Genomic DNA, 56822 nt, shown 5'->3' with positions numbered 1-56822 from the left:
GAAGGGCGGCAGGGTCGGCGGGCCGCCGGGCTCGCCGGTGATCGCCGCGAAGCCGCTCATCGACTCGGCCAGCGTGCCGAAGCCGGGCCGCCGGGAATAGGGCCCCTCCTGTCCGAACCCGGTGACCCGGGCGATGACCAGGCCGGGGTTGATCGCGTGAAGCTCGGCGGGGGACAGGCCCCAGCGCTCCAGCGTCCCGGGCCGGAAGTTCTCGATCAGCACATCGGCCCGCTCCACCAGCCGACGCAGCAGCGCGGCCCCCTCGGGCCGGCCGAAGTCGCAGGTCACCGCCCGCTTGTTGCGGGAGAGCATCTTCCACCAGAGCCCCACGCCGTCCTTGGCCGGGCCGTGCGACCGTGAAGGGTCGCCCTTGGCCGGGTGCTCGACCTTGATGACGTCCGCACCGTAGTCGCCGAGGATCGTGGCGGCGAGTGGTCCGGCGAAAAGGGTGGCGATGTCAAGGACGACGACGCCGTCCAGAGGGCCACTGGCCATGCGGGGCCTCCTAATGTTCCTTTTTTTGGAATATTGTTCCGAAATATACTGAGATGCTGATGGCGTGCACGACGCGCGGCCCGATGCGAAGATCTGTTGAGCCCCTGTGGAAACGGAGTCAGCCCATGTCCGAAGACGACCCGGCTCAGCCCACGAGTCAGACCGCATCGACGGTCGAGCGGGCGGCCGACGTGCTCGTGCTGTTCGCCGAGTCGGCCACGCCTACCCTGGGCGTCACCGAGATCGCCGACCGGCTGTCCCTCTCCAAGGCTGCCGTGCACCGGATCCTCGCCTCGCTGCGCAGCCGTCAGTTGATCGAGCTGGACGAGGAGACGCGTAGATACTCGCTCGGCGTGATGTCGATGCGACTGGGCCTCGCCTACCTCGACCGCATCGACATCCGGGGCGTCGCCGCCCCGGAGCTCGCGGCGCTGTCGGCTGAGACCGGGGAGACCGCGACGCTCTCGGTGCGCAGCGGCAGTGGCCGGATCTACGTGGAGCAGGTCACCCCCGCGCGCGAGGTCCGCATGTCGGTGACGCTCGGTGTGCCGTATCCCCTGCACATCGGGGCCTCCTCCAAGGTATTCCTCGCCTTCCTGCCGGACACCGAGCGGGACGGCTATCTCTCGCGTCATGCTTCCGGCGAGCGGACCACGCTGCGGGAGCAGCTGGAGCACATCCGCCAGGTGGGTTACGCGGTCTCCTACGGTGAGCGCCAGCCCGGCGCGGGCTCGGTGGCGGCCCCGGTCTTCGACCACGCGGGGCGCCCGCTCGCCGTCATCAGCGTCTGCGGACCTCTTGAGCGGTTCAGGAACGAGGCCGACGGCTGTGCCGCCGCGCTGGTCAAGGCCACCGCTCGCGTCTCCGGTCGGCTGGGGTATATGTCCTGATCCGCGGCTCACGGTCTAGGCCAAGGCGGATGTCTCGACGACGGCCAGCGGGCGTACGGGCGCACCGGTGCCGCCGACGATCTTCAGTGGCGCGAGCACGAAGAGGAATTCCGCCACTCCGGCGGCGGCGGGATCCTCCAGGCGCAGATGCTCGATGATGTGGATGCCGTGCTCCACCAGCAGAACGCGGTGAGCGGGCAGCAGTCGGTGGCCCTGGCCGGGCGGAATGTGCTCATAGGCGGTGGTGTCCGCGCCGGTGGCCACCACGCCGCGCTCGGCCAGCCATGTCGCCCCCTCCTCGGTGACACCGGGCACGCCGCTGTTGTGACCGATATATGCCTCGGCGTCGTGCCAGTTACGCGCCCAGCCCGTGCGCACCAGCACCACGTCTCCGCGCTCCACTGTCACACCGGCCCGCGCGGCGGCTGCGGCAAGGTCCTCGGGGCCGATCGGATGCCCGCCGGGAAGCGTGTCCAAACCGTGCGCGCCCGCCACGTCGAGGAGTAGGCCCCGGCAGAACATGGCAGGGATCGTCTCGGCGCCGTGCACGGTGAACCGCCCGCCGCGCTGGGCTCCCTCCGCCTCGACGCCGCCGTGGAGCAGGCCGTTGTGCGACACGTGCGACAGGGCGTCGACATGGGTGCCCACATGGCCGCCCATCATGAACATCTCGTTGGACGCCGAGCCGCCGTCCGGGCGGACCATGTCCCCGTGCCGCCGCATCAGCGCCATCTTGAACCCGGGATGGTTCGGCGAGGTGGGCATGCCAGGCTCCAGCGGCTGGGACAGGTCGAAGATCCGCACTCCTCGCCGCATGATGTCCAGCAGCCCGCCGGGCATTGTCGATCTTTCGTGTGCCATCAGTCCCTCGTGTTCAAGACTCAGCTCGGCCATGACCGGTTTCTCCTTATTTGGGGGGTCCGCCCCTGCAGTCTGGCACGGATGGGCCCAAACATGAAACGATGTTCCGGTCATAGGAACGATTGGGCCGGTTATGGAAGAGGGAGCACGGATGAGGGCTTACCCGTACGCTCCGGAGAAACTCGCCCAAGATCGAGAGCGCCGTGCGGATCGAAGTGCTCGACGCCGCGCCGTCGTCGGCCGACCGTACCCGACTCTGGCCGTATCCGGCCGCACCGTGGCAACGATCCGGTGGCGGCCCGGACCTGGCCAGGCGCGGCTCAAAAGGACGAGCCCGGATCTCGAATTCGAGATCCGGGCTCGTCCTTTCTCGGCAAGCCGCTCTCCGGCGACGTCGAGAGTCACGGGGAGCCTGCACACCCCCGCGGACGCGTCAGCCTCGACCGCCCAGCCGGACCCATGCTCTGCGGACCGGCTGGGCGGTCGAAGGACTAGCGTCCCTGAAGTGCCTTGACGTTGTCGCCGAAGGTCCAGCCCTTTGATCCATCCCAGTTGATGGACCAGGTCATCAGCCCCTTGAGGCTGCCGCCGAAGCTGTTCCAGCTCTGGCTCACCAGGGAGGGTGTCATGTGGCCGCCTCCGGCTCCGGGCTGGGCGGGCAGACCGGGAACCTGCTTGTCATAGGGAACCTTGATCGTGGTGCCCTGGATGACCAGGCCGTTGTTCAGGCAGGTGGTCTGGGCGGTGAACCCCTGAACCGTGCCCGCGGAATACGAGTCACCGGAGCAGCCGTACATGCTTCCGTTGTAGTACTGCATGTTCAGCCACCAGAGGCGGCCGTTGTCGGCGTACTTCTTGATAATCGGCAGGTACGAGCCCCAGATCGAGCCGTAGACGACGCTGCCACCGGTGACGTACGCCGTCTCGGGGGCCATGGTCAGGCCGAAGTTGGCGGGCATCTGGGCGAGCACGCCGTCGATGATGCGGATGAGGTTGGCCTGGGACGTGGACAACTGGTTGATGTTGCCGCTGCCGGTGAGGCCGGTCTCGATGTCGATGTCGATGCCGTCGAAGTTGTACTGCTTGAGGATCGGCACGACGGTCGCGACGAAGCGGTCGGCGACGGCGCTGGAACTGAGGTCGATGCCTGCGGTCGCCCCGCCGATGGACATCAGGATCGTCAGGCCGGCGGCCTTGGCCTGGCACATCTCGGCCGGGGTGGCGACCTTGACGGTGGAGTCCATGCCGTCTTCCCACAGGACGGTGCCGTCGGAACGAATGACGGGGAACGCCGCGTTGATCACGTTATAGCCGTGGGCCGTGATGCGGGGGTCGGTGATCGGAATCCAGCCGAGCGGTGGGTGCACACCGTTCGCGGCGCCGTCCCAGTTCTCCCAGTATCCGTGGAGGACCTTGCCCGTCGGCCTCGACTTCACGGCGCAGGTGCTTCCGGTCGGCGTGACCGTGGGAGTCGGCGTGGGCGTGACCGTGGGAGTCGGCGTCGGCGTGGGAGTCGGCGTGGGAGTCGGTGTAGGAGTGGGGGTGCCTCCGGGCCCGTCGAAGCTGACGTCGTCGGCGTAGTAGGTGCCCTGCCCGTACCAGCCGTGCAGGTAGACCGTGGCGGTGGTCTGGTTGGCCGCGGTGGTGAAGGGGACACTGAGCTGCGTGTACGCCGTCGCCGACGAGGTCCAGCGGAACTCGCCGCCGGACACGCCAAGGTGGACGTAGCTGCCCCGGACCCAGGCGGTCAAGGTGTAGGCCGTGTTCGGCCGGACGCTCACGGACTGGGAGCACTTGGCGTTGTCGGAGCCGCTCGCCGCGCCGGCGAGTGCCTTCGTACCGGAGCGGGCGGGGGAGCCGACCACCGACCCCAGCCCTCCGGTGCAGGACCAGGGGGAGAGACTTCCGGTCTCAAAGTCCGCGTTCACCAGCAGATTGGCCGCTTGAGCCGATGTCTGCGTGATGAGGACGCCCGTGATCGCCAGCAGTAACGAGACTGCCAGCGCCAGCAGGCGGGGGGTTCTCTTCATGAGGGAACAGCCCTTCTGTCGCCCGGGGTACGAAAGCACCGGGAATCATGACGCTGTGGGGGGTTACGAGACCGCGGGGACGGAGAGGGCTCGTGAGCAGTAGTTCCAATGAACCATCGGGATGAATTTGATCGGCGCCCCGGAGCGGTACCAGGTTGACACCGGAACGTCTGAGCGGCGCGCTGTCGGCATCATAACTTGACCCCCGCCTGATCGTTAAGGTTATTGTCAGTTAAGTTTCCTATTAATTAACTTCCGAGAGGTGGGGGCGAGCAGCACGTGCGCCGCCCCGTTCAACGGGCCGGCGCACGTGCTGCTCGCCGAGAGCCTGGTCGAGGGGGAGTTCCTGTGTCCGCCGGTTCCTGATCGACGAAGCCGTTGCGGGTGAACGTGGCGTCGGCCTGTTTCTCCTGGTCCAGCCCGCGTGCGGTTCGCATCCGGTAGCCGTTCGGTTCGGCCTCGGCGTCGGCCGGTTTGACCGGCCCGCGGAAGTGGTGAGAGGGGCGCGAAACATCACTAGCTGGAACGTGGTTGTGAGTGACAAGGAGAGCCGCACGGAAGGGGTGGCGACGGTGCCGTAGCCGAGGGGGGCAGTGCGGGAGACTTGGTGGGTGACAATCGAGAACGCCCGTCCAGGTCCGCCGGAGACCAGCCCCTCCATCGTGCTGCTCACGCTGGCGCACCGGATCGAGTCCGAGCTCGGCGCCGCCCTCGCGCCGCTCGGGCTGACGGTGAGCAGGTTCGGCCTGCTTGGACACATCACCGGCGTGCCCGGCGCATCGTTCAGCGACTTGGCGCGAATGTCCGGAATCACGGTACAGAGCGTTCATACGGCGGTGAAGACGCTGTCCGGGGCCGGGCTCGTTCGTGACAACACCGCTCGCGCCGGGTCCGCTTCGGCCATCGAGATCACGCCCGAGGGTGCGCGTCTCATGCGGGAGGCGATGAAGGCCGTGGCCGGGGTGGACGAGCGGCTGTTCGGCCCGGACGCCGACCCGATTCAGCGTCAGATCGCCGACGCCGCACGCGCCGCGTTCGAAGGGCGCTCCCGGCTCTGATCTGACGTGTGAGACGTCCCGGACAGCAGGGGTGCCATTCCTGGGCCGCCACCTTCAGAGAGCCTGAAGCATCTGCTAAGCTTCAGGCTCTCTGAAGGCTGTGGAGAGGAGAACTCGTGGAAGATGTGCTGCTGTCGGTCCATGTACTCGCCAGCATTGTGTTCGTCGGAGGCTCGGCCGTCGCGACAAGCCTGTTCTCCCGCTATGCCCCGGTCGCCGCGAGTGTCGCGGTGAGCCCGGCCGTCGCGGGCGCGTCTGTCAACCCGCGGCCGGAAACCTCGGGAGACCGCAACCGGGCCGTGGCTGTCGCGCTGCACCGCATCACCCGCGGCTACGGCGTCTTCGGCATCGTCGTGCCCGTCGTGGGAATCGCCTTGGCCGTCACCCAGGGCCGGATGGGCGAGATTTGGATAAATATCTCCATGGTCCTCACCGCCGCCGCCGGTGGTCTGCTCGCCCTGCGAATCTGTCCGGAGCAACGCGAGGCCCTCGCCAACCCCGACGACGGCAAGCGGTTGCGCACCCTGAGCATGCTCGCCGGAATCTACAACCTGCTGTGGGCGATCGTCGTGGTCCTCATGATCGTCCGCCCGGGAGCCCAGGCGTGACCACTGTAAGCGGCTCAGCGGGAAGCCGCTCTCTTCAGGCAGCGGAGGAGTCGCTTTCCCGGGACGCGTGACGGCTCGTCTGCGGGTGACATCACCGATCAGGAAGTGCGGGCGTGGTGGTGCCTTCCGGGTGACTTTTGCCCTGGGGAGAGAATCTCCGCTGGAAGCGGGATCGGCGGCAGACGGACATGGTCGCCGGGAATCACGCCGCCTCGGGGCGCGTACCCGCGGGGCGGCCTGAACTCCGCCGCCGGGGGCGATCATTCCGCGATACGGGGGATGATCTCCGCGGCTATCCTCTTCGCTCCTTCGAGGGTGCCACCGAGCAGGGCCGTGCCGCCACTGTTGTTCAGGTTGGTGCTGATCAGCATCACCACGCCGTGGGCGTACACACAGAGGTCTCCCTTGCCGGGAACCCAGACCGCCTGGTCGGCGACACCCTCCAGGTCCTGGGAGTCGGCTGTTCTGATGTTGTCGCAGAATTCCTCGTTCCTCTCCACCCCGACGCTTGTCAGCGGAGTGCGCATGAGAACAAGGGCATACAGCGTGCTTTTACTGTTCTTGTAGTTGCACTGTGTGGTGACGTATGAGATTCCCTGCAGGGGATCGGCGGTCGGCGCGGCCGAGGGCTCGTCCTCTATGGTGGTGCCCTCGCCGAAGACCTTCTGAGCGGCGTCCCAATCGAGCACCTGGCACGCTCTCAGCGCCTGTTCACGTGGGCCCGGACCACATCCCGCGACGAGAGCGGCGACCACCGCCAGCGCCGGTAAGAGGACCTGATGTCTCCGCCGGCTCATATTGATCACGACTAAGAACGTAGGCGCGGCCGGTGAGCCGTGCAAGGGCTCATCGGCCAGGGGTCGCGCGGGAACTCCCGGCCCAGCGTGGTGGTCTATTCGGTCCTAGCGGAAGGTGGCGCCATTCTCCGAAGCCCACTGCTGGAACGATCTGGCCGGGGAGCCGGTGATCCTCGGTACCGTGTCGCGCACCTTCAGCAGTTCATCATTGATGTCTCCGCCCATCAGATCGAGCACCGCGTCGGCGGTCTGGTCTCCCATGAAGGCGGCCATCTGCAGATGTGCCTCCTGCCGGCTGATCTCGACGAAGGCCACCTCCCGCCCCACCGCCGCGGCGATGGCCTCGATCTGTCGCCGGGGGGTGATCCGTTCCGGACCGGTCAGTGCATACGTCCTTCCCTGGTGGCCGGGCTCGGTCAGCGCCACCCGGGCCACCGCGGCGATGTCCGCGGGATGGATGGTGGGCAGGCCGATGTCCGCGTAGGGCACTCGAACCGTCCCATGCTCGCGGATCGACTGCGCCCACCACAGGGTGTTCGAGGCGAACTGTGTCGGCCGTAGGATCGTCCAGGCCATGCCGCTGTCCCTGAGCAACTGCTCGACGGCCAGATTCTCGGCGGTGGCGGGCAGGTGCGGATGGGTCTGGACCGTGATGGACGACACGAGCACCACGTGTTCCACGCCTGCTTGCCGGGCGGCCGTGAGGACGTCGGCCTCCGCGCCCAGGCCCCGCAGCAGGAACAACGAACGCACCCCGTCCAGCGCGGGCTTCAGTGAGTCCGGCTGAGCGAGATCACCCTCAACGGCTTCGACCCCCGAAGGGAATGAGACTCGTGTCGCGTCACGGGTCAGACCTCGCAAGCGTGTGAAACCGGACGTGTGTAGTTGCCTCAACAGAGCGCTTCCGATGTTTCCGGTTGCGCCGGTTACGAGGATCATCATCGTTTCCCTGTCGTCGGTCGGTGGTCATGACTACGGCACGTTAGAACCTCAACTGAACTTCAGGTCAAGGACGTGCGTGGTGAGCCGGGGCTTTCGTCAGCTCGGTGACCCCTCATGCCTCCGGTGTACCCCGGGAAATCCCGGTCGGCGATCGGCCCGTCCCTAACCTGGCCACAGCCTTTCGAGATCATTAGCAGGGCTGGACATGCTCACCGTGTGATTCCCCCAGGCGGCGCAGGATCAACATCGCGGCTCCCGCGACGACGATCTCGGCCACCGGGAAGCTGATCCACAACCACAGGGTTCCGAAGAGGCTGAAGGCGAGCAGCAACGGCACCCGGACCGCCACGATCGACCCGATCGAGATCACGTAGGACGGTCGTGCCCGCCCCAACGCCTGGAAGTACGCCGACACGAGCGTCGCCACCCCTGCGAGGGGATAGCTGAGCGCGATGATTCGCAGGGCATGGGTCGCCGCTTCCCGGACCGCTGGATCGTCGGTGAACGCCGCCGTCAACGGCGCGGCGGCCACCAGGAGGACGAGACAGGCCACCGTTCCGTAGACCGCTGTCGCGCGAAGGGCGAGTGTTCTCGTGCGGCCGACGCGAGCGGCCAGGGCGCGGCCCGCGTTGTATCCGATCAGCGGCTGCATCCCCTGTGAGATGCCGAGCTGGGGCATCAGGACGAACGTGCCGATCCGGCTGCAGATGGCGTAGGCGCTCATCAGTACCGGGCCGCCGAGCGTCACCAGCAGGTTGTTGACGAGCGCCACGACCAGGGTGTTGCCGAAGCCTCCGAGAAAGGACGGTGCTCCCACGGCTACCAGCAGGCGCAACGTGGGGCCGTGCGGGCGCAGATCGGCGCGGGTGACGCGGTAGGGGCGGTCGCGCTGGACGAAGAAGAACCACAGGCTCATACCCATGGAAACCGCCTGGCCGCCCACCGTTCCCAGCGCGGCGCCGCGAACCCCCAGGTCGAAGCCGAAGATCAGCAGCGGATCGAGCACGATCTGACAGACCACCGGAGCCACCCAGAGCATGGTCGAGAAGCGCATTCGTCCCTCGGCCCGCACCAGGCTGGAGAAACCGGTCGCCGTGATCGCACCCGCCAGAATGATCAGGGCGTAGTCGCGCGCGTAGCCGTGAGTCTCGTCCGTGGCGCCCAGCAGGGTGAGGAGCGGGTCGACCAGCAGCACTCCCAGCACACCGATGATCACGGCCGTCGTCCAGTAGACGAGGAACGCGTTGCCGGTCGCCCGAGCGGCTTGCCGGAGGTCGCCGGCGCCGAGGCTGCGGGAGACCAGCGACGCGCCGCCGATCCCGACCGTGGTCGCCACCGCCCCGAGGATCAACAGGATGGGCGTCACGATGTTCACGGCCGCGAACGCGATCGCCCCCACGCCGCGGGAGACGAACCAGGCGTTCGTCAGCGCGTAGATGCCGTAGGTCGCGACCGACACGGTCGCCTGGGAAGCGGAGTTCCAGAGCAGCGGCCCGACCGGTCGCGTACCGAGGGCCGCGGTCCGGTCCTCGCGGCCATCGGGTGGACTCAACCGGAGATTGTCCGCAGGCGTCACCGCCGGTGGCCGAAGGTTTCCATGATCTGCGCCAGTCGCGGCCGCGCGAAGTCGTACTGCGAGGAATCCGTGTGCCCACGGTAGACGGTCTCGATGACCATGATCAACAGAAGGTGAAGGTTGTACAGGCGGCGCCGCGTTCTTTCCACCGGAGTGAACGGCTCGCTGCCGTAGCCCCGGATGAAGCTCTCCACGTCACTCGACATACCGTCCGTCTCGGTGGCGACGAATCCGGCCTCCATGATCGGATCGCCGTACAGCGCACGCTCATGGTCGATGATGCTCACCAGGGCGCCGTCGCGCACCATGACGTTGGAATCCCAGAGGTCCCACTCGACGAACGCCGGCTCGGTCACCTCGTCGAGGCAGTCCGCGTGCTCGGCCACGAGCCGGCGGATGACGTCGTAGTCCCAGCCGATGTCGACATTGCGCCGCTCTCCGTCGCGCAGGACGTCCTCGACGATGCCGGTGAAGACCTGCCGCCAGGTGGCCCCGCTCGCCGTGTCGTCCAGCAACGGCCCGAAATGATCGCCCTTGATCTGGTTGAGGGCATGGTTCGCCGCGCCGAGTGCCTCTTGGTAGGTGCCGTATACCTCGGGGGACAACCGGTCCTTGATGATGCCGAGATTGTCGGCGTCGACGAACTCCATGAAGAAGTAGTCGGCGTCGCACAGCTCGTGGCTCTCGTCGTAGAAGAGAACGGCGGGCACCGGTACGGAGGTGCGCTCACGGACCATCGTCAGCGCGTGCACCTCGGTGCGCATCATGTTCCGCTCGTACGTCATCACCTCGACGTCGGCAGGTGGCGCGATCTTGAGCACCACTGACCGGCCGTCTCGCAGGCGGATCCGGTAGGCCACGTTGAACCAGCCGTGACCCAACTCCTCGACCCAGTCCTCACCCTCGGGCACCTGGGCATCTCCGAAGGCGCGCGCGACCATGGCACGCAAGCCGTCGATCGACTGCCGGTTCTTGGTGACGCTGTCGGTCACGGCTTTCATGAAGATTCTCCGAGGTCGCGTTGGGGGGTGATCCGCTCGTCCATTCTCCAGCCTCCGCACGGTGTTCCACGGGCCGACCGAGTGGATCTTCGCGGCGTGCGGCGCCGTGGCCCGGCCGAGTCGATGAACGGACTCTCGTAAGGCGCCGGGACGGCAGTGATCTGGGCCGGCCGGTTGAACGACGACCGGACGCCGCGTTGAAGGAGAGGACGGTGACCTTCGGTTCATTCGGCACCTGCGGGCAGCCTGCATGTCATGTGACGGAGTGTCCGCTTCTAAGCTTCAAGGTGTGACGAAATACCTTGATGTGCATCCGGACGATCCGCAGCCTCGGCTGATCGGCCAGGTGGTCGAGCTTCTGCGCGCGGACGGGCTGATCGCGTACCCGACGGACTCGTGCTACGCGCTGGGGTGCCGCCTTGGCAACAAGGAGGGTGTCGACCGGATCAGAGAGATCCGCCACCTGGGCAGTGACCACCATTTCACCCTGGTCTGCAGAGACTTCGCCCAGTTCGGCCAGTTCGTACATGTGAGCAATGCGCTGTTCCGCTCGGTCAAGGCGGCGACCCCCGGCGGATACACGTTCATCCTGCCCGCGACCAAGGAGGTGCCGCGGCGGTTGCTGCACCCCCGGAAGAAGACGGTCGGCGTCCGGATCCCCGACCACGTCGTCACGCAGGCGCTGCTGGCCGAACTCGGCGAACCGCTGCTGTCGAGCACCCTGTTGCTGCCCGATGAGACCGAGCCCCTGACGCAGGGCTGGGAGATCAAGGAGAGGCTCGATCATGTGGTGGACGCCGTTATCGACTCCGGCGAGTGCGGCGCCACCCCGACGACGGTCGTCGACCTCTCGCAGGGCGAGCCGGAGATCCTCCGCCGGGGCACCGGAGACCCATCCCTCTTCGAGTAAGGCTTCACTACAGGTCTGGTACGTCTTCCCGATCACGCCGGATCTTCCGCATGCCGGCACGGCCGACCTGGACCTCGACCGTCTTGGCGCCAGAGGCGATCAGGTCGAAGTACGGCTTGCGAATGTTCAGCTTGTAAAGTCCCGGGCGTCGCGTCGTCCACACTGACCCCGGGCAGGCTACGCGCTGCACGTCCCTAGCCACTCGTCGCCGTACTGGGGGCACCAGTGGTAGTAGCTCCTTACCCGATCCGCTGCAGGGCCTTCTCGCGGTGCTCGGCCACGCTGGAGCCCGACTCCCGGCGGGCCATCCGGCGCAGCACGATCGGCGCCGCGATCAGGCCGAGCACGGCCCAGGCCCCCAGCATCCCGACGGTTTCCAGATGCCGCCAGGATTCGCCGATCTCGACGGCGACCGCGCCATCGGGCAGCAGGGCCGAACGCATGCCGAGACCGAGCCAGTAGATCGGGAACGTCTGGGCGATCCATTGCACCCACTCCGGCAGCACCGTGATCGGGTAGAAGATTCCGGAAATCGCGATCATGCCGAGGATCGGCAGCGTGAGCAGTCCCTGGCTGCGTACGCTGACGAACACCGATCCCAGGACCGCGCCGATCGGCAGGGTTGCCACCAGCCCCAGCGCCAGCACCCAGCTCAGGGTCAGCCAGGAGCCCAGGTCGCTGATCGCAAGGCCGGAAATGATGAACATGCCGGGAATCAGAAAGATCGCAAGGTCGACGACCAGGCCGCCGGACACCGAGATGATCTTGCCGAGCAGGTAGCCCACCATTCCGTTCGGTGTCGCCTTGGCACGCAGCAGGGTCCCGTCCTCCCGGTCGGCAGTGAGTTGCTGGCTCATGCTGACCATGGACATCGCGGCGTTCATGCCGAGGATGCTCGGCAAGGCCAGGATGCCGAGGGAGAATCCGCTCTGCCCGAAGGACACGTCTCGCAGGAAGAACACGGCGATCAACATCAACACGGGCCAGAAGAAGTGGTTGAACAGATCCCCGCCGTTGGTGAGCGACTGCCGCAGCTCGATCAGACCGCGGGACCAGCCTGCACGCCACGCCATCGCGGTCGGATTCATCGGGCCACCTCTTCCGCCTTGCTCGTTTCCGCTGCTTCGTTCGTGCCGGATTCGGCCTGGTGCACCAGGGAGAGATAGGTGTCCTCCAGCGAGGCCCGGCGGACCTCGAGGTTCTCGATCGTCTCGCCGTGCTGCTTGAACAAGTCGAAAACCAGCCGGGTCGACTCGGTGGTCGACTGCCGGAAGCTCTGCCCGTCACGAGTCCAGCGCACCTCGTCCTCGCCGGCGATCTGCCGTGCGAGTTCCGCCGCTGTACCGTCCGCGATGATCCGCCCCCCGACGAGGACCAGGATGCGGTCGGCGAGTTTCTCGGCTTCGCTCAGATCGTGGGTGGTGAGCAGGATCGTGGTCTCGCCCTCGTCGGCCAGGCCTTCGATGAGTTCGTGGAAACCACGCCGGGCCACCGGGTCGAGCCCAGCGGTGGGCTCGTCGAGGAACACCAATTCGGGACGGCCCACGAGGCCGATCGCCACATCCAGCCGGCGCCGCTGCCCGCCGGAGAGCATCCTGGCCTTCTTGTCCGCCTGCTCGGTCAGGCCGACCGCCGCGACGAGTCGATCCACCTCCCACGGCCGTTTGACCAACTCGGTGGAGTAGGCGGCGTAATACGAACCGAGATGCTCCAGCAGTTCACGGACCCGCCATTTGCCATGGTCACGCCAGGACTGCAGGACGATCCCGACCTTCGCTCGCCATCGCTCGTCGCCGTGTGCCGGATCGGTGCCGAGCACCTCGACCCGGCCTGCCGAGCGCATCCGGAAACCCTCCATGATCTCGATCGTGGTGGTTTTTCCCGCGCCGTTCGGCCCGAGCAGGCACAGCACTTCTCCTTGCTGCGCCTGGAAGTTCACGTCATGCAGGACGTCGGTCGTGCCGTAGCGCATGCGCAGGCCGTCGACATCGAGCACGACTTCGCTCGTCGTCATCGTCTCGCCTTTCCTGTGGTTCACGCCTCGCGTTGCGGGCGCCTGAGAGGTGGTGGAGGGCCCGGGAGGGTTCTCACGAAACCTTGCCGGGGCGGGTTCCCGCTGTCAGGCTCGGCGCGGCTGGACCCGGCCGAGCGCGCGACGCATCGCGGCCCGCGTTCGAGGGACTCGCCGCGTATCGCTGTGCGGGCGGCCATTACGGGCCTGCTCTCGGGGAATGGAACGACCTCAGCCGCGTCTGTTGGTCATTTGCCCGCGTCGGTGAGCGTCCGCAGGACGCGCGCCTTCAGATCGGCTTGGTCGATACCCGCCAGGGCGAGCGCGCGCGGCACGGTGCCGACCTCGGCTTGCAGGATCCCAAGCAGCAGATGCGCCGGCTGTAGATCTTTTTTGCGGGCAACGGATGCGAAGCCTCGTTCGAGCGCGAGTTTGACCGACGCCCCCAGTTGCGACGGACGTTGGGGGGCGCTGCTCGGCTGCGGGAGGTCGAAGGCGGCACGAGAGACTCCGGCCGCGCTCAGGCTGTGCTCGAACTCCCGGTTCAGCGCGTCGCGGATCGCTCGATGATGGAGCCCGACCGAACTCAGGACCTGATGTGTGGTGGTTTCCCGCTCGGCGGCGATCGCCAGCAGGAGATGGTGTGCCTCGATCGTCGCCGATCCGTCGGTGTGGGCTTCGTGTGCCCCCTGGTCGATGATCGTGTTGATGTAGTGGTCGATTGCGGCCATCGTCAGCGCCTCCTCAGCGTGACGCCGGCGGCGATGAGCCGCTTGGCGTGTTTCTTGTGGACCGCTTGGCGCGTCACGCCGAGCGCCTCGGCGACCTGCGGCCAGCTCCAGCCCGCTCGCATGGCCTGCTCGACGGCGGCGTCCTCTATCTGGTCAGCCAGGCGTCTCAACGCCGCCACGGCCGCCAGCGCGTCAGCGGGCTCCTCGGAAGGGGGAATCTCATCACCGGGCATGCAAGCAACTCTAGTTGACTAATCTCGGGTTAGTCAACACAAGTTGCTTAACGTGGGTGATCGCAAGCATCCAGAGGTCCCGACGGTTTCGGGGAAGTCTTGGTCGGATATCGCTAACGGGGGTGAATCGAGAGGCGAGACTGTGGATGCGTCAGGCGCGGGGAGGGGGAAGTTGCCCCGGTTGTGTGGACAGTTCGGGGCTTGGGGGTGAAAGTCCGCCCGCTTCACCGACTCACACGACCGAAACCCGTTGCGGGCCGCGAGTGGTGTCCAGAACGTCGCCGACGGACGGGCTGCTGATAGGGCTTGCCCGCCAAGGCGGAACAAGCTCACTCTCAGCTGGATGCCAGAACACGATCAAGCGCCGTCCGGCCTGCGAGTCCCCATGTTGGTCGGCCGCCGGGGAGGCCCCGTTCCTAGGCCCGGCCGATGCCGATTATGCGGCCATGGGGCGTGGCCGCTTCAACAGCTCGCGGGCGAGGGTGGCGCCGCGTTTCACGTCCGCGGTCGGGGCGGGTTTTCTGGTCCGGGTGTCGGCGCACTGAGGGCATCTGCCGGGGTTCGGTACGGGGCGTGCGCAGTCGTCGCACTCGGTGCGAACCACGAGCCTGGCCGGTGCGGTCATCGGCGCGGGGGCGGGCAGTTTGGTCCGCAGCCGGTGCATGATCAGTTTGGCGGGTGAGCGGATCTCGTCGGGCAGTCCGACGGTCAGGACCGTTCGGATCTGCGTCTCGGTGCTGCCTCGGGCGAGCCACTCGGCGAGGAGGGGCAGGACAGGGGCCATCTCGGTCTCGCCGACGGTCAGCCGGGGCTCGGCCCGGCCCAGGCGGGTCAGGAGGGCGATGCCGGGGGCCGCGGATCCACCCCCGCCGCCGTTTCCACCACCACCCCCGCCGTCTCCATCGTCCCCGCCATCCTCGCCATCCCCATCGCTCTCGTTGTCCCCGCCGTCCGGGGGTGGCTTTGCGGGCCAGACGGGCTCGCCCGAGCCGCGCCGTCGCGCGGCCGGGCCGGGGGAGGGGGTGGTTTCTTGGAGTTCTTTCTTTACTCCCGTAGGGAGCGCGCTCGTCTCGCCAAGGCTCGGCTTCCCGAGAGCCGAGGTGACCTGGAGGTCGGTGTCGGGGCGGTCGTGCTGGGGGGTGTCGTAGACGTCCACCACGGTGCGCATCTTCCCGGCCTCGTCGCGGAAGCGCCTGCGGATCAGGTAGCCGTGGGCGGTCAGCTCGCGCATGGCCCTGGCGATGGCCTGCTGGCCCTCGGGGTTCTCGGCGGCGAGGGTCTTGATGTCCTGGTGGGTGCTGTCGGAGAAGGACATCAGGTAGGCGAGCAGGCCGCGCGCGAGGAGGGAAAGCCGCCGGTTTTTGAGAAAACCGTTGGGCAGGATGGTGAAACCGGCCTTGGGGTTGCTACGGTGTATACGCATTCGGAAGTCGCTCCGGGTGCCGTGTCCCGGGGGTGTTGGAGCACCCGCCGGGGCTTTTAATGTTTCGAGGGGAACCATAGCCCGGCCGATGACCTTGCGGGCCGTAATTTTCAATTACGTTGCGCGACAAACCCCAGCTAGTAGGCGCCTTCGTTCCTGATGCTGGCCGATATCCGGAAAAGCTTTCGGCATACCATTCGTGAATTATGTTGCGGGACGAGAAGCGAATGACGAATGGTCGAACAGTCCGTGTATGGAATATTTCGCCCCATTTGTTGGAAGGTTTGTCTGAATTGCTCCCTTTTGTTGGGGATTTTCAGGTGAACATATGAGTCCGCGTGCGCCGGCCCGTACGGCGGGTGGCAGGCACCTCAAGGCGGCCGTCGCTTGATCCTTGACCGGCAGCCATCCGGGTCGGCACCGCGGCGGCGTCTGAGCCCCAATTGCCGGACCGGCGGTGCCCTGGCCGTGGCTGTCTTCGCCGCCCTGCCTGCCCCGTCGCGGTCATCACCGGGGCGGGGCGCCGAACAGGACCTGCGGCTCCAGACCCAGGCGGAGCGGTCACACCACTTCGAAGTCGGCCATCATCGCCATATCCTCGTGTTCCAGGTTGTGGCAGTGCGTCATGTAGCGGCCTCGGTAACCTTCGAAGCGGACGAGCACCTCCACGACCTCGTACGGCCGCACGTCCACGGTGTCCTTCCAGCCCGCGTCGGTGGCGGCGGGCGGCCTGCCGTTGCGGGAGAGCACCTGGAAGTGGGCCAGGTGCACGTGCACCGGGTGGTGGAAGTCGCTGGTGAAGCGCCAGATCTCGGCCGTGCCGAGACGAGGGCGGGCCAGCGGGCTGCCCGGCCGGAAGGGCTGCCCGTTGATCGTCCAGAGGGCACCCGGCCCCCGCCTGGTGGCCCGGAAGTCGAACGTCCTGGTGGTCACCGCCGAGGACCGGTCGGCGGGCTCCGGCCGCGACAGCCGTTTCGGGATCGCGCTGTCGTCGACGGCCCGGTGAGTGACCAGGAAGCGCAGCACGTTCCTGGTGGGACCGCTCCCCAGGGTGTTGACCAGGGTCACCTCGCTGCCCACCGGGTAGTCGGAGAAGTCCACGACCAGGTCGAACCGTTCGGCGGGGGCGATGGTGACCGCGGTGTGCGTCACCGGCGCGGCCAGCAGCCCGGCGTCGCTGCCGACCTGTGTGAAGCGGCCGCCGGGAGACAGCTCCAACCGGTAGCGGCGGGCGTTGGAGGCATTGAGCAGGCGCAGCCGGTGGCGGGTGGCCGACACCTCCAGGATCGGCCACGGGGCGCCGTTGACCAGGATCACATCGCCTTCGACCCCCTCCATGTAGGCGTCCTCGACCCCCGCCGTGACCCGCAGGCTCGGGTCGAGCGACGGGTAGCGGAATGAGCCGTCCTCCTCGAAGGACCGGTCGCAGATCATCAACGGGATGTCGCGCTCGCCCTTCGGCAGCGGCAGCGCGTCGTCCTCGTCGTCGCGGACGATCAGGAATCCGGCCAGCCCTCGCCACACCTGCGGACCGGTGAAGTCCATCCGGTGGTCGTGGTACCAGAGCGTGGCGGCCCGCTGGTCCAGCGGGTAGACGTAGTCCCTGGCCCCGGAGTGGAACGTCCACGACGACAGGTCGTGCTGGGAGTGGCCTCCCGGCGGTGGCCCGAACCCCTGGCCCGCGGGCACCACGAGATCGGTCGGGTAACCGTCGGAGTCGGGTGGGGTGACGCCGCCGTGCAGGTGGGTGGAGGTGGGCACCGGCAACTCGTTGCGCACCCTGACGGTGGTACGGCCGCCGCGGCGCAGGTCGAAGGTCGGCCCGGGGAAGGTTCCGCCGAATCCCCACACCTCGGTCGTGGTGCCGGGGATGATCTCCACCCTGGCCGCGCGCTGGACCACCTCGTAGTGGCCCGGCCGTACCGGCAGGGCGAGTGCGGGGACGGGCAGCGGTACGGTGAACGGCCTGGGCAGCGGCAGCGCGCTGGCTAGGGCCTCGCCGGTGGTCTCGCCGGTCAGGCTCCCGCATCCGGCGACGGCGAGGCCCGCGCCGCCCAGCAGCCCGAGGAAGGCTCTGCGCGAGGTCATGCCGCGGCCCTCCGCAGGCCCCGCCAGGTCCAGACGCACAGCACCGCGGAGAGGCCGAAGATCGTCATGCCGAGCGGGAAGTGCAGGGCGATGACCCGGTCCTGGCCCAGGGCGACCTGCGCCGTCTCCAGGGCCACGAGCCCGGCGCTCGCCCAGGCGGGCCAGAGTGGCCCCCGGCCGGGCCGCCACAGTCCGATCGCGGCACCGAGCTGGAGGTAGAGCAGGACGTGCGTGACGCCGGCGTTGTTCCGGTGCCAGGTGAGCATGTCCACGTCACCGGTGACGAACAGCCCGGCCAGCACGGCCTGCCCGAGCACCCCGGCCAGGTGCGCGGTGGCGAACAGACGCAACGACCGGATGATCCAGCCGGGGGAGGGTGGGGAGTCCATGCGGGTCATGCTGTCGATCCGGGGTCTGACGGTCGTCGCCTCCAAGATGGCTTTTCCTCGTACGACCCGGGATGTATTCGGGGCCGGAATACGGCGGGGGAGGTATGCCGGGCCTCCACCGCGGGCGGGAGGATCCGCCTCCTTTGGTGACCTACCGTTGCGGGGGTGAGGAACCAGAGGACGGACGTGCTGATCGCGCTGGCCGCGCTGAGCGGGATCGTCGGGGGTACCTATGGCGGACTGTCCTGGTCAGGACCGTTCGAGCGGCCGCTGGACACCACGGGTCTGGCGCTGATCACGGTGTCGTCGCTGGCGCTGGCCTTCCGCCGGAGGACGCCGATGATCGTCGGGGTGGTCACCGTCGCGTGCGGCATCGCCTACTACGCGGGGCGGTATCCGGGTGTCTTCGCCGCCGCGCCCGCGTTGACGGCGATCTACACGGCGTCGACCCTCGGCCGCCGCAGGCTGGCCGTCTCACTCGCCGTGGTGCTGGCCGTGGGCGTCTACGGCCTCATCGCGCTGTCCGACTCCGACCCCGAGCCCGGCGACGGGTTCAACCTGCTCAGCGGGTGGCTGGTGGCGATGGTGGTCATCGGCGAGGTCGTCAGGAATCGCCGCGCCTCCGTGCGGGAGGTCGAGCGGCGTGCGGCCGAGGCCGAGCGCACCCGTGAGGAGGCCGCGCTGCGCCGGGCGGGAGAGGAACGGCTGTGGATCGCCCAGGAACTGCACGACACGCTCACCCACAGCATCTCGGTGATCAACGTCCAGGTGGCGGTCGCCCTGGAGCTGCTGGATCGAAAGCCCGAACGGGCCCGCGAGGCGCTGGTCGCGATCAAGGACTCGGGACACGAGGCGATGCGGGAACTGCGCGCCACACTGGGCGTGCTGCGGCAGGTGGAGCCGGACGGCCCCGAGACGGGGCTGGCCCGCCTGCCGACGCTGGTGGCCAGGGCCGAGGCGGCGGGGCTGCCGGTGAGGTCCGCCGTGGTGGGAGTGCCGCGCGAGCTTCCCCCCGACGTCGACCGGGCGGCCTACCGCATCGTGCAGGAGGCGTTCACCAACGTGCTGCGCCATGCCGGGCGCGCGTCGATCACGCTGACGCTCGAATACCATCCCGTCATGATCGTGGTACGCGTCGAGGACGACGGTGAGTCCGGCACGGGCACCGTGGAGCACGGGATGGGCCTGATCGGGATGCGCGAGCGCGCGGTGGCCGTCGGCGGCTCGCTCACCGCCGGGCCGCGTGACCGGCACGGGTTCGCGGTCCGTGCCGAGCTGCCGCTGGCCGGACAGCTGTGATCCGGGTGCTGCTGGCCGACGACCAGGCGCTGATGCGCGCCGGCTTCCGGGCCCTGCTCGAACTCGCCGACGACATTGTGGTGGTCGGCGAGGCGGCCAACGGGGTGGAGGCCGTCGAACTGACCCGGCGGCTGCTGCCGGACGTCACGCTGCTGGACGTGCGGATGCCGCTGCTCGACGGGATACAGGCCACCCGCAGGATCGGCGAGGATCCCGAGCTCGACGGAGTCCGGGTGGTGATCCTCACCAACTACGCCCTCGACGAGTACGTCTTCGCCGCCCTGCGCGCGGGAGCCAGTGGATTCCTGCTCAAGGACATCGAGCCCGCCGAACTGCTGCAGTCGGTACGGGTGGCCGCCCGCGGCGACGCGCTGCTTTCGCCGTCCGTCACCCGGCGGCTGATCGAGGAGTACGTCTCCACGCCGCCGCGCCCGGTGGCCGGTCCGGGGCTGGAGCGTCTGACCGAGCGGGAGCGCGAGGTCCTGTCGCTGGTGGCGGCCGGCATGTCCAACGAGGAGATCGCCACCCATCTGGTCATCAGCCACGCCACGGTCAAGACGCACGTCAGCAGGACGATGACCAAGCTCGGCGCCCGCGACCGCGCGCAACTCGTCGTCTTCGCCTACGAGTCGGGGCACGTCGTCCCGGGAGCCGGTCGCTGAACCGCGCGCCCGCCGGGATACCGGGTGTCACATGTCCCTGATCGGCTGGGAAATCGGCTCCCGGGTCGATGAGGCCGCGACGTGTGATGTCGTGAATCGCCGCAGTGCCGCGACGGCGCGGGAGACCCTCATGAAGGCGGTTGTCCAGGACGCGTTGGGTGTTCCTCAACAGTGGCGGCGAGGTCTACGTCGACGACCTTCGCGCCGAGTGGCCGGCTATGCCAGCGGCCGAAGTTCTCCGCCGGTGTCCTCGATCGATCGGACACGTGTCGCGGCCGGCGGGCGGAGCAGTGTGATCCCGAGCGCGAAGGTCCAGAGGGTGAACGGCTCGAGGGCGAGCCGTTCGAGAATGCCGAACCAGAGGGCGGGCAGCCGGAGGACGAAGAGCACTGTGCCGACGGCGCCCACCGCTCCGACGACGAGGGAGAAGGCGGCGAGCCGGCGTCTCTCGTGGCGCAGGGCGAGGCCGAGAAATATCGGCGCCATCACGGCGGGTAGCTGAAGCAGCGCCCCGAGGCTGTGCAGGTGCAGGGCGGTGTCGGAGGGGGCGAGACCGACCAGGACTCCGCCGGCACCGGCGAGGTTCACGCCGATCAGGGCCGCAGTCGTCAGCCGGGAGCGTGGCCAGGCCCGCCGGGTCAGGATCGCGCCGACGGCGGTCGTCACGCCGACGAACACGAATCCGATGTTCATCAGCGGGTGCAGCGGCGAGCAGACGAAGATCTCGCGGCCGGGGAAGGGATTCGACTGTCCGCAGCTCGTGACGCCGAGATCGCTGATGGTGTTGGCCGTCAGGGAGTAGGGCTCGGGCCAGGCCAGCGCCACCACGAGCTGGATCGGGAAGTAGAGGATGGTCAGCGTCCAGGCTACGGCGCCGAGCCGGGTGTGGTTCGTCAGGGCCGGCATGTCACTGTGCGATCGCTTGCGAGGTGCGGGCCGGAGCTCCCCGGAGCTGGGCGGCACCGAGGCAGATGATCCAGAGGTTCACGCCGATGGTCGCGCCGGCGAAGACCAGCCAGTCCGGGAGGAGGTTGACGCGCAGAGCGAGCGTGAGCCCGCCGACGACCGAGAACGCGCCGAGCGCGACGGCGGTCCAGCCGAGGACCGGGCGGGCGGTGAGCACAAGGGAGGATCCCGCCAGGATCGGGGCGAGGCCGTAGAGGATGACGACCCAGGTCAGGGCCGTTCCGACGAGCGCGGCGGGAGCAATCTCGGCGATGGCCTCGAACGTCTCCCTCGATGCGCCGGGTTCGGACCAGAGCGCCGCCAGGGCGGTCATCCCGATCCCGTCGATGGAGAACTGCACGGCCATCACCGCGGCCCCGGCCAGCGCGGCGTGGCCTGCCGCTGTGGCCAGCCACCGGCCGGTCGGAGTCGCCCGGTCGACGTATCGGCCGGCCAATCCGATCGACCAGAGCACGGCGCCGAGAATCGAGACGATGTGGACCAGCGCGTATGCGGGATGGTCGGCCACGAACTGAAGGGCGGCCGCGCCCGAGTCCTCGGGCAGGTCTCCGTGGGTGGCTCCCCCGATCAGCCCGGCCGCGCCGCCGACGATCAGGAAGACCGGCCCGACCTGTGCGACGGGACGTCGTTTCCCGGTCATCGCTCGATCTCGTCGCCCACGATGAGGTCTGCCGTGCGCTCGAGCACCGCTCGCGCGGCCGGCGGATCGAGCCGGACCCCTTTCACGACGGCGATCATCAACTCGACCAGGCCGGTGTCGCCGTCGAGGAGCTGTCCGAGTCCGAACCGCCAGCCCTGCTCGACTCGATCGATGATCGCCCGCACCTGCGCGTCCCTTCGGGCCCGCAGGTCGATCTCGGCGAGCACCACGAAGAGGTCGGGCTCGGTTTCGATCATCTCGGCGAGAATGTGGACGTGGCCCCGTAGACGCTCGCCGGCGGACGATCCGGGGGGAATCGTTCGGTACAGAGGCTCGGTCGCTCTGTTGACGACCGCCTCGATCAGATCCTGCTTGGTCGCAAAGTGGTGGTGGATCGTCGAATGGTCGATCCCGGCCGCACCGGCGACCTCTCGAAGGCGCAGCCCCTCGAAACCGTGCCGGGCGATCGACTCGAACGCGGCCTCGACCAACGCCGCCCTGCGGTCGATCGGTGCATGTGTGGCGTTCATAGCGATGACCTTATCCCCCAAGCGCTTGCTTGTCAACCAAGTGGTTGGGGGAGTTGAGCGGCGCTGCACCGCGTCGACTACCGCGACGCGGCCGCCGCGCTCGACTTCGTGGTGAGCCACGACCTCGTCGGAGTCTTCAACGCGGTCCCGGACGCGACCGTGCCGCCGACCAACGGGGAGGTGTTCGGCCGGATCTGTGCCGAACAGGGCTGGCCCGAGCTGAGCTACCGCGCCGACAGGTAGCGAGGGGAACAGAGCTCGTGGCTGATCCAGCCGTCGCCGATCGCCCCGGCCAGCCGGGTCATCACCGGTCCCATCGCCGCCAGGTAGATCGGGATGTCCGTCCGCCGCACCCCGAAGGGCCGCGCGTAGCCCCGCATCCGCATCGGCTGATACTCGCCGGTGAGAGCGATCTCGGCGCCGGTGGTGCAGGTCTCCCAGAAGTGGCGGATGTTCCGGACGGTCTCCCTCATGTGCTCGGCCGGCTTGCCGAAATGGGCGTTGTGCCAGTCCTCGTTGAGCCGCCGCACACCGGTTCCCAGACCCAGGACGAAGCGCCCGTCCGACAGTTCGTCGATGTCGAGCGCCTCCAGGGCGATGATCATCGGGCTGCGGGTGAAGGCGAGCGCGATGGCGGTGCCGATCCTGACCCGTCTGGTGGCCGTCGCGAGAGCCGCCGCGGTGACGGTGGCGCTGCGATTCGGGAACCCAGGTGACCTCGGCGCCCGCGGCCTCCGCTCTGCGAGCCACCTCCATCGGCTCCCCGAGGGACTCACCCCAGGGGGCGTCATTCCTGGGACGGCCCCTGGTCACCGGTGAGCGGCTTCTTGCCGGTGGGGAAAATGCCCTCCAACTGGGGCGCTCCCTTTTTGTAGACGTAGAAGGTGCGCTTGAACGAGCAGACCTCGTCCCCGTCCTGGTTGAGCGTCCGGGTGCGCACGGTGACGATGCCCGCGTGGGGGCGGCTGCCGGACTCCCGCTTCTCCAGCACGAGCGACTCGCTGTACAACGTGTCCCCCGCGAAGACCGGGTGGGTCATCCTGATCTCGTCCCAGCCCAGGTTGGCGAACGCGTTCTGGGTGATGTCGGTGACGCTCTGCCCGACCGCGATCGCCACGGTCAGGGTGGAGACGACGAGCGGTCTGGTGAACTCGGACCGCTTGGCGTACTCGGTGTTGAAGTGCATCTGGTTGGTGTTCATCGTCAGCAAGGTGAACCACGTGTTGTCGGACTCGGTGACCGTTCGGCCCAGGGGATGCTGGTAGACGTCACCCACCTCGAAGTCCTCGAAGAAGCGGCCCTTCCATCCCTCTTTGATCGCCATCGCCGTCCCCGGATGCTCGCCTCGGTAGATAATGTCAGACGTATGAAGCGTAGGGCAATGCGGTGACCTTGTCTAAGGTGTCCGACGCCCCCGGTGCCGCCGGTGTGAGGTGCTGCGCACGTCGTTCAACAGGCAGGGCGGCGGTGATCGCCGTTCGTGTTTCCGGCTGGGCGCGCCCTGACATCCGACGGCCAGAACGTCGGGGAAAACGCCTGTGGCGAATACATCAGATATTTTAAGCGAGCCTTCGTCTCCGGGCATGCGGAAGCCGGAGGGGACGGATCGGTGAGGACGCGCCGGGCGTACCGGCCTCGTGGGTCCCGGCGCGGTGAAGTCCGCCCCGACGCACGCTCGTGCGGCGCGGAGCCGGCCGGAAACGTTCGCCGGGACCTTCGCTCAGTCGTGGTAGGCGTCACGGATTCTGCTCAGGTGAACCTGCATGGCCTCGGCGGCGCCTTCGGCGTCGCCGGCGTCGATGCGATCCACGATCGTTTCGTGCTCACGGTCGACCTGCGCCCAGAATTCGCGCGGCACGTCCGGGCTGAGGAACCGTGACCGCAGGACCCGGAAGACCGGCTCGGTCATCACGGTCAGCAGGCCGTTGCCGGTCGCCTCGATGATGATTCCGTGGAAGTGCCGGTGCTCGTTGAACTTCACGCTCCGGCCGCGACCGTGCTTCTCGCGCTCCATGGCGGCTCGCAGCGTGTCGACATGCCGTGGCTCGCGGCGCCTCGCCGCGAGATGGGCGGCGCGGACCTCCAGCATCTCGCGCGCCTCCAGGATGTCCGCCAGGGTCAGGGTGTCCGAGCCCGACATCAGGCCGATGCTGGTCTCGAGGTAGTCACTGACCTGGTCCGGCTCGACATGGGAGACGAAGGTTCCGCCGGTGGTGCCTCGAACCGTCCTGACGAGACCCTGCGAGGCGAGAACGCGCAGCGCCTCGCGGACGGTGCTCCGGCTCACCCCGAAGTCGCCGCCGAGGTCGGCTTCGGGAGGCAGGCGATGTCCCGAGGTGAGCGAGCCGTTGAGGATCAGCTCGCGCAACTGGTCGGCGACCTGCTGGTACGCCGGGCGTAGCCGGCTGACCGGTAGCGGGGACGGTGCCGTCGAAGGAGTCGCGCGCGTGGCGTCGTTCTGTCTCGCCGTGGACGGCGTGCTGCCCTGCCCCATGGTTTCGCCTTCTCAACCGATCGTCTAGCGGTCCGTGCCGTCCTGCGGAGGGAGCCGTCGGCGAACGAGCCGGTCCTGTCCGTGGCCGGTCGGACCCCAACTCTGTGATCATGCCTCTGGTCGGGAATACATCAGACATCGACTATACCTGGACCGGGGCCGACCGGAGCGCGCGATCGCGCACCGGGCCAGGAAACATGGGCCGTCATCCAGGCCGCCCCCGGAGAGATGTCGTTGCGGGCGGAACGGCACTGTTTGACCCTTAAATAGTCTGACCTTTAGTCGCGGCTCGCCGGGGTCGAGTGACACCGCCTCGGCCGGTGGTGGCCGAGGCGTCCGTGCCTATGCGTGTGTGATCAGCGCGGTCGACATCAGCGTGGTCGACGAGAACGGCATCGAGCGGGCCGAGCAGGCGGGCGTCATCGTCATCGCGGTCGACTGGCGGTCGAGCCGGTCGACCTGTCGGCCGTCCCCGATGAGACGATCTTCCCGGGACCGGCTTCCAAGACCGTGGAGTTCCATTCCGAGCTGTTCCGGGCGATGATCTGGTGGACGGCGGCACCCTCCGGAGCCTTCCAGATCGTCCAGCGGCGCCGGTCCGGCTGGGTCAACTGGGGGACGAACGGCGAGAACGAATGCCCGGAACTCCCGGTGGGCGTCGAGGTCAAGACCGCTTACGGCATGTTCAAGGACTCCTGGAGAGACGTGGCCGACCAGCTCGCAACCCCTCCCACCGTGACGGACCGGCCGGGATCGGCGGCCCACGCACCGGACGGCACGCCGTGATCAGCGTCATCGGCGAGTCGGTCGTCGACATGGTCGCGGAGGACGACGGCCGAACCTACACCGCGCATCCGGGCGGCAGCCCGCTCAACGTCGCGGTCGGCCTGGCCCGCCTGGGCGATCCCACCGCGTTCGTCGCCCGCCTCTCGTCGGGGGTGCTGGGCCAGACGCTGCGCGCGCACGCCGCGGCGAACGGGGTGGACCTGGGCTGGGCGGTTCCGGCGAGCGAGCCGGCCACTCTCGCCATCGTCTCCGTCGACGAGGCGGGTCAGGCCACCTACGACTTCCACGTCGAGGGCACCGCCGACTGGCAGTGGCGGGACGGTGAGCCGCACCTGCCGGCGGAGACCCAGGTGATCCACGCCGGGTCCGTGGCCGCCTGGCGGCCGCCCGGCGGTGACCGGATCGCCGACGCCGTCGCGCGGGCGAGAGCCGAAGGCCACGTACTGATCAGCTACGACCCGAACATCCGGCCCGCCCTGCTCGACGACCCTGTCGCCGCGCGCCCGCTCATCGAGCGGTACGTGGCCCTCGCCCACGTGGTCAAGGTGAGCGAGGAGGACCTGCGCTGGCTCTACCCGGAGCGGCAGGCGAGCGAGGTGGCCGAGGGATGGCTGGCCCTGGGCCCCGACCTGGTGGTGGTCACCTACGGCGGCGAGGGCTGCCTGGGGCTGACCCGAGGCGGCCACGCGCTCCGGCGACCGGCGATCCCGGTCCAGGTGGTGGACACCGTCGGTGCCGGAGACGCTTTCACCGCCGGCCTGCTCGACGGGCTGCTGCGGGGCGGTCGCGCCACCCCGGCCCTGATCGGCGAGTTGTCCGAGGCGGAACTGACCGGAGTCCTCGACCAGGCGGTCATGGTGGCGGGCCTCACCTGCGAACGCGCGGGAGCGAACCCGCCCACCCGCGCCGAACTACGGGCCGCCCAGGACCCGGACCGTCGGTACCGACGCACGGCAAAGCAGTCAGATCGGGACATCAATGCTGGAGGTAGGTAGCGCGGGCGGTGGGGCCGATCAGTGGCCGAAAACAGGTCCGGCCGGACGCGGCCCGTCGCCCCGGTCGCCATGAGGCTCCGAGTGCGGGACGCGCCCGCCGGATCCTCAACGGAGAGCCTTCTCCAACTGCGCCTTGCTCATGGTCGAGCGGCCCTTGATGTTGCGGCGCTTGGCCTCCGCGTAGAGCTGGTCCTTGGTGCGGCCACCGGCTCCGGAGCGCGAGCGCAGCCCGCCGCGCCGGGACGAGGAGATGTCCTGGGTCGAGGTGCGGCTCGCGGTGCGGGACTCTCCGGCGCGGGCGCGTTCCTTGTTGACCGTACGGGCCGCGATCTCCTCGGCCCGGCTCTCCTTCTCCCCGCGCCGTCGCGCGCTCTCCTTGATGTGCCTGTACTGCCGCTCACGCTTGGAACTGGAACCACGCGGCATGGCGATCACCTCTTCGCATCGTTCACTTCTGCCTTACCACTCCGCTACCCGCGCCGTCCCGCCTGACACCGGCATCACCGCCGTCCCAGACCGACTCTTGACGATGCCCATGCCGGGACCATCCCCGCGCAGGTGGGGACGGCCCCGCGAAGAGCGATGTCGTGTTCCGGGCTCACGGCGGGGCGACCGTCGGTTCGGACTATGGCCGGAACTCTTGATAGCCCCCTACGGCTCTCAGGGCGACGCAGAGCATCGAAGCCGCAGCTCCACGAGGGTCCGCTGGGCGCTCTACGCGCGATCTAACGGCGGCGAGGAGCGGACCGTGCGGCAGTTCGCGTTCCTGGAGCAGGCCATCGCCGGCTGTTTCTCCCACCAGGGGACGGTCGTAGCGAAGGGTGCGGGCGGTGTGCGGCCACTGCGGGCGCATCGTGGACCGGCCGCGAGGCGGGTATGCCCTCGCGGCTGCCGGTGGTGTGCTGTGCAGTTGGCCGAGATCGGAGTCAGCCACTCCAGCCGGTCCTTGATCCGATGCCCGTCGGACGACCAGCCCGGCGCGGGCGGGAAGCGGTTCGGTCTTTACGTTACGAGGGGAAGCGCAACACCCCCCTCTCTCTCTACGTGATCAACACATAATCAGTCACCGAACGTGCGAACGCCCGTGGTTGGTTGCTGGATGCAGGCCACCGGGTGCCCCGTGCCTCGTTCGATCAACGCCGGTGGGCGCTCCGCGCAGGCGTCGACGGCTTGCCAGCATCGGGGACGGAACGAGCAGCCGCTGAGCGACTTTACCGGGCTTGGTGGATCGCCGCGCAGGATGATCCGCTCACCCCGGTGGTGCGGATCCGGCACTGGCGCCGCAGACAACAGAGCACGCGTGTAGGGGTGCGCCGGCTGCTCGAAGATCTCGGGTGCCGTGCCGATCTCCACAATTTTTCCCAGGTACATGACCGCGACCCGGTGCGAGATGTGCCGCACCACGGCGAGGTCGTGCGCGATGAAGACGTAGGCCAACCCGAGGTCGCGTTGCAGTTGCCGGAGCAGGTTGATGATCTGAGCCTGGATCGACACGTCCAGCGCGGACACCGGCTCATCGCACACAAGGACATCGGGACGCAGCGCGAGGGCACGTGCGATGCCGATGCGCTGCCGCTGCCCGCCGGAGAACTGATGCGGGTACCGGTCGATGTGTTCGGGGTTGAGCCCGACCGTCTTCAGCAGCTCCCGCACCCGGCGGCGCCGGTTGGTGGGTGCCAGCCCGCGGTGCACCGCGAACGGCTCCGCGATGATCTGGCCGACCGTCATCCGGGGATCCAGCGACGAGTACGGATCCTGGAAGACGACCTGCACCTGGCGGCGCAGGTCGCGCAGTTCCCGCCCGCGCAACGCCGCGATGTCGGTACCCCGATACCGGATGTGCCCGCCGGTCGGCTGCTCCAGCCGGATGAGCAGCTTCGCGAGGGTCGACTTGCCGCACCCGGACTCGCCGACGATGCCCAGCGTTTCCCCCGCCCGCAACTCGAAGGACACGCCGTCAACCGCCTTGAGCACGCCGGCCGACCGCTTGATGATCTGTCCCCGGCGTATCGGATAGTGCTTGGTCACTCCCTCGACCGCCAGCAGTTCCTCGCCCGTCACGACGTGCTCCGGCGAGGCCGGCCAATGACGAACCCGAAGTTGTACGGATGCACCGGGTGTGCCCGGGGTACCGACAGCAGGATGCCGTCGCCCGGGGACCGGTACTCCTCCAGGACGGTCAGCTCGACCGGGGACAGCAGCCGGCCCAGCAGCTCACTCTCGGCGGTGGCAGTGAGCAGCCGGTCCTCGGTGACCTCGGGTATCAGCATGCCGCCGTGGCGGGGCCGCAAATCCCAGGCGACCTCGACCTCGGTGATCGGGCGGGGCTCCACGGGTTCGTCGAGCATGCCCAGGTGGCCCATCACCCGGCGCACGCCCTCGACGTTGCGGGCCAGCCAGCCGTCCTCGTGACGCGACCCGAAGCCCAGCCCGCCTACCTCGATCCCGATGGCCGGCACGCCGGCGGCGGTCGCCGCGTCGAACACCGAGTTCGGGTACGCGACGGCGGCGTCCTCGCCTTGGATGTATGGCATGCCGAAGGCGGCGGCCAGCTCGCGGCCCTCGGCCGACAGCGGGCCGGTCGCGTCGTAGAGCACTACCCCCCAGGTGGAGCCCCAGGGGCCGGGATGGAAGTCGAGCAGGTGGGTGGAGCGCCGCACGATCTGCTCGACGAGCACCTGACCGGTACGGCCGGTGATCGACTCGGTGTCCCGCAGGATCGCCTTGTTCATGTTGACGAAGCCGACCTGCTGGATATCTACCGAGTACCGGCTGGCGGTCCGCAGCGCGTACGGGTTGGCGGCGGGTACGACGACCAGGGTGCCGCGCAGCCGGGCTGGGTCGATGCCGTCCAGCACCGCGCGCAGTACGCCGTGCGAGAACCATTCGTTTCCGTGTACCCCGGACAGCAGCGTCAACGTCGGCCCGTCCGCGGTACCGGTGACCACGTGGGCGTGGATGGCGACGTCCGACCCGTCGAGGTCGGTCAGCACCGGGTACCGGAACAGCTCGCGCCGCCCGGCGGTGCCGCGCAGGGGAGAGGGCATCAGCGTCACGTCCTTTCGACAGTCAGGTGCAGGCAGGCGGCGAGGTGCCCGGCGGACACCGGGCGCAGGTCGGGCTCGCTCCCGGCGCACTCGGCGGTACGGATCGCGCAGCGGGGCGCGAACGCGCAGCCGGCCGGCAGCGCGGTCATGGTCGGTGGCGAGCCGGGGATCGCCCACAGCTCGTCGTCGGCGGGCCGGTCCAGCCGGGGTATCGAGTCCAGCAGGCCACGGGTGTACGGCATGGCGGGGTGGTCGAAGACATCGACGGCGGTACCGGTCTCCACCAGCCGGCCCGCGTACATCACCGCGATCCGGTCCGCCACCTGGGCCACGATCCCCAGGTCATGAGTAATCAGCAGGATCGCCGCCCCGGTACGTTCCCGGACGGCGCGCAATGCCGCGAGCACCTGCGCCTGTACGGTCACGTCCAGCGCGGTGGTCGGCTCATCGGCGATGATGAGGTCCGGATCATTGGCGATTGCCATCGCGATCACCACCCGCTGGCGCATCCCGCCGGAGAACTGGTGCGGGTAGTCGCGCAGCCGGTTGCGGGCGTCGGGTACCCCGACGACATCTAGTAGTTCGACGGCCCGGTCGCGGGCAGCGGCCCAGGAACAACCCTGGTGTACCCGGACGGCCTCGGCCACCTGGTCGCCGATGGTATGCACCGGGCTGAGCGAGGACATCGGGTCCTGGAACACCATCGCGACGCGCCGGCCGCGCAGCCGCCGGTACTGCGGCTCCGCCAACCCGACGAGCTCCTTCCCGGCGAAGCGAATGGAACCGCTGACCGTGGCGGTGGGCGGCAACAGACCCATGATCGCGGCGGCGCTGACCGACTTGCCTGAGCCGGACTCCCCGACCAGGCCGACTACCTCGCCCCGGCGTAGGTCCAGGTCCAGTCGGCGGACCGCCGGCACGTCGCCGCCGTCGGCTGCGAACATCACCTTCAGGTCCCGAATGGACAGCAACGCCTCATCGGGTATCACATCGGTGCGCTGCGCCGGCTGGGCCAGGTACCGGCGCCGACGCGGACCCCTCGTCTGCGCCGGGTCCAGCGCGTCACGCAGCCCGTCCCCGATGAAGTTGATCGACAGGGCGATCAGCAAGATGACCACACCCGGCGAGTAGAACAGCCAGGGCCGGGTACCCACCGCGGACTGGGCGTTGGCGATCAGCAGGCCGAGCGAGGTATCCGGCGGCTGGACACCGAAGCCGATGAACGACAGCGCGGTCTCGGCGAGGATCGCGCTGGCGACCAGGATGGTCACCGACACGATGATCGGACCGGCCACGTTGGGCAGGATGTGCGAGGCCATGATCCGGACGTTGGACGCGCCGAGCGAGCGGGCGGCCGCCACGAACTCGCGTTCCCGCAGGCCGAGCACGACCCCCCGGACCACCCGGGCCACCGTGGTCCACATCAGGGCGGCGAGCACCGCGGCGATGAGGAACCAGCCGCTCTCGCCGGCGAAGTTGTGCCCGAGCACAGCGGCGACCGCGATTGTCGGGACGGTGAGGAACAGGTCCACCACCCGCATCAGCAGTGCGTCGGTGCGGCCTCGGTAGAAGCCGGCGACGATGCCGGTCACGGTACCGATCAAGGCCGCGCCCAGGGCCACGCTCAGCGCGATGAGCAGCGACTGCTGGGTACCGCGCATCACCTGAGCCAGCAGGTCGTGACCGAGCGAGTCGGTACCCAGTGGGTGGGTCGCCGACGGCGGCTTCGAGTTGTCCGGGGTGATCTGGTCGTACTGGTAGTGCCACAGCAGCGGCCCGACAAAGGCGAACAGCGCGACGAGCACGAGCACCACGAGCGAGACGACGGCGAGCCGGTGCCGGCGGAACCGGGCGATGACGGTGCGCCACTGGCCGGGCTCGGCACCGGCCGCGGGCATCGGTGAGGATTCAGCGGACACTACGGATCCTCGGGTCGAGAGTGGCGTACAAGATGTCGGCGAGCAGGTTGAACACCACCACCGCCAGGGCCGCCACGAGCAGCCAGGCCATCACGGCGTTGACATCCCGCGCGTTGATGGACGACAGCAGGTAGTCGCCCATGCCCCGCCACTGGAAGACCGTTTCGGTGATCACCGCGCCGGCGAACACCGCGGTGAAGTCCAGCGCGATGATCGTGATCAGTGGGGTGAGCGCGGTGCGCAGCGCGTACTTGCGCAGCACCGTGCGCCGTGGCAGTCCCTTGGCGGTGGCCAGCTTGACGTAGTCGCTGTTGAGGACCTCGAGCATGGACGAGCGCTGGAACCGGCTCCACACCGCGAAATGGATCAGCACTAGGGTGACGGTCGGCAGGATCATGTGCCCGGCGATATCGGCTATTTGCGCGCCGAGGGTAGGCGGTGGCGGCACCGACCTGTCACCGATCATGTAGAAGGTTTCCGTGTCGGTCGCCCGGTTGAACTGGATGCCGCCCTGCTTGAGCAGGATCGCCAGCCAGAACGACGGCATCGCCAGGAACAGGAAGCCGGCCGAGGTGAACAGATAGTCCAGCCAGGAGTACTGGCGAACCGCGCTGACGACCCCGACCAGGATCGCCAGCACGGCCGCGATCAGCATCGCGATGAGCACGAAGCGCATGGTCATGCCCAGGCGCGTGCCGATCTCCATACCAATGTGGGCGTTGCGGTTGACCGACGGACCGAAGTCGCCTTGTACGACTCCGGTCAGCCAGTGCCAGTACCGCTCCAGCACGGGGTAGTCCAACCCGAGCCGTGTTTCCTCGGCGGCGATCGTTTCCGGCGGCACCGGTGGTTGACGCTCCCGGAGCTCGGCCAGCGGGTCACCCGACCCGGCGACTGCGAGGAAGATGAGGAATGTCGACACGAGCAGCACCGGGATGGCGACCAGCAGCCGCCTTAGGGCGAAGCCCAAGATCTCCATGAGGAATCTCCGCGCCCGTTACCCGTTAACCTTTGCCGCCGGTGATCTTCCGGATCCGGCCCCAGTGCCAGAACGGGACCCGGAAGTCGATCTGGTCGGCCCACCCGAAGAACTCGTCGCTGCGTAGCAGGTAGATGCAGTACCAGAAGAGCGGGATCATGTTGACGTCGCGCGCCCACACCTCCTGCAGCTGCCGGTAGTGCGCGGTCCGCTCGTCCTGGTCGATGGTGCTCCGGGCGGCGGCATAGCAGGCGTCGGCGTCCGGGTTCGACAACTTCAGGTGGTTGCGCTGCCCATCGGTGGCCAGCCGGCTGGCGGTGATGTCCGGGTCGGGCATCATGTTGCCGCCACTGATCGTCAGGTCGAAGTCGCCCGCCTGGGCGATCTGACGGCTCCATGTCTCGGAGTCAAGGCCGGCGAAGTCGACGTGCACGCCGATCGCCGCGAGATCCTCCGCGACGCTGGCCGCGAGGCCGCCATGCCCGTCGAAGGTGGCCATGTAGTACAGCTTCAGCGACATCCGCCGGCCGTCCGCATCGCGCGGGTACCCAGCCTCGTCGAGCAACTTCTCGGCCTGCGCGGCGTCATGTCCCACCGCGGTCACGTCCCGGGCCACGGCGAAGCTGCTGCCCGGGAAGAAGTTCGCCCACGGCTCTGACCAGCCCGGCTCGGCGAAGCGGCGCAGCCGCTCGCGGTCCACCGCGTGAGCCAGCGCCAGCCGCAGCCGACGGTCGGACCACCGCTCCTGACGGTAGTTGAAGCTCAACAGCGCAACACCCGGACCACGCTCGCGGTACACCGTGGCGTGTGCCGAACCCTCGACCAGCGGCAGCCGCTTCATGGTCAGCACGTCCTGCGGCGCATAGTGCGCCCGGCCGTCCGCGATCATCCGGACGCACTCGTCGAGGTCAGGCTGGATGAGCAGGGTGACACGGTCGACGCCGGCCGGCGGACCCCAGTAGCCGTCCCACTTCTCCAGTACGATCCGCTCGCCCGGTACGTGCTCGGCGAACCGCAGCGGCCCGGACCCGATGGGCCGCTGGTTGTACGGGTTGATGGCCCAGTCGGTGCCCTCGTACAGATGCTTGGGCAGCACGTGGGTGGCGGCGAAGTTGCCCAGCTGGGTGAGGAATGCGGCGTTGGGCTCCTCCAGCACGTACTCGACCAGGTGGTCGTCGAGCACCGTGATGCTCGCGATGCCGTGCAGGAACGAGGCGGCGTGGTATCCGTTGGCCAGCGCGGTGAGGTGGGTGTACGCGACATCGTGCGCGGTGACCGGCTGGCCGTCGTGCCAGCGGGCGTGCTGGTTGAGCGTGAACCGCCAGCGTTGCCCGCCGTCCAGGCACTCCCAGTGCTCGGCCAGGTCCGGGTAGGATGCGGCACCGCCGACCTCGGTGATGACCAGCCGGCTGTAGATGTTGTTGGCGACGAAGTAGCCGGCGCCTCCGACGACGTTGCGGTACGACTCGTTGATCTCGGTCGCGTCTACGGGTACGACGACGATGTACTCGTCCAAGTCCCTCTCCTCTTACTTATGGGGTGCCCGGATCTCGGGCGGGAAATGGCAGTCAGTGGGTGATCGGCCGGATGCGGCCCCAGTGCCAGAACGGCACCCGGAAGTCGACCTGGTCGGGCCAGCCGAAGAAGCTGTCGCTGCGCAGGTAGTAGGCCGCGTACCAGAACAGCGGTATCCAGTCCACGTTGCGGGCCCAGACCCGTTGTAGTTCCCGGTAGTGCTCGCCGCGCTGCGCCTGGTCGGGGGTGGCCCGGGCGGCGGCGTAGCAGGCGTCGGCCTCGGGGTCGGACAGCCGGGTGTAGTTGCGCCCACCGTCGGTCTCGAACCGGCTCGCGGTGATCTCCGGGTCTGGGATCATGTTGCCGCCGCTGATCGCCAGGTCGAAGTTCGCGTCCCCGGCCACCTCGCGCGACCAGGTCGGCGAGTCGAGCCCGGCGACCTCGACGTCCACGCCCACCGCACGCAGGTCCTCGGCCAGCGCGGCGGCGATACCGGCATGCCCGGTGAAGGTCTTCATGTACACCAGCCGCAACACCGGCGGGCCGCCGTCGGCGGGCACGATCCCGGACTCACGCAGCAACCGGCCGGCCAGCGCCGGGTCGAAGCCGGGCGCGGTCGCGTCGGCGGCGTACGCCCAGTCGGCACTGCGCGGCAGGAAGTGTGTGTACGGCTCGGACCAGCCGGGATCGGCCAGCGGCTCCAGCCGGCGCCGGTCCACGGCGTGCGCCACGCCGGCCCGCGCCCGCCGGTCGCGCCAGCGCTCCTGGGTGTGGTTGAAGCCGAGCACCGCGATGCCGGGGCCTCGCTTGCGCCACACCGACGCGGTCGTGCTGCCTTCCGCCAGGTGCAGCCGAGGGAAGGTGAGCACGTCCTGGACCAGGTAGTGTGCCCGGCCGTCGGCCACCTTGCGGACCGCCTCGTCGAGGTCGGGTTCGATGTCCAGCACCACCCGGTCGAGCTGCGGGCGCGGACCCCAGTAGTCCTTCCAGGCCTCCAGGACGATCCGCTTTCCAGGGACGTGCTCCGCGAAACGGAACGGTCCAGAACCGATCGGCTGCTGGTTGTGCGGGTTGACGGCCCAGTCGGTGCCCTCGTACAGGTGCCGGGGCAGGATGTGGGCGAACACCAGGTTCCCGAGCTGGGCAAGGAACCCGGCGTTGGGCCGACGCAGCACGTACCGCAGGGTGTGCTCGTCGAGCACCTCGATGTCCTCCACGTCGCGCAGGAACGACGCCGCGTGGTACCCATTGGCCAGCGCGGTGAGGTGGGTGTACGCGACGTCGTGCGCGGTCACTGGCCGGCCGTCGTGCCAGCGCGCGTGGCGGTTGAGGTGGAAACGCAGGGTACGGGCGTCCGGCGCCATCTCCCAGTGCTCGGCCAGGTCCGGGAACGCGGCAGGCGAACCGGTGTCGTACACGACCAGCCTGCTGTAGATGTTGTTGGCCACGAAGTAGCCGGCCGAACCGACGAAGTTGCGGTACACCTCGTTGAATTCCACGGCCGGGGCCGGGACTTCGACGATGAACTCCCGGACCGGCCGACGGTCAGCCCGCACTCTTGACGCCCCATTCCTGGATGTTGTAGCTGGTGCCGAAACGGGTCGGGTTGACCCGGACGTTGCCCAGGTCGCTGCGGTAGGCCAGCAGGGTCGGCATCTGGTACAGCGGCAGGGTCACAGCCTGGTCGCTGATCCGCGCGTCCACCTTGTTCAGCAGGTCGACGACCTGCTTCGGGTCCAGCGTCTGGGCCGCCTCGGAGAGCCAGCCGTCGATCTCCGAATCCTTGTATCCGGTGTGGGTGCCCTTGGAGCCGAACACCGACTGAGCGGTCGCGGTGGGGATGACGTCGAGGTTGGTCCCGAAGACGATCAAGTCGTAGTCGCCGGTGTTCACCGTGGTACCGAGGCTGTCGGTCTCCTGGAGCTGGAGCGTGATGCCCAGTTGCTTGAGCTGATTCTGCAGGAGCACCGAGGTGTCCAGCCGCATCTGGTTGCCCTTGCTGTACCGCATCCGCAGCGTGGGCACCGGCTGGCCCTTGGGATCGGTGAGCTTGCCGTCCTCGATCACGTACCCGGCGTCGGTGAGGATCTTCTTCGCCTCGTCGATCTTGCCGCCGCCCAGGCCCTTGTCGGTCACGTTGTCCACGTAGGCGTCGACGCCGTCGAGTTTCTGGTCCGGCATGAAGTTGCGGTTGCCCAATGGCTTGGTGTTCGCCGCGAACTGCCCGATCGTCTTGTCGATGATCGCCTGCCGGTCGACCGCGGTGAAGATGGCGCGGCGCAGCGCCAGGTCGGACAGGGCCGGATGCGCCGTGTTGATGTCCAAGTGCTCGTAGACCAGCCCGGACGCCAGCATCGTGGTGACGTTGGTGATACCCCTGAGCTGCTCGACGAGGTCGAGGGTGGGGCGCGGTACGACAATCTGGATCTCGTTGTTGGCCATGGCCGTCACGGCCTGTCGCTCATCGGTGAGGATCCGGAAGATGAGCTGGTCGAGGCGCGGGCCGTCGCCGTACCACTTCGGGTTCTTCTTCATCGTGACCGACTGGTTCGGCGTGTACTGCTCGATGAGGTACGGGCCGCCGGACCAGGTCGGCACGGTGGTGGTGAAGAAGTCGTTGAACGAGGCCGCCAGGTCGCCGTGCTGGGCGGCGATGTGCGCCGGCAGCAGGTGCGGGAACATCAGCCGCCACGGCTGGTACGTCTTCTTGAACGTGACCGTGACGGTCTTGCCGTTGTCGCCGCCGGTGACCGAGGCCACCTGGTCGTACCCGGCTGTGCTGGCCGGCTGGCAGGTCTGACACTGCTTCGGGTCCTGGACCTGCCAGGTGTATTTGAAGTCTTCAGCGGTGATCGGCGTGCCGTCCGACCAGGCCGCCTCCGGCCGGATCTTGTACTCGACGGTCTGCGGCGACTCCTTCACGACCTTGGCGTCCAGCAGCAGCGCGTCGTTCTTCGCCATCGTGAAGTCCGGCATGGAGATCATCGCATGCGGCAGGACCGGGTTGAGTATCTGCCGGTAGCCGAAGACGTCACCGGTGGCGTGCAGGATGTTCCAGTTCTTGACATCGACCTCTATCGAGTAGGTGACCGTGCCGCCATCCTGAACCGTGGCCTGGTTGGCGTTGATCTGGCCGGCCTTGATGCCGCCCGCCACGTCCTCGCTTTCGCCACCGGCACCGGCACCGCACCCGGCAAGCACAGCGATCACGGTCAGTACCGCACCGCACTTGATCCTTGCACTCTTGATCCGTGTCATCGCGCTCTCCCTCATGCGCTTCGCCGGCAGACGTCGCCAGCCGTGAGCCAGTCGCCGGCCACCGTGGTGGAGGCGAAGCTAACTCCAAGTAAGCTCGGACCGTACGGAACGTAGACACAGCTCGTCAATGTACTTATGTACACGTACATATAGGCGAGAGTCTCATCGTCCGAAATCCTCGAGTGAGGGCCCGAACCAGAACGGACGGAGGAAGCGTGGAGTCCGACCAGCTTCGCCGGCTCATCGCGACTCGGACACCGCTGCACAGCACCGACGTACTGGCACGGACGGTGCTGGAACTCATCGCCTCGGGCGAGATCCCACCGGCGACGCGGCTGCCCACCATCCGCGAACTGGCCCATGAACTGAGGATGAGCCCGTCGGCCGTCGCCCAGGCCTGGCGCATGCTCGCCGACCGCCGCGTCGTCGAGACGCGACGAAGGGGCGGCACCATCGTCACCGGACCGCCGTCGACGCCTCGCGCGTCGAGGCTCGAGCGCATGCTGCGGGCGAGCACCGGGATGCCTGTGGACCTGGGGAACCTCAACTACGATTCGCAGTTGCTTCCCGACCCGCGGCCGGCACTGCTCTCGGCGATACGGACACCCAGACTGCACTCGCTCGACCCGGAATTGATCACTCCTGAACTTCGTGACGCCATCGAACCGATTTGGCCCTTCCACGCGGAGGACTTCCTGGTCGTACACGGCGGAATGGACGGCGTCGATCTCGCCCTCGGCACATCGATCAAGGCGGGTGATCGCGTCATGATCGAGGAACCGTCGTTTCCCCGTCTCTTCGATATCGTCGAATCCGTCGGCGCCACCCCCGTCTCCATTCCTTACGGCCCCGATGGACCCGATCTCGATGTTCTCGCGAGGGCTCTGGCCGACAAGCCGAGCGCGTTCCTCTACCAACCCTTCGGGCAGATTCCGATGGGACGGTCGGTCACCCCTGCCTGGATAGAGAACGCGGCCACGTTGCTCGCGGGATCGTCCCTCACCGTCATCGAGGTCGTCGTCATGCCCTTCCTCGCGGAAGACGGCATACCGTCACTGGGTCCTTATCTGGGCGCACAGCTCGTCCAGATCCAGAACTTCCTCTTCTCGCATGGAACCGACTTGCGAGTTGCGGTTGTCGGGGGTGCCCACGACCACATCGAGCGAATGTGGTTCAAGATCACTTACTCCAGCAGGTGGGTGAGTCGAATCCTGCAAAATTCCCTCGCGTTTCATCTCACCGATGCTGCGTCTACGGCAACTGTCGCCGCTGCCGCCACTACATATCGGCAACGGCATACCGATTTCATTAATGCGCTGAAGCGGCGTGGATTCGACATCGGAAGTAATGCCGGCATCAGCGTCTGGGTACCGATTCCCGATGAGCACTCGGTCTGCACACGCTTAGCCCGAGAGGGCGTCTCCATACTCCCTGGCTTTCTGTTCCGCAAGCAGCCGGCCGCTCCGGGACACATTCACGTGAACGGCGCCGTGGCCGCCCGGTCTGCCGATTTTTTTGCAGATGCGATCGCCGGCGCCTCCGATTTCGGGCTGACCGGCCCTATGTTTTCCGGGCGCCGGAGTAAATGAGCCGTATCGCGCCGCCACGCTATTCGTTGAGCACTTCGACAGGCGGTCTATACTCCAACGCTGAATGCAGTCTACGGGAGTTGTAGAAGCCCTCGCCGTACTGAATGACGGCACGGCGCGCTTTCGCGCGAGCAGCGAACGGCCGATGACGCACCATCTCGGTCTTCAGCTTTTCGAAGAATGATTCGGACATCGCATTATCGAAACATATCCCGCCTCTCCCCGCCGACCTCCGGATCCCATGCCGTTCGAGTGCCTGCTGCCGCCCTGGTCAGGTGCCTGGCTTCGACGTGGAGTCGTGGCCGATCCCGGGCGGTCACGGTGGTTTCGAGGAGGGGGCGCGATGACGAACACGTTGGCGATTGTGCGGGTCGGTGACTGCGACGTGCGGGTCCGCCTGCCCGAGAATGTCGGCGGCCGGCGGGCCGCTGTCGCGTCGCTGGACACGTTCGGCGTGCACAAACAGGATGCGGAGGCGCGGCTGCCGATCCTGGCGCGGCTGGCCGGAGAGGTCGCCCACCCCGAAGACCAGCAGCTGTTCACCGAGGTCGCGTCGACCGGCGGGCAGTCCAACACCGCTCACGCCGCGGACGTGCTCACGGTTTTCCTCGACGACTATGTCCGGGACGTCGTGGGCAGGCCGGATGGTTCCCGCGGCCGGTTGCGGGCCTGCCTGGAGAGGTCGCGTCGTGGGCGTAGACGCGGCCCCGCATAGGATCACGACACGTGTGTTCCCCAGGCCGCTCCGGCTGAGGCGGGGGCGGTCTTCTGGCTGGCTGCCGGCCAGGGGCATGTTGACGGTGAAAGCGAACGCGTCGGTGCTGCTTATATCGAAGATCCGCCCGGCAGGTCACGCCGGTGGCACGGTTGTTAACGCTCCTCAATCCCGCATGATCTAGACATCGTCCCGGTGCTCTGACCGGCTGCTGCCGGTCGGCTGCATCAGGGCCGAAGGCGCCTGCTGATTTCGGTGCCCCGCCTATCAATCGCGGCTCCCCGGTGGTCGCCGTAGAGTGGGCCGGTCTGCAAGGCTGTTCCTTACGAATGGGTCGAAACTCATGGATAACGAGTTGACGTTAATGGCCGTTCACGCCCATCCCGACGATGAGGTGCTCGGCACGGGCGGTGTCTTCGCCAAGTACGCAGACGAGGGCATCCGTACCGTCCTGGTCACCTGCACGAACGGCGAGCAGGGCGACGCGCCTGGCGGGGCGAAGCCCGGGGAGCCCGGCCATGACGAGGCGGCGGTGAGCGTGCTGCGGCTGGAGGAGCTCCGCGCCTCGGCGGCCCACCTTGGGATCTCCCACCTGGAGTTGCTCGGCTACCGAGACTCGGGCATGGTCGGCTGGGCCGGGAACGAGGCCGAGGACGCCTTCGCCAACGTGCCGTTCGAGCAGGCCGTGGGCCGGCTCGTCGCGCTGATGGAGCGCTACCGCCCGCAGGTCGTCGTCACCTATGACGAGAACGGCGGCTACGGCCATCCCGACCACATCCAGGCTCACCGGATCGCGGTCGCCGCGACCGAGGCCAGCGGGATTCCCGGCAAGCTCTACTACACGGCGGTGCCCCGCGAGCGGATCGCCGAGATGTTCGCCTATCTCCGCTCGACCGGTGCCGCCCCCGAGGACCTGGAACTTCCCGACGACTTCGGCGTCCCCGAGGAGCAGATCACCACCGTGGTCGACGTGGCGGACCAGGTGGAGCGCAAGCGCAAGGCGCTGGAGGCGCACGCGAGCCAGGGCGAGAACATCTTCCTGCTGCGCATGCCCGCCGAGGCCCAGCACCGGGCGTTCGCGCAGGAGTCCTTCATTCGCCGGCTCAACCGCGTCCCGGCCGCAGCCGACCGTGAGGACGATCTCTTCGACGGTCTCCGTTAGCGCGCCGGCCGGAAACGTTCACCCGGTCGAGTGACCCTCGATCTCCAGCCGCGGGCTCGGCCGGAGCGACTGTCGCGGAACCGGCGAGGATTCGAGGTCTCCGCCAGCCACGCTCCGGTACCGAAGTCGAGAAAAGCCTGGTTCGCCACTGGTCATCACCTTTACGATCTTTTCGCTGGTGAGCAACCGTGGAAACCCAGGGGAGTAAACGGTTATGCGGGATCGACGGCTCCTCGTGCTGGCCGCCTCGGCGGTCGCGATCGTCGCCTTCGGCGTGTACGGGGTGATGGCGGCACCGGGGGCCGTGGTGGCCTCGCCGTCGCCGCGGTCCACGCCCACCGAGGAGCCGCGACCCGACCCGAAGCTGACCCTGTCCGATCCGGCACCGGTCACACCGACCCCGGTCACACCGAACCCACAGGACGGTCCCGCGCAGGCCGGGGCGAGATACCTCACCGCCTGGCAGGCCGGTGATCTCGCCGCCATGGTGGACCTGGTCGCCGACCCCCCGGCCGACTTCGCCGACCGGCACCGCAGGTTCGACGCCGACCTGCGGGCCTCGTTGTCCTCTCTCACCCCCGGCGAGCTGCACCGCGAAAGCGAGGCGGCCGAGTTGTCCTTCACCGGGGTGAGGGAGGTCGCGGGGCTGGGCCGCTGGCCGTTCACCTCGGTCCTGCGCCTGGTGATGCGGGCGGACACCTGGAAGGTGCTCTGGAGTCCGGAGACGATGCACCCGGCGCTCAAGGACGGCGGACGCCTGGTGCTGAAGGAGACGGAGGTCCGGCGCCCGGCCACGCTGACCCGTGAGGGGGTGCCGTTCCCCCGCGACAGCAGGGCGGGCGACTACTTCACCGGGCTGGGCGACACGGTCCTCGATGTGAAGCTGGAGGAGGAGAGCTCCGGCCGGGTGCTGCTGGCCTCCCCGCCCCGGCCGCCCTCGGGGAGGAAGACCACGATCTCCCAGCCGGTCCAGGCCGCCGCCGCCCGCGCCCTGGACGGTGTCGGGCAGCCCGCCGCGATCGTGGCGGTGGACGTCAAGACGGGCCAGGTGCGCGCGGTGGCGGACGGGCTGGGCCGCATGGAGGCGTTCAACGGCCTCTACCCGCCGGGCTCGACGTTCAAGGTGGTGACCGCGGCCGCGCTGCTGCACAACGGCATGACTCCGGAGTCGCAGGTGGCCTGCCCGGCGGGCTACACGATTCCGAACGGCCGGAGTTTCACCGACTCCGACGGTGTCGACCACGGCACCGTGAGCCTCACCACGGCCTTCGCGCTCTCCTGCAACACCACCTTCGCCCAGCAGGCGTACGAGCGGCTGCGCGACGACCGGCTGCGTGCCGAGGCGGCGGACCGGTTCGGGTTCCGGGAGAAGCCGGGGCTGAGCTCCTGCCGGATCCAGCCGTACGAGAGCGCGGACCAGCTGGGTTCCGACGCCATCGGCCAGAACTCGGTGCAGGCCAGCCCGCTCTGCATGGCCGAGGTCGCCGCCGCGGTCGCGAGCGGCGTGTGGAGACCCGCGATCACGACTGCCGAGCCCCCCGCGGACTCGCCGCCGCCGGTGCCGCTGGGCGATGAGGTGGCCTCGGGCCTGCGGACGATGATGGGCGCCGTGGTCAGCCGGGGTACGGCCGCCGGGGCGGGCCTCCCGCCGGACACCGCCGGCAAGACCGGTACCGCCGAGGTCGAGAACGGAGAGGACCACGCCTGGTTCATCGGCTACCGGGGCTCCCTGGCCTTCGCGGTGTTCGTCCGGCACGGCGGAGCCGGGGGCGCGATCGCGGCGCCGATCGCCGCGAGGTTCCTGAACGCCCTTTGACGACAGAGGCGGCAACCGGCCATGGGCGGAGAACGGGCTAACGTACGGAGGGTGTATGTGAAGATCTGCGGGCTGCGTGAGCCCGGACATGTGGCGGCCGCCGTCGAGGCGGGCGCCGACGCCATCGGATTCGTTCTCACCAGGAGCTCGCGGCGGGTCACCCCGGCGCGGGCGCGCGAGCTGGCCTCGGCGGTCCCCCCGCACGTGCTGACCGTGGCGGTGTTCGCCGGCGAGCCCACCGAGGAGGTCAGGGCGGCCACCCTGGAATCAGGGGTACGCGCCGTCCAGCTGCACGGCGAGCACCCGCACGCGGACTTCACCGCGCTGAAGGACCTCGGCGTCACGCTGGTCCGCGCCGGGGCCGCGAGCACCGACCTGCGCTGCGGCGCCTTCGACGAGGATCTGCTCATCGTGGACGCGCCCAGGCCGGGCTCGGGGGAGCCGTGGGACTGGGCGGCCGTGCGCGGGCGCCCGGAGGGCCGCTGGCTGCTGGCGGGGGGCCTGACCCCGTCGAACGTGGCCGAGGCGATCACCGCGGCCCGACCCTGGGGAGTCGACGTGTCGAGCGGCGTGGAGGTCGCGCCCGGGGTCAAGGACTCCGGGCTCATCAGGGATTTCATCACCGCCGCCCGCGCGGGGTAGAGCCGCCGTCATTCTTGTTGGTCGTTCAGGTTGCCCGTTATAACGACTCGTCCACGCGTGCCACTCTTTCCGCAGGATCGGGAGGGCGACCAGGAGGCAGTGGTCGTGCTGCACGTCACCGTGGAGAAGGGGCCGGTCACCCGGCACCACCGAGGAAATGAGATGCCGGCGGTCGGAGGCGATTGCTACCGTCGGCATCATGCCCAGTCCGGAACCCAGGAGCAACCGGTCGGTCACCTGGCGTCGCCTCACCGAGCAGGACTTCCCGCTGCTGCGCGAGTGGCTGCAGCAGCCGCACGTGGCCCGCTGGTGGCACCACGAGACCTCTCCTGAGGCGGTGGCCCGCGACTTCGGCCCCGCCGCCAGGGGAGAGGAGCCGTCCGAAGACCTGCTGGTCTTTCTCGACGGACGGCCGCTCGGCCTGGTCCAGCGGTCGAGGTACGCAGACTACCCCGAGTACATCGCCGAGCTGGCAGCCATCGTCGCCGTCCCCGAGGGGGCGATGAGCATCGACTACCTGATCGGCGATCCGGCGCAGGTCGGACGCGGCCTCGGGACGCTGATGATCCGGACGGTCATCGAGCGGACCTGGGCGGAGTTCCCGGCCGCCTCCTGCGTCCTGGTCCCGGTGTCGGCGGCCAACCGCGCGTCCTGGCGGGCGCTGGAGAAGGCCGGGCTGCGCCGGGTGGCCGAGGGTGAGCTGGAACCGGACAACCCGATCGACGACCGTGCCCACTACGTCTACCGGATCGACCGCTAGACCCCGGACTCGGGCGTGGGTGACCCGCACCCCTCCCAGTTCCCTCGTGTCCTCCACACGCGCATGAGATCAACCGGTGAGCTCGCTCCGCTTTGACGGACACCGGCGGTCAGGTGCGTCATGCCGACGCAGCCGATGACGGGGGCGTAGCAGCCGCAGATCAGCATGCGGCCACCGTCGGCGAGTTGCCGGGGAACGCCGTCGGCGAAGCCCGCCGGCACCACGGCAATCACGGTCGGGGTCGTGGTGTGGTAGGTCGATCCGTATCCGATGGGCGTGCCCGGCGGCACGCACGCCAGGTGTTCGACGTAGGACGTCACAGACAGCACCGGCCGCAAGGACAGCGCGGAAGCCTCTCTGACGTACCCGCCCGGCCAGGCCGGCGGCCAGGGGATCCATGTCGGCGTGCTTGTCGTCCTTGCCGCCGGTGATCAGGACCACCGCTCGGCCGGGGAACGCGTCGAGGGCGTGCAGGGTCGACCACGGGTTCGTCGCCTTGGAATCGTTGTAGTAGTCGACCAGGGTGGTCGTGGTCGTTTTCCCGTTCGTGCCGGTGATGGCGATGATCGGGGCCGGGCACAGGGCGTGAGCGAGTTCGATCTCGCTCCACACGGGGATGCCGCGCGAGTGGGCCCCGGTGAGGACCGGCAGGTCGCGCGGTACCCCGGGACTACGGATGATCAGCGTGTAGTCGGCGCACTCGGGCGGCTCGCCGCCGAGGTGGTAGGAGATCGGGTACTGGGTGAGCCGCAGCAGTGCCGGGTGGAGCTGGGCGGCTCGACGCGTATCGGTGACCGTGACCTGGGATCCGCGGGAAGCACAGATGGCCGCCGCGGATTCACCGCTGATCCCTAAGCCGATGATCAGAATCCGCGCATGGTTAAGGAACACAGGACGTCCCAAGGGGGAGAGGCCGGGAGGAAACCAGCAGGCGAAAAAAGGGGGGTGCCAGCGGCCCGGCGAGGGGTGGGGCCGGGGCGGCGGCCCGTTCGTTACAGGGCCGCCGCGGGCACGAGGTGAGGGGGTCGCTTCCGCGTCGAGCGGGCGCGAGCGTTAGGAGGCTGACAGGTCCGCGGTCAGTTTCCGCACGGTCTCCATGTCGTTGAAGTGGATGGTCATCGCGCCGATGACCTGGTACGTCTCGGCGCCCTTGCCCGCGATCAGCACGGTGTCATCGGGTTCGGCGACGGTCAGCGCCCGCCGGATCGCCGCCTCGCGGTCGAGGATCCGCTCGACTTCGGTATCGGTCTGCGCGACGCCGGCGATGAGCTGGTCGGCGATGGCCTCGGGGTCCTCGCCGCGCGGGTTGTCGTTGGTGACCACTACGAGATCAGAGTGTTTGCCGGCGATCTCACCCATGGGGGAACGCTTGGTTGTGTCGCGGTCTCCGCCGGCGCCGAGGACGGTGATGATGCGGCGGCGGGCGAATCCTCTGATCGTCGTCAGCACCTTCTCCAGGGAGTCGGGCGAGTGGGCATAGTCCACGATCACCGAGACGTCGCTGGGGGTTTGGAAGGTTTCGAACCGGCCCGGGATCGGGGGCAGCGACGCCAGCGCGTCGAGGACCGCGTGCACGTCGTGGCCGAGCAGGTGGCAGGTCGCCACGGTGGCCAGGGCGTTGTGTACGGCGAACCGGCCCGGGATCGGCACCGTCGCGGGCAGGTAGCGGCCGTCGTGGTGCAGGGCGAACCGCGTGCCGGCGGGCCCGATCACCAGGTCGGTTGCCCGGAAATCCGCTTCGTTGTCGATGCCGAACGTGGTGGTCGTTGTTGGCATCAACGCGGCGATGTCCGCGCTGACCGGGTCATCGGCGTTCGCTACCGCCCAGTAGCACATCTGGTCGAACAGCCGCAGTTTCGCGGCCTTGTACTCCTCCATGCTGCCGTGGTTGTCGAGGTGATCAGGCGTGAGGTTGGTGAACACGCCGACGTCGATGTCAGCGCAGTCGACGCGGTTAAGCGTCAGCGCCATGGACGACGCCTCCATGATCACTGTGCCTGCGCCGCGATCCCGCATAAGCCGCAGGATGTGCTGCAGGTCCACTGACTCCGGAGTGGTGGGCGTCGTCCGGTCAACCTTGATCGTCTCGTGGCCGACGCGGTACCCGTCGGTGCCGATGACCCCGGCCCGCACCTTCAGGCCGGTGCGGAGAACCTCCTCGATCATGTAGGACACCGACGTCTTGCCGTTCGTGCCGGTGACGGCCACGACGGCGAGTTCACGCGCAGGTTCACCGAAGTACCTGGAGGCTACAACGGGGACCGCTGCACGGGTGTCTGCCACCCGCACCACACACACGTGCGGCGGCACGTTGTCGTCGATCGGGCGGTCGACCAGCACCGCCACGGCGCCGCGCGCCACGGCGTCGGCTATGAACCGGTGACCGTCGGCGCGGGAGCCCCGCATGGCGATGTACATCGATCCGGGGGTCATCCGCCGTGAGTCATAGGCGATACCGGCCCGGACGTCGGTCGCCGTGGGATCACCTTGGATCACGCGGTGGTCGTGGTCGGCGAGGAGGTCGCTCAGTTTCACCGGTGGCGCCCTCCTTTCTGCGTCAGCCTGTCGGGCAGGAAAGGCAATGCCCAGGTAACGCGCTGGTGGGCTTACGGTCGCTCATCGCAGGCTCGTGATGAAGAGAGTTAGCGTTGCCGAGCGGTTGCCTTGTGTTGCTTCCTACCCCGGCGCTATTCCCGGCACCCGTATACGGCACCACACTTGGGGGCCGGCCCTTGACCAGAGGGGACGACGCATCTGTGAACACCGTGGAGTGTCACTCGCTGCCCACGCTGCTTACCCGCAAGCGCTGGACGGCGGAAGATTTCTTACGGCGGGTCGCTGAACGTCACCGCGCTCGGGGAGAGGGCGCGCTAGCCGCCCGCAAAGAAAAGCTCTCGCGGTGGATCGCGGGGACAGTGCCGTGGATGACTGCTCAGCTGGCGATGGCCGAGCTGCTCGACGTCGACCCGCACGAGGTGCATCAACGCGGTTGGCCGGACTGGCTGTTGTTGGCCTTTTGCGACGACCGCACGGTTTTGGAATCCCCATGGACGCCAGTGGGTACCGTCAAAGTTGAACCGCGCCGGGGAACATCAGTTTCTTCAAGGTGGAGCCACCGCGATGGACCGCATCTTTGACGATGATCCAGAAGCTTAGTCACTCAGAGGATCGTGAAGGCCGCTCCCGGAGGTCGGGAGCGGCCTTCTACCTTGTGTTTCGCGGCACCTCTGGCTGGAATCGAACCAGCGGCCTCCTGCTCCGCAAGCAGTCAAAACACCTTTGTGTTCAGCACCGTCGTGGGGGCCCACCTGCGAGAGCGGTCTGTGAAGGACCGTGAGAGTCCGCCGTCGTTCGCCATGGTTGTCACGCGCTTAGTCACGCAGAGCTGGCCACTCTCGGCCGGAGTGCATCCATCATTCGATGAGGCGGCGCAAGGAACGGAACCCCTCATGGGCCGGGGATTATGAGTCCCGCTCACCGCAACCGGCGATCATGCTCTCTACCTGGGCAAACGATGCTGAAGCCTCGCGATTGCACAGAACTTCAGCACACATTCGACATAGCGTTGCTCCACCGGGGCTATCCGGTGCGTTGCGCAGGAAGTGATGTCCCGTCGGAGCGGCCTGTGGATACCTGCACGCCGCGCCGCGGCGGAATCACCGGCGAGGAGCCGAGCGTGTCAAGTGCCTCATTGCCGTCCGCCGGGCCGGTCGGCTCGCCGACGCCCCCTGACCCGGTGATCAAAAAGAGACCTCGGGGCGTGAAGATTACGCGGTGCCTTTTCGGTTTGGGGAGGATCGAGAGAAAGGACAGTTCAGATGAGGCGATGGGCTGCCACGATGGCTGTCACATTGACCGTGTCCGCCATGGTCACCGGACTCGGCACCACCGCGGACGCTCAGACGGCGCCGACCGGCCCGGCCGACGCGCTCAGGCGTCAGCTCGTCGAGAACCGGGGCGTGACCATGTCAGAGGTCACCACCTGGTGGAGACGCGGGGAGAGAAACAGTTATCGGGAGAAGACCTTCGCCGATTTCGATGGGGGCACGGTGGCGGCCACTGACGTCAGAGACGTCAACGACCCCGATGATCCTCGCTCTCCCTATCGATACCTCACGTTCAAGGGCCAGACGTATGGCCAGGGCGGGCACTGGATCGTTCCTGAGGGAAAGACCTGGGTCCTCATCTTCGAGGACGAGAAGACTCGTCCCTTCCTGGAGTCCGCCGGGATCGATCTCGCCGATCCGGCCGCGCTGAAAGCGGTGCTGGCCACAGCCAAGGTCAAGCGCCCAGGAGGCGTCTACGACGGCACTCGCACCACGATCCACCAGGGGACGCTCACTTTCGCTGAGCTCTACAAGGTGTCTCCTGCGTTCCGCGATCAACACGACGGGAAGCCCACCGGGAAGTACGCAAAGATCAAACTCTCCTGGCGGCTCTGGCTCGGCGAGGACCATCTGGTGCGTAGAGTCCGGACCTCCTGGACCGAATGGGTCGACAAGGTCAACGGCGTCGACATCTCGGATTTCCATGTCGTCGACGCCCGCCTGACCGGCTGGGGCGCCGAGACCGACATTGCGCTCCCTTCCGCTGACGAGACGGCGGGGCCAGACGACTGGAGGAACCCCCCAGAGAAGCGCTCCGTCTCCTGAACCTCTCCGCCGATCGGTGAACGTCATTCCCTTCGGCCGCCACCGCTGGACGCGCCTTCTACCTGCACAAACGCTCCCATCAGCTCGCGATCTCACGGGACTTCAGCACGTATTCGGCACAGCCAAGCCTGAGGGTCCTCTGGGAGGTGCTCTGTGGAGTTCCCCGCCCTTCTCACACACTCTTTTGCATCACCTCCATGCAGGAGGGCATCGGATTAGAAGTGGAACGCTGCTTCTTGGCTTGGCGGCACGTTGACCTGCTGGTAAATCAGGTGACCTTCATTGGAGAGGAGAGGTCGATCCGTACATGTTCCGGATCTTGAAAAGCGCTTTTCGCGAGATCAACGGCAGGTGGCCTCCGTTCAAGGTCGGCGGAAGTACAGGCCGATGTCGGTCCACCTCATCACGAACCACCATTTGATGCTCTGTAGTCTCTGTCGCCTGCTCAACCAAGCCGGTAGACGGGGATGCGGGACGAAGATCCACACATCGGCGACGATGCTGCCCGCGTGTTCGCGAACCACAGGGTTCAGGTCGTGCAGAAGCGGCCGGAGAGTCTCCAGCGTCATGTCATCGATCTCACCGGTACGGCGGACCATGTGTGACACGGCGGTCAACCCCTGGCAGCGAAGCTGTTGTTCGCCGGAGGCGATGGCTCTGCGAGCCCGGGGAGCGATGACCTCGGCGTCGTCATGACACAGGGACAAGCCGATCACGGCCACCCCGACCAGGGGATCGCCTCGATCAAAGGCGGCGTCGACCTGGTCGGCACACCCAGCCGGGTCATGCTGAATGCTTCCCCAATCCACCCGGTCTCCCAATTATGCGATCTTCGCCCGCATCCATTCGTTTGAAGGCACTGTCCAGATGCAGCCGCACGGTTGGAGCGACCGGTTTTCCGGCACCAAGAGGGTTCGTCGTCCTCTGCGCTCGATCATCTCATTAGGGGCCAACTCCATCTGAGCACCCATGATCGCGAGTCTGCATCCCTTACGTCTCCGGAGTTCAAGCGTCTCACCCGGATGCCAATCTCCCGAACGCCAGTGACCGGTGATCCTGACGTTCGCCCCCAGCTCCGTGTCCATCCGCATCGCCCGAAAGTGAAACGGCCCACCTTGCCTGCGGGAGGTGACGCGGTACCACTCTCCGCATACCCGCTAGTCGGGCCGTGGTGGAGCATGAACTGTTCGGTCTACCTCGCGCTGGGCCACGTCCACACCGTAGGTATGCAAACCGGGCAGGTCGCGCCTGTCTGGTAGCGAGCCGTACCGAGGGATGAAGCGCGCATCGTCGACCGCCCTAAACCGCGTACGGAGACCAGCCGACATCGGGCGATTGTAAGGGCGACACAAATCGCCGACGGTTTTACAGCGGATCAAGGTTCAACCGAGCAACATCCTCCGAGCTGCGCGTACGGTTCCCGCCTCTTACCCGACACCTAAGATCATCCCGCACATATCCCGGATCTTGGTTTTGGCTGAGACCCGAAGAGCCGAAGCGCATCCAGAGGCGGTGCACAAGAGGCTGGCGCATGCCCGAGGGTGCCGTGTACGTTGGCCGGCCGACCAAGTGGGACAACCCGTTCCGATGGAGCGACTACCGGCCCATCGTCCATGACTGGGAGGGTGAGCCGGTCTTCCGATCTGTGGCTGTCCGCCGCCGACACGCAGTCACCGACTTTCCGGACCGCAGTCGCGTATGGCGCCGGTTTACCCGGCTACCCAAGCAAAGACGAGATCCGGCGCGATCCCGATGGCAAGGGCCTGGCCTGCTGGTGTCCGCTCCCCGAGCCGGGAGAGATCGACTGGTGCCATGCACGAGTCCTGCTGGAGATCGCGAACGGAGACGACGACGCCCGACCCCATCCCGGCAGCAGCCGCACAAGCCGCAGTCCAGGCGCTCGCAATCACCCGGCTGTCACGCGCCAGGAGCCCGGTATGCCACCTCCATCCGCGTGGCATCGTCGATCTCCTCTGGCGTCAGCAGGACAGCCGTCTTCGTTCGTACCGCCCCAGAGGCCGATATTGTGAGACCCAGAGCGGCCGAAGCCGCATTGCTCGGCAGGTCGACGATCACATACGTGTCTGTCTCGCCGAACGCGAAATACATCTGCTCGACCCGCCCGCCGACGCTTTCCGCCATGCGCTCCACCGCTTGCCGGCGTCCGGTGCCGCCATCTTGCAACACTCCTTTGAGGCCATCTGCGGTGTAGGTCGCCTGAATCAGGTACTTGGGCATGGTCGAGTCCCCCTTCTCGTGCCGCCACCCTGCGCTGGGGCGGCCATTGCGGTCACGAGGTTGAAGTTCTCGACTTAGGGTGACGGTAATCCCACCCGCTGTACTGGTTTTCCCCTGTCGCAGCCTTACGCTGCGAAGCTCGCAGCGCACCCTGCTCAATCAGCAGAGTCGGCCGTCTTCACGAAGCCGGTCAGGCGATTTAGTCTCTGGGCGTGGTCGAAAAGCGCGACAAGCGAAGGAACATTCCAGCCCGCCATACAGGCGGCGCTCTGGGCGCTTAGTAACGGACGATGCTATGCCCCGGATTGCCCCTTTCCAGTGATTTTCGAAGTCAGGCCTGGCGTTTACAAGAAGAACGCCCAGATCGCTCACATCTACGGTGTGCAACCTGGATCCGCACGTCATCGCCCCTGCCGTACTCCCGAAGAGGAGCAGGAAAGGGACTCCTTTCGCAATCTAATACTTCTATGCCTGGCGCATCATGCGGAGGTTGATGACAAGAAGACAGGCGCGGATCTCTACCCGCCCGAGCTCCTGTTTGAATGGAAACGCAAGCATGAAGGAGAGCACGGCAAACACCTTGCTCTCATCAGGAACCCTATGACCGACGACCTGATCGAAGCCTTGCTAGTAGAGGCATTCGAGCCGCCCGTAACTCGCCTTGAGCGCATCGCTGAGCAGCTGGAACGGACGGGTAGCCTTAATATAGATGCCTTGCAGGAGTTGAGGCAGATCATCTCAGTGATGAACGATGCCCCAGTAGGGGTCGACAATCTCACAGCGAGTCGCCTCGCCTATGCAGCGGAAGTGTTCGACGGAAACAACCTCAGCAGAACTGCGGCCTCCTTATCGTACGCAGCAGAGACGCTCCCAGGCGTCCTACGCTCCCTTGATGACAAGCTCCGGAGGCTTGGTGGCATGATGTAGGCAAGAAGCTGAGTCGGCTCGTCCACCCCCCACATATGGGCGTTTTGCCTGCTCTTGGCACCGTGGCGTATGTCCACTTCGAGGGATGACAGGTCAAAGCCAGGTAGACAGCGCTCGAGATATCTTCCGGCAGTGCCTGCAGCGGTTTTACAGCCCGTGACCGTTCCCGGCGATCTATGGTCCCCGATCTGCGGTAACGCTTCTCCCTGCATCAGCGACGGTCTTGATCATTGCACACATATTGCACGCGTACCTCGCGCTCACATGGTGACCCGACGCCCGAACGGATCTTGATGCGTCCACCGAACGGGGTCAACTCCATCAGGTAGTGCAACCCGTCCTTCTCGGTGCAATAAAAATGCCCCGCAGGCTGGTAGCTTGCGGGGCATTGCCACGTGTCTAGTTCCGTCCCCCTCCAATCGCTCTCGCCCACTTCGTAAGCTGGTCAACGAACGTAAGCACCGTTCTACGTCTGTCCTCGGCCAGGAAGGGCAGCAGCGCCCAGGTCGGAGCAGACAATAGAACGATGCAGAGCAAGGGCAGGACTAGCAGGGCTGCGACTAGAAGCCGCAACCACACGGGTTGAGCGAGCATGCCATCCAATCCCAACACGGAAGGTTCGGCCCATGTGGGCCGCGGACGACTGAGGCCACGAGGGGCAAAGCGATCAATTCAGGGCTCGGGTCGCAGACACACCCAACGATCCTGGGTTAGTTCCGTGTTGGTTTGGATCGATCAGCAGTTGGGTTGACCTGGGTTGACTACCAAGGTGATTGATACGCCTTGAGTCCGGGATGGGTGTCCCATACCTCAGCAGGAACAGCGTACATCTACCCGGCTTGGGCATATGGGGCTTTTGGAATTCCCGAGAACGGACGACCGATTGCCACCTTGGAGTCCAAATTACGGCAACATAGGATTGTGGCACATACCGGAAACAATCAATTGAACCTCGCCGGGCCGTAAGCCTTGGTCAGGCATCGCTTCTAAAGCTGAGCGAAGATTGCGGGATTTAACACACGAGGACCATCGCCAGCCCTGGCGGTTTTCAAGAGGGCTGCGTCCAGAAGGATGACAGAGGTCCTGGCCAGGGAAGAAGCATTTTCCTAGCCTTCGACCACGAAAGATCATCCCGCGCATATCCCACAAGCACGCTTCTTGATCCGTAGGTCGCCAAACGATCTATACGGAAATCCGAACCGTTCGCCTGACAGACCGTCGATGGCGCGAGCACTTGGTTTCCTCCGGCTCGGTTCGCGATCGTCCGCTCAGGTGGCTTCCATGGTGGCTTCCAGCAGGATGATCACTCCCCTAGCATCGGAAAACGTTCCTCAACCGCCTTGAGCGCATCTACCAGTGCCGGGATATCCGTCTGATCCAAGCCTCCGATCTCGAAGCGCAAGGTGTTCCAGCTACCTGGGTCATCAGCCACACTGCCTGAGATCGAGAGAGAACCCGTTGAGTGACACTCGACAGCGAGTTCCACCCAATGCTGGATCGATGAAAGAAGAGCGCGGCCTTTGATCTCGGCATAGACCTGATCCAAGCCCTTGCGGAACTCTCGGAGCTCTCTCATATGAAGCCCTGAAGCGATCTCAGCAGTGAACCCTCCGACCCGCACTTGGATCGGCGCGATAAGCCAGTTCCCATCCTAGAAGTCAGTGCAGCCAGGGAATGCCCGGCCGTGAACGCGAGTCAGTAGGTGGTCGAAATCAGTTCCCCGGCCGATGATGATCTCGGCATGATCCATGCGCCCATTGTCCATCAGGAGATCAAGCCTTCTCCCTTCACCACCAGTTTGGAAGATCTCGGCATGCAATCCTCTGAGCTGCTGCGGGCCATGTCAGGGGCGGTTTTTCCTTGCCCGTGAGTCCCGTGATTCCCCCTTGTTTACCCTCCTGACGGGCACGCGAGGGGTATGGGGAGCCTTAGCGCCCTCGTCGTGCTCAGGCGACAGGTTCGGCTCTTTCGAACACCGGCTCGGCCTCCTGGCTCCTCAGCCATGCCTTCCATTGACTTACTTTGGGCTTGGGCGCCTCAGGGTGATCCAACAACCACAGGAGATACCGGGCCCGTAAGCGGAAACCCTCATCAGGATCATCAGCGATCTCAAGCAGAAGGCGACGCAACTGCAAGCCGCCGACCGCCCTGGCCAGTACGGCATACCCCGCATCCTCGCAACGGTGTTCACGTCGTACGGCACGACAAATCAAGTCGACCAGCTGATCGATCACCTCGGTCGACAGATACGGCAGAGCCCTGGCCAGGGTATCCAGCGCATTGTGTTTCAACCCCCAGCTCCTAGCGGAAAGCATCCACTCATCCGGATACCGGTTTTCCCAATCCAGATAGAGCAGGACATACTTGAGCCCAGCCCAAGCGGCGTAGGACTCAGCGGGATGGAATCCCCCTAAAGCATCTAGCAGCGTTCCTCGCCCCTTAGCGAGGTATAGGACTACTGCCTGATTAGCGGCCGAAAACCATTCATCTCGCTCGGTCTCGGTGTAGGTGTACGGCGCCACCCTATAGAGATCTTGAACAACCCCTACCAGGCCGCGCGCCTGCTCACGCCGAACGGGATCCTCCGAGATCAACTCGAACGTCCATCCCAAGCACCGATCCCACTCCTCAGCGGACTCCATGATCCTATTATCCGAGCCGTGGGCAGGTTCGCCCACTTCTCCCTCGGCCTGGTCTTCCTGCGCACCTGGCTCCACGACCTCCGTCGCCATCGGTCACCGCGCTGTGCGAGCAAGACCCAGCCTGACATTGAGATCCGTAGGTCCCCTGAACCCGTGCCGGGTTTAGTGGAGCCTCTGGTGTGCTCTGGCGCGCTTCACTACCCAAACCGCATTAGCAGCTCTGATCCTGCCTGTTCGGATCAGTTCCACCTGGACCAACAGAGCTCGGCGGACCGCCTGGAACGGTCATGCACGACGCTGGATTGCAACTAGAGCTGCAACTAGAACTAGGACGAGAACAACCTTGCGGCCGGGCCCCGCTCGGCCCTACTACGGTTGAACAGCAATCTGATCACATCCCGTGGCCGCCGCGTCGGCTCCACTTAGCGTGCGCATATGCGGCGCATGTGCAGAATCATACTAATAGTCATCGGGATCATGAGCATTACGAGTTGCACGCCTCCCATAGCCGGAGCGACCGGAGTCAGCGTCGATGCCGAGGGGCACCCGATCATCGTCTTGGCATGGTGTGGCCAATCGGCCCCTGAGGGTGTAGACGTCTCTCACTACGAGGACACCTCTGGGCCGTTGGACACCTGGCCCGGCCCTTCGTCGGCCGCAACGGTCATGGACGACGTGGACTTCATCGCACCGTCTCTAGACGGGCAGAGCGCATCCGTCCGGCTGGAAGCCCCCAATGACGGCTGGACGGTAGAACCGAAACCGTTCGAGCTGCGCCCGGGGGTGCTCTACAACGCGTTTGGTTACCAAGGACGAGGCTACGACCAGGTAAACACCAACGGAGTCAGCTTCTCCGCCGACAGTGTGGCAACGCTGAAGCCAGGGTCAGTGCTGGTCCAGCGGTACGACGAGAGCTCGTCGGGCGATTGGGTGGACGTCGTGATCACACGCGAAGAATTCGACCGCCAGGGCCAAGATCCGACTAACTGCCAGTGATACGTCTGGGGACTATCGACACGCCCTGCCAGGGCACCTCATCTACCTGTAGGAACCCGACTATCCGAATGTATTGCTCTGTCAGCTTGGGTGCTCCGCCAAGATCACGCGGGTCACGCGGGCAGACACGATTCCTGCTGATCGGCGATGTTCGCTTGGGCAACACAGAGAGATCCACGCAATCCGGTGGGCCGAGGTTGAGGAACGAAGCCCTGGACCTTCGATCGCCCCCAACCGCCGCACGCCATCAGCCACTTACTGGCGATCGTGACACAGAACTGTGTGATTGACATCCTGCTTGCAAATCGGTCTGATCTTGGGTTGTACGGGTCCTGAGCTGGGCGGTGGGCTCCCCGCGAGTGACCGTGACTGCCCCCTGTTGACCGCCCTTAATGGCCCGCTAATGGCCCGGCGGTCGTCCCGGTTCTTCCTCGCGACGTGGGATCCTCAACGCATGTCCACGATCAAGAACAGTCTTCCCGATCCTCTACCCGAGTTCTCTGACTGCGGTTGCTCGGACATCTACTACTGCTCACGGTCTGGCGAGGTCGAATGCCCCCGGCACAGCGGCTTCGATGTCTGCTGCGACGCGCTTGATCAGCACATCCTGCTCCACGCATGACCACCAGTTTGGAAGATTGCGGCACGCGGCTCCCTGAGCTGCTGCGGTGCAGGTCGGAGACGGTCTTGCCCTGTCCGTGAGTCCCCGTGATTCCCCCTTGTTCCCCGGCCTTACTGGCACGCGAGTGGCACGGCCTGAGAACCCCGTGCGGACGCACACACCCCGCCCGCCTGATCATCCCGGAGCCGGAGTGCCCCCGCCGGAGGCGCCTACTCGTCGAGAAGGTTCGCGAGGAGTGCGCCTTGGCCGGATTGCAAGACATGACCTTGTTCGAGTGGGATCCAGAAGCATTCGAAGCGGGTCGGTTGGCCTGTGCCGTCATGGTCTTCTTGGCTCAGCCACCTCTCTGGCGTCTCTTGGTGGAGTGCGAGGTGGAAGAAGTGCCGCTGTTGGATCTCGGGCCGGTATGGCGTGATGTCATATTGGGCGACACCGAGCTTGCGGACGACGGAGAGCTCGGTGAGGCCCGTTTCCTCGCGCGCCTCCCTGAGGGCAGCGTGTTCCGGATCCTCTCCGGCCTGGATCGTGCCCGCCGGCACCTGTATACCGTCCTCTTCGATGCTGGAGTCGAGGTGACGAAAGACGAGAAGTTGGCCGTCTCGAACGATGTAGCAGACGGCTTTGCTGCGTGTGGTCTTCGTGGGCATGGAGGCTCCGGATTGAGGGGGGGGGGGGGGGAGCGTGATCTTAGCTGCGCGGCCCGCGCGCGTCGCGCGCGAGAACGGCCCCCAGGCCGCACGCGCAGCGTGCGGGCGGGCGCGGGCTGCGCGGCGGCGCGGAGCGCCGCCCTTGATCTCCACAAGAACAATTCGGCAACGCCGCTGCGTCTAATCTCTAAAACTGACGAACATCGTTGACACCTGGGTCTCCGACCACTACGGAGACCGTCTATGTCGACTTCCCCGAACCCCCCACTCGACCGTGAAGC

The 56822-nt window shown here is 67.0% G+C and carries 55 protein-coding genes and 3 pseudogenes (1 of these 58 running past the window's edge); 21 read left to right on the top strand and 37 right to left on the bottom strand.

Annotated elements, in window-relative coordinates; translation table 11 throughout:
- Nucleotides 1–495, bottom strand: the 5' end (the start) of a protein-coding gene (locus tag ABT061_RS21095; protein ID WP_350920232.1) for a CaiB/BaiF CoA transferase family protein. It extends 702 nt beyond the left edge of the window; 495 of the gene's 1197 nt are visible here — the first part of the coding sequence; it begins with the start codon at nt 493–495; the stop codon falls past the left edge of the window.
- Nucleotides 496–620: 125 nt separating this feature from the next.
- Between ABT061_RS21095 and ABT061_RS21090 the strand changes: the two genes are divergently transcribed.
- Entirely contained in the window at nt 621–1385 is a 765-nt protein-coding gene (locus ABT061_RS21090) for an IclR family transcriptional regulator (RefSeq protein WP_350920229.1), read from the top strand.
- A gap of 15 nt (nt 1386–1400) precedes the next feature.
- On the opposite strand, the gene ABT061_RS21085 is transcribed toward ABT061_RS21090, so the two are convergent.
- On the bottom strand, nt 1401–2279 hold the full coding sequence (locus ABT061_RS21085) for a cyclase family protein (RefSeq protein ID WP_350920226.1): 879 nt from the start codon (nt 2277–2279) through the stop codon (nt 1401–1403).
- 458 nt (nt 2280–2737) lie between these two features.
- Nucleotides 2738–4276 (bottom strand): glycosyl hydrolase family 18 protein, encoded by a 1539-nt coding sequence (locus tag ABT061_RS21080; protein ID WP_350920223.1) that lies wholly within the window; start codon nt 4274–4276, stop codon nt 2738–2740.
- A 611-nt stretch (nt 4277–4887) separates the two neighbouring features.
- On the opposite strand from ABT061_RS21080, the gene ABT061_RS21075 reads away from it, so the two are divergent.
- Together ABT061_RS21075 and ABT061_RS21070 are read left to right on the top strand one after the other, a co-directional pair.
- Nucleotides 4888–5334, top strand: coding sequence for a MarR family winged helix-turn-helix transcriptional regulator (locus ABT061_RS21075; protein ID WP_350920220.1), 447 nt, complete (start codon nt 4888–4890; stop codon nt 5332–5334).
- A gap of 116 nt (nt 5335–5450) precedes the next feature.
- On the top strand, nt 5451–5942 hold the full coding sequence (locus tag ABT061_RS21070; RefSeq protein WP_350920217.1) for a hypothetical protein: 492 nt from the start codon (nt 5451–5453) through the stop codon (nt 5940–5942).
- 260 nt (nt 5943–6202) lie between these two features.
- On the opposite strand, the gene ABT061_RS21065 is transcribed toward ABT061_RS21070, so the two are convergent.
- From ABT061_RS21065 to ABT061_RS21050, 4 genes are all read right to left on the bottom strand, one after another.
- Nucleotides 6203–6631, bottom strand: coding sequence for a hypothetical protein (locus ABT061_RS21065; protein ID WP_350920214.1), 429 nt, complete (start codon nt 6629–6631; stop codon nt 6203–6205).
- 213 nt (nt 6632–6844) lie between these two features.
- Nucleotides 6845–7678, bottom strand: a complete 834-nt coding sequence (locus tag ABT061_RS21060) for an SDR family oxidoreductase (protein ID WP_350920626.1) — start codon at nt 7676–7678, stop codon at nt 6845–6847.
- Nucleotides 7679–7871: 193 nt separating this feature from the next.
- Nucleotides 7872–9233 (bottom strand): MATE family efflux transporter, encoded by a 1362-nt coding sequence (locus ABT061_RS21055; RefSeq protein WP_350920211.1) that lies wholly within the window; start codon nt 9231–9233, stop codon nt 7872–7874.
- Nucleotides 9234–9253: 20 nt separating this feature from the next.
- Nucleotides 9254–10258 (bottom strand): phosphotransferase family protein, encoded by a 1005-nt coding sequence (locus ABT061_RS21050; protein WP_350920208.1) that lies wholly within the window; start codon nt 10256–10258, stop codon nt 9254–9256.
- Between the two features lie 289 nt (nt 10259–10547).
- Between ABT061_RS21050 and ABT061_RS21045 the strand changes: the two genes are divergently transcribed.
- A complete protein-coding gene (locus ABT061_RS21045; RefSeq protein ID WP_350920205.1) occupies nt 10548–11168 on the top strand; it encodes an L-threonylcarbamoyladenylate synthase in 621 nt (206 codons plus the stop codon).
- A gap of 239 nt (nt 11169–11407) precedes the next feature.
- On the opposite strand, the gene ABT061_RS21040 is transcribed toward ABT061_RS21045, so the two are convergent.
- The 7 genes from ABT061_RS21040 to ABT061_RS21010 all read right to left on the bottom strand — a co-directional run bounded on the left by ABT061_RS21040 (nt 11408) and on the right by ABT061_RS21010 (nt 18043).
- Nucleotides 11408–12256 carry an ABC transporter permease gene (locus ABT061_RS21040; protein ID WP_350920203.1) on the bottom strand — a complete coding sequence of 283 codons (849 nt, stop codon included), beginning with the start codon at nt 12254–12256 and terminating at the stop codon, nt 11408–11410.
- Nucleotides 12253–13182 (bottom strand): ABC transporter ATP-binding protein, encoded by a 930-nt coding sequence (locus ABT061_RS21035; protein WP_350920201.1) that lies wholly within the window; start codon nt 13180–13182, stop codon nt 12253–12255. Before ABT061_RS21035 ends, ABT061_RS21040 begins: the two co-directional genes overlap by 4 nt.
- A gap of 245 nt (nt 13183–13427) precedes the next feature.
- Nucleotides 13428–13910: a Clp protease N-terminal domain-containing protein gene (locus ABT061_RS21030; protein WP_350920198.1), complete on the bottom strand. Its 483-nt coding sequence runs from the start codon at nt 13908–13910 to the stop codon at nt 13428–13430.
- A 2-nt stretch (nt 13911–13912) separates the two neighbouring features.
- On the bottom strand, nt 13913–14143 hold the full coding sequence (locus ABT061_RS21025) for a hypothetical protein (protein ID WP_350920195.1): 231 nt from the start codon (nt 14141–14143) through the stop codon (nt 13913–13915).
- Between the two features lie 436 nt (nt 14144–14579).
- The gene (locus ABT061_RS21020; protein WP_350920192.1) at nt 14580–15566 is read right to left on the bottom strand and encodes a helix-turn-helix domain-containing protein; all 987 of its coding nucleotides are present in this window, start codon (nt 15564–15566) and stop codon (nt 14580–14582) included.
- Between the two features lie 561 nt (nt 15567–16127).
- Nucleotides 16128–17654 (bottom strand): multicopper oxidase family protein, encoded by a 1527-nt coding sequence (locus ABT061_RS21015; protein ID WP_350920189.1) that lies wholly within the window; start codon nt 17652–17654, stop codon nt 16128–16130.
- Nucleotides 17651–18043: a hypothetical protein gene (locus ABT061_RS21010; RefSeq protein WP_350920186.1), complete on the bottom strand. Its 393-nt coding sequence runs from the start codon at nt 18041–18043 to the stop codon at nt 17651–17653. Before ABT061_RS21010 ends, ABT061_RS21015 begins: the two co-directional genes overlap by 4 nt.
- A gap of 165 nt (nt 18044–18208) precedes the next feature.
- Between ABT061_RS21010 and ABT061_RS21005 the strand changes: the two genes are divergently transcribed.
- Nucleotides 18209–19342 carry a sensor histidine kinase gene (locus tag ABT061_RS21005; RefSeq protein WP_350920183.1) on the top strand — a complete coding sequence of 378 codons (1134 nt, stop codon included), beginning with the start codon at nt 18209–18211 and terminating at the stop codon, nt 19340–19342.
- A complete protein-coding gene (locus ABT061_RS21000; protein ID WP_350920180.1) occupies nt 19339–20004 on the top strand; it encodes a response regulator in 666 nt (221 codons plus the stop codon). The genes ABT061_RS21005 and ABT061_RS21000 overlap by 4 nt, the downstream gene beginning before the upstream one ends.
- A gap of 216 nt (nt 20005–20220) precedes the next feature.
- On the opposite strand, the gene ABT061_RS20995 is transcribed toward ABT061_RS21000, so the two are convergent.
- The 3 genes from ABT061_RS20995 to ABT061_RS20985 are packed head-to-tail and all read right to left on the bottom strand — an operon-like array spanning nt 20221 to nt 22260.
- A complete protein-coding gene (locus ABT061_RS20995; RefSeq protein ID WP_350920177.1) occupies nt 20221–20910 on the bottom strand; it encodes a DUF998 domain-containing protein in 690 nt (229 codons plus the stop codon).
- 1 nt (nt 20911) lies between these two features.
- A complete protein-coding gene (locus ABT061_RS20990; RefSeq protein ID WP_350920174.1) occupies nt 20912–21610 on the bottom strand; it encodes a hypothetical protein in 699 nt (232 codons plus the stop codon).
- Nucleotides 21607–22260 carry a TetR/AcrR family transcriptional regulator gene (locus ABT061_RS20985; protein ID WP_350920171.1) on the bottom strand — a complete coding sequence of 218 codons (654 nt, stop codon included), beginning with the start codon at nt 22258–22260 and terminating at the stop codon, nt 21607–21609. The genes ABT061_RS20990 and ABT061_RS20985 overlap by 4 nt, the downstream gene beginning before the upstream one ends.
- Here ABT061_RS20985 and ABT061_RS20980 point away from each other — a divergent pair.
- Nucleotides 22249–22383 carry a hypothetical protein gene (locus tag ABT061_RS20980; protein WP_350920168.1) on the top strand — a complete coding sequence of 45 codons (135 nt, stop codon included), beginning with the start codon at nt 22249–22251 and terminating at the stop codon, nt 22381–22383. The genes ABT061_RS20985 and ABT061_RS20980 overlap by 12 nt on opposite strands.
- Here the strand turns inward: ABT061_RS20980 and ABT061_RS20975 are convergent.
- The 3 genes from ABT061_RS20975 to ABT061_RS20965 all read right to left on the bottom strand — a co-directional run bounded on the left by ABT061_RS20975 (nt 22365) and on the right by ABT061_RS20965 (nt 24634).
- The gene (locus tag ABT061_RS20975) at nt 22365–22931 is read right to left on the bottom strand and encodes an LLM class flavin-dependent oxidoreductase (RefSeq protein WP_350920165.1); all 567 of its coding nucleotides are present in this window, start codon (nt 22929–22931) and stop codon (nt 22365–22367) included. The genes ABT061_RS20980 and ABT061_RS20975 overlap by 19 nt on opposite strands.
- Complete coding sequence (locus tag ABT061_RS20970) at nt 22928–23464, bottom strand: MaoC family dehydratase (RefSeq protein ID WP_350920162.1); 537 nt, start codon at nt 23462–23464, stop codon at nt 22928–22930. Before ABT061_RS20970 ends, ABT061_RS20975 begins: the two co-directional genes overlap by 4 nt.
- 396 nt (nt 23465–23860) lie before the next feature.
- Nucleotides 23861–24634, bottom strand: coding sequence for a FadR/GntR family transcriptional regulator (locus ABT061_RS20965; protein ID WP_350920159.1), 774 nt, complete (start codon nt 24632–24634; stop codon nt 23861–23863).
- Between the two features lie 510 nt (nt 24635–25144).
- Here ABT061_RS20965 and ABT061_RS20960 point away from each other — a divergent pair.
- Nucleotides 25145–25420: a hypothetical protein gene (locus ABT061_RS20960; RefSeq protein WP_350920156.1), complete on the top strand. Its 276-nt coding sequence runs from the start codon at nt 25145–25147 to the stop codon at nt 25418–25420.
- Nucleotides 25417–26415, top strand: coding sequence for a carbohydrate kinase family protein (locus ABT061_RS20955; RefSeq protein ID WP_350920153.1), 999 nt, complete (start codon nt 25417–25419; stop codon nt 26413–26415). Before ABT061_RS20960 ends, ABT061_RS20955 begins: the two co-directional genes overlap by 4 nt.
- A gap of 105 nt (nt 26416–26520) precedes the next feature.
- Here ABT061_RS20955 and ABT061_RS20950 read toward each other — a convergent pair whose 3' ends face one another.
- The 8 genes from ABT061_RS20950 to ABT061_RS20915 form a co-directional block, all read right to left on the bottom strand.
- Nucleotides 26521–26841 carry a plasmid stabilization protein gene (locus ABT061_RS20950; RefSeq protein ID WP_350920150.1) on the bottom strand — a complete coding sequence of 107 codons (321 nt, stop codon included), beginning with the start codon at nt 26839–26841 and terminating at the stop codon, nt 26521–26523.
- A gap of 633 nt (nt 26842–27474) precedes the next feature.
- The gene (locus ABT061_RS20945; RefSeq protein WP_350920147.1) at nt 27475–28476 is read right to left on the bottom strand and encodes an ABC transporter ATP-binding protein; all 1002 of its coding nucleotides are present in this window, start codon (nt 28474–28476) and stop codon (nt 27475–27477) included.
- Entirely contained in the window at nt 28473–29462 is a 990-nt protein-coding gene (locus ABT061_RS20940; RefSeq protein ID WP_350920144.1) for a succinylglutamate desuccinylase/aspartoacylase family protein, read from the bottom strand. The genes ABT061_RS20945 and ABT061_RS20940 overlap by 4 nt, the downstream gene beginning before the upstream one ends.
- A 5-nt stretch (nt 29463–29467) precedes the next feature.
- Entirely contained in the window at nt 29468–31381 is a 1914-nt protein-coding gene (locus ABT061_RS20935) for a dipeptide/oligopeptide/nickel ABC transporter permease/ATP-binding protein (protein ID WP_350920141.1), read from the bottom strand.
- The gene (locus tag ABT061_RS20930; RefSeq protein WP_350920138.1) at nt 31371–32360 is read right to left on the bottom strand and encodes an ABC transporter permease; all 990 of its coding nucleotides are present in this window, start codon (nt 32358–32360) and stop codon (nt 31371–31373) included. The genes ABT061_RS20935 and ABT061_RS20930 overlap by 11 nt, the downstream gene beginning before the upstream one ends.
- Nucleotides 32361–32385: 25 nt before the next feature.
- Nucleotides 32386–33876 (bottom strand): ABC transporter substrate-binding protein, encoded by a 1491-nt coding sequence (locus tag ABT061_RS20925; RefSeq protein WP_350920135.1) that lies wholly within the window; start codon nt 33874–33876, stop codon nt 32386–32388.
- Nucleotides 33877–33928: 52 nt separating this feature from the next.
- Nucleotides 33929–35431 carry an ABC transporter substrate-binding protein gene (locus ABT061_RS20920; RefSeq protein ID WP_350920132.1) on the bottom strand — a complete coding sequence of 501 codons (1503 nt, stop codon included), beginning with the start codon at nt 35429–35431 and terminating at the stop codon, nt 33929–33931.
- Nucleotides 35421–37133 (bottom strand): ABC transporter family substrate-binding protein, encoded by a 1713-nt coding sequence (locus tag ABT061_RS20915; protein WP_350920129.1) that lies wholly within the window; start codon nt 37131–37133, stop codon nt 35421–35423. Before ABT061_RS20915 ends, ABT061_RS20920 begins: the two co-directional genes overlap by 11 nt.
- 215 nt (nt 37134–37348) lie before the next feature.
- On the opposite strand from ABT061_RS20915, the gene ABT061_RS20910 reads away from it, so the two are divergent.
- A complete protein-coding gene (locus ABT061_RS20910; RefSeq protein ID WP_350920126.1) occupies nt 37349–38722 on the top strand; it encodes an aminotransferase class I/II-fold pyridoxal phosphate-dependent enzyme in 1374 nt (457 codons plus the stop codon).
- Nucleotides 38723–38741: 19 nt separating this feature from the next.
- Here the strand turns inward: ABT061_RS20910 and ABT061_RS20905 are convergent, their stop codons facing one another.
- Entirely contained in the window at nt 38742–38960 is a 219-nt protein-coding gene (locus ABT061_RS20905) for an integrase core domain-containing protein (protein ID WP_502991462.1), read from the bottom strand.
- A 105-nt stretch (nt 38961–39065) separates the two neighbouring features.
- Here ABT061_RS20905 and ABT061_RS20900 point away from each other — a divergent pair, with 105 nt between their 5' ends.
- The 5 genes from ABT061_RS20900 (at nt 39066) to ABT061_RS20880 (ending at nt 43817) form a co-directional block, all read left to right on the top strand.
- Nucleotides 39066–39437 carry a hypothetical protein gene (locus tag ABT061_RS20900; RefSeq protein WP_350920123.1) on the top strand — a complete coding sequence of 124 codons (372 nt, stop codon included), beginning with the start codon at nt 39066–39068 and terminating at the stop codon, nt 39435–39437.
- A gap of 364 nt (nt 39438–39801) precedes the next feature.
- Nucleotides 39802–40599, top strand: a complete 798-nt coding sequence (locus ABT061_RS20895) for a PIG-L family deacetylase (protein WP_350920120.1) — start codon at nt 39802–39804, stop codon at nt 40597–40599.
- Between the two features lie 214 nt (nt 40600–40813).
- Nucleotides 40814–42415, top strand: coding sequence for a penicillin-binding transpeptidase domain-containing protein (locus tag ABT061_RS20890; protein WP_350920117.1), 1602 nt, complete (start codon nt 40814–40816; stop codon nt 42413–42415).
- 51 nt (nt 42416–42466) lie between these two features.
- Nucleotides 42467–43057 carry a phosphoribosylanthranilate isomerase gene (locus tag ABT061_RS20885; RefSeq protein WP_350920114.1) on the top strand — a complete coding sequence of 197 codons (591 nt, stop codon included), beginning with the start codon at nt 42467–42469 and terminating at the stop codon, nt 43055–43057.
- 199 nt (nt 43058–43256) lie between these two features.
- The gene (locus ABT061_RS20880; RefSeq protein ID WP_350920111.1) at nt 43257–43817 is read left to right on the top strand and encodes a GNAT family N-acetyltransferase; all 561 of its coding nucleotides are present in this window, start codon (nt 43257–43259) and stop codon (nt 43815–43817) included.
- Here ABT061_RS20880 and ABT061_RS20875 read toward each other — a convergent pair.
- The 3 genes and pseudogenes from ABT061_RS20875 to ABT061_RS20865 form a co-directional block, all read right to left on the bottom strand.
- Nucleotides 43814–44107 (bottom strand): alanine racemase C-terminal domain-containing protein, encoded by a 294-nt coding sequence (locus tag ABT061_RS20875; protein ID WP_350920108.1) that lies wholly within the window; start codon nt 44105–44107, stop codon nt 43814–43816. The two genes, ABT061_RS20880 and ABT061_RS20875, sit on opposite strands and share 4 nt — an antisense overlap.
- Nucleotides 44108–44438: 331 nt before the next feature.
- Nucleotides 44439–44708 (bottom strand): annotated as a pseudogene (locus tag ABT061_RS20870) (hypothetical protein); the annotation flags it as partial.
- 162 nt (nt 44709–44870) lie between these two features.
- The gene (locus ABT061_RS20865; protein ID WP_350920105.1) at nt 44871–46352 is read right to left on the bottom strand and encodes a UDP-N-acetylmuramoyl-L-alanyl-D-glutamate--2,6-diaminopimelate ligase; all 1482 of its coding nucleotides are present in this window, start codon (nt 46350–46352) and stop codon (nt 44871–44873) included.
- Nucleotides 46353–46573: 221 nt separating this feature from the next.
- On the opposite strand from ABT061_RS20865, the gene ABT061_RS20860 reads away from it, so the two are divergent.
- Nucleotides 46574–46954 (top strand): hypothetical protein, encoded by a 381-nt coding sequence (locus ABT061_RS20860; protein ID WP_350920102.1) that lies wholly within the window; start codon nt 46574–46576, stop codon nt 46952–46954.
- A 702-nt stretch (nt 46955–47656) separates the two neighbouring features.
- Nucleotides 47657–48469: a hypothetical protein gene (locus tag ABT061_RS20855; protein WP_350920099.1), complete on the top strand. Its 813-nt coding sequence runs from the start codon at nt 47657–47659 to the stop codon at nt 48467–48469.
- 362 nt (nt 48470–48831) lie between these two features.
- Here the strand turns inward: ABT061_RS20855 and ABT061_RS20850 are convergent, their stop codons facing one another.
- Nucleotides 48832–49290: a hypothetical protein gene (locus ABT061_RS20850; RefSeq protein ID WP_350920096.1), complete on the bottom strand. Its 459-nt coding sequence runs from the start codon at nt 49288–49290 to the stop codon at nt 48832–48834.
- Nucleotides 49291–49874: 584 nt separating this feature from the next.
- Between ABT061_RS20850 and ABT061_RS20845 the strand changes: the two are divergent.
- Nucleotides 49875–50129: pseudogene (locus ABT061_RS20845) on the top strand (DUF4326 domain-containing protein); the annotation flags it as partial.
- Between the two features lie 257 nt (nt 50130–50386).
- Here the strand turns inward: ABT061_RS20845 and ABT061_RS20840 are convergent.
- Entirely contained in the window at nt 50387–50707 is a 321-nt protein-coding gene (locus tag ABT061_RS20840) for a GYD domain-containing protein (protein ID WP_350920093.1), read from the bottom strand.
- Between the two features lie 318 nt (nt 50708–51025).
- Between ABT061_RS20840 and ABT061_RS20835 the strand changes: the two genes are divergently transcribed.
- The gene (locus ABT061_RS20835; protein WP_350920090.1) at nt 51026–51634 is read left to right on the top strand and encodes a hypothetical protein; all 609 of its coding nucleotides are present in this window, start codon (nt 51026–51028) and stop codon (nt 51632–51634) included.
- A gap of 1303 nt (nt 51635–52937) precedes the next feature.
- Here the strand turns inward: ABT061_RS20835 and ABT061_RS20830 are convergent.
- A pseudogene (locus tag ABT061_RS20830) lies at nt 52938–53273 on the bottom strand (WapI family immunity protein); the annotation flags it as partial.
- Nucleotides 53274–53336: 63 nt separating this feature from the next.
- Here ABT061_RS20830 and ABT061_RS20825 point away from each other — a divergent pair.
- Nucleotides 53337–53504: a hypothetical protein gene (locus ABT061_RS20825; protein WP_350920084.1), complete on the top strand. Its 168-nt coding sequence runs from the start codon at nt 53337–53339 to the stop codon at nt 53502–53504.
- 76 nt (nt 53505–53580) lie between these two features.
- Here ABT061_RS20825 and ABT061_RS20820 read toward each other — a convergent pair whose 3' ends face one another.
- Entirely contained in the window at nt 53581–54276 is a 696-nt protein-coding gene (locus tag ABT061_RS20820) for a hypothetical protein (protein ID WP_350920081.1), read from the bottom strand.
- A gap of 666 nt (nt 54277–54942) precedes the next feature.
- Here ABT061_RS20820 and ABT061_RS20815 point away from each other — a divergent pair.
- On the top strand, nt 54943–55272 hold the full coding sequence (locus ABT061_RS20815) for a hypothetical protein (protein ID WP_350920078.1): 330 nt from the start codon (nt 54943–54945) through the stop codon (nt 55270–55272).
- Between the two features lie 831 nt (nt 55273–56103).
- Here ABT061_RS20815 and ABT061_RS20810 read toward each other — a convergent pair.
- On the bottom strand, nt 56104–56541 hold the full coding sequence (locus ABT061_RS20810; protein ID WP_350920075.1) for an NUDIX hydrolase: 438 nt from the start codon (nt 56539–56541) through the stop codon (nt 56104–56106).
- Nucleotides 56542–56822: the final 281 nt, after the last annotated feature.

The organism is Streptosporangium sp. NPDC002544, from assembly GCF_040295965.1.
Taxonomy (GTDB): Bacteria; Actinomycetota; Actinomycetes; order Streptosporangiales; family Streptosporangiaceae; genus Streptosporangium.
The sequence above is the reverse complement of the archived record's forward strand: the minus strand, read 5'-3'. Positions and strand labels throughout refer to the sequence as shown.

Bases quoted from the DNA above. Each gene is read 5' to 3' on its own strand.
- ABT061_RS21025 (WP_350920195.1), bottom strand. From the start codon at position 14,143: ATGCCCGGTGATGAGATTCCCCCTTCCGAGGAGCCCGCTGACGCGCTG.
- ABT061_RS20965 (WP_350920159.1), bottom strand. From the start codon at position 24,634: ATGGGGCAGGGCAGCACGCCGTCCACGGCGAGACAGAACGACGCCACG.
- ABT061_RS20840 (WP_350920093.1), bottom strand. From the start codon at position 50,707: ATGCCCAAGTACCTGATTCAGGCGACCTACACCGCAGATGGCCTCAAA.
- ABT061_RS21090 (WP_350920229.1), top strand. From the start codon at position 621: ATGTCCGAAGACGACCCGGCTCAGCCCACGAGTCAGACCGCATCGACG.
- ABT061_RS20895 (WP_350920120.1), top strand. From the start codon at position 39,802: ATGGCCGTTCACGCCCATCCCGACGATGAGGTGCTCGGCACGGGCGGT.
- ABT061_RS20855 (WP_350920099.1), top strand. From the start codon at position 47,657: ATGGCTGTCACATTGACCGTGTCCGCCATGGTCACCGGACTCGGCACC.
- ABT061_RS21060 (WP_350920626.1), bottom strand. From the start codon at position 7,678: ATGATCCTCGTAACCGGCGCAACCGGAAACATCGGAAGCGCTCTGTTG.
- ABT061_RS20820 (WP_350920081.1), bottom strand. From the start codon at position 54,276: ATGGAGTCCGCTGAGGAGTGGGATCGGTGCTTGGGATGGACGTTCGAG.
- ABT061_RS20995 (WP_350920177.1), bottom strand. From the start codon at position 20,910: ATGCCGGCCCTGACGAACCACACCCGGCTCGGCGCCGTAGCCTGGACG.
- ABT061_RS21035 (WP_350920201.1), bottom strand. From the start codon at position 13,182: ATGACGACGAGCGAAGTCGTGCTCGATGTCGACGGCCTGCGCATGCGC.
- ABT061_RS20815 (WP_350920078.1), top strand. From the start codon at position 54,943: ATGGACGACGTGGACTTCATCGCACCGTCTCTAGACGGGCAGAGCGCA.
- ABT061_RS21015 (WP_350920189.1), bottom strand. From the start codon at position 17,654: ATGACCTCGCGCAGAGCCTTCCTCGGGCTGCTGGGCGGCGCGGGCCTC.
- ABT061_RS20930 (WP_350920138.1), bottom strand. From the start codon at position 32,360: ATGGAGATCTTGGGCTTCGCCCTAAGGCGGCTGCTGGTCGCCATCCCG.
- ABT061_RS20915 (WP_350920129.1), bottom strand. From the start codon at position 37,133: ATGACACGGATCAAGAGTGCAAGGATCAAGTGCGGTGCGGTACTGACC.
- ABT061_RS21085 (WP_350920226.1), bottom strand. From the start codon at position 2,279: ATGGCCGAGCTGAGTCTTGAACACGAGGGACTGATGGCACACGAAAGA.
- ABT061_RS20950 (WP_350920150.1), bottom strand. From the start codon at position 26,841: ATGCCGCGTGGTTCCAGTTCCAAGCGTGAGCGGCAGTACAGGCACATC.
- ABT061_RS20940 (WP_350920144.1), bottom strand. From the start codon at position 29,462: ATGCCCTCTCCCCTGCGCGGCACCGCCGGGCGGCGCGAGCTGTTCCGG.
- ABT061_RS20880 (WP_350920111.1), top strand. From the start codon at position 43,257: ATGCCCAGTCCGGAACCCAGGAGCAACCGGTCGGTCACCTGGCGTCGC.
- ABT061_RS20810 (WP_350920075.1), bottom strand. From the start codon at position 56,541: ATGCCCACGAAGACCACACGCAGCAAAGCCGTCTGCTACATCGTTCGA.
- ABT061_RS21030 (WP_350920198.1), bottom strand. From the start codon at position 13,910: ATGGCCGCAATCGACCACTACATCAACACGATCATCGACCAGGGGGCA.
- ABT061_RS20970 (WP_350920162.1), bottom strand. From the start codon at position 23,464: ATGGCGATCAAAGAGGGATGGAAGGGCCGCTTCTTCGAGGACTTCGAG.
- ABT061_RS21040 (WP_350920203.1), bottom strand. From the start codon at position 12,256: ATGAATCCGACCGCGATGGCGTGGCGTGCAGGCTGGTCCCGCGGTCTG.
- ABT061_RS20900 (WP_350920123.1), top strand. From the start codon at position 39,066: ATGACGAACACGTTGGCGATTGTGCGGGTCGGTGACTGCGACGTGCGG.
- ABT061_RS20990 (WP_350920174.1), bottom strand. From the start codon at position 21,610: ATGACCGGGAAACGACGTCCCGTCGCACAGGTCGGGCCGGTCTTCCTG.
- ABT061_RS20975 (WP_350920165.1), bottom strand. From the start codon at position 22,931: ATGACGCCCCCTGGGGTGAGTCCCTCGGGGAGCCGATGGAGGTGGCTC.
- ABT061_RS20890 (WP_350920117.1), top strand. From the start codon at position 40,814: ATGCGGGATCGACGGCTCCTCGTGCTGGCCGCCTCGGCGGTCGCGATC.
- ABT061_RS21080 (WP_350920223.1), bottom strand. From the start codon at position 4,276: ATGAAGAGAACCCCCCGCCTGCTGGCGCTGGCAGTCTCGTTACTGCTG.
- ABT061_RS21020 (WP_350920192.1), bottom strand. From the start codon at position 15,566: ATGCGTATACACCGTAGCAACCCCAAGGCCGGTTTCACCATCCTGCCC.
- ABT061_RS21050 (WP_350920208.1), bottom strand. From the start codon at position 10,258: ATGAAAGCCGTGACCGACAGCGTCACCAAGAACCGGCAGTCGATCGAC.
- ABT061_RS21010 (WP_350920186.1), bottom strand. From the start codon at position 18,043: ATGGACTCCCCACCCTCCCCCGGCTGGATCATCCGGTCGTTGCGTCTG.